51 protein-coding genes (2 of these 51 only partly in view) are annotated in these 57,201 nt (G+C 61.7%); 33 read left to right on the forward strand and 18 right to left on the reverse strand.

The window, feature by feature from the left end; translation table 11 throughout:
* A protein-coding gene (locus KI612_RS07755) for a substrate-binding domain-containing protein (protein WP_226443239.1) crosses the window boundary here: on the forward strand, window positions 1–375 show its 3' portion. It extends 63 nt beyond the left edge of the window; the window shows 375 of its 438 coding nt (coding positions 64–438); its start codon lies beyond the left edge, outside the window; it ends in the stop codon at window positions 373–375.
* A gap of 162 nt (window positions 376–537) precedes the next feature.
* Window positions 538–978: a CBS domain-containing protein gene (locus KI612_RS07760; protein WP_226443240.1), complete on the forward strand. Its 441-nt coding sequence runs from the start codon at window positions 538–540 to the stop codon at window positions 976–978.
* Here the strand turns inward: KI612_RS07760 and KI612_RS07765 are convergent.
* The 3 genes from KI612_RS07765 to KI612_RS07775 all read right to left on the reverse strand — a co-directional run bounded on the left by KI612_RS07765 (window position 972) and on the right by KI612_RS07775 (window position 3,816).
* Window positions 972–1,733: a tRNA pseudouridine(65) synthase TruC gene (locus tag KI612_RS07765; protein WP_226443241.1), complete on the reverse strand. Its 762-nt coding sequence runs from the start codon at window positions 1,731–1,733 to the stop codon at window positions 972–974. The two genes, KI612_RS07760 and KI612_RS07765, sit on opposite strands and share 7 nt — an antisense overlap.
* Window positions 1,726–2,709, reverse strand: a complete 984-nt coding sequence (locus KI612_RS07770) for an HpcH/HpaI aldolase/citrate lyase family protein (protein WP_226443242.1) — start codon at window positions 2,707–2,709, stop codon at window positions 1,726–1,728. The genes KI612_RS07765 and KI612_RS07770 overlap by 8 nt, the downstream gene beginning before the upstream one ends.
* Window positions 2,710–2,829: 120 nt before the next feature.
* Window positions 2,830–3,816 (reverse strand): malate dehydrogenase, encoded by a 987-nt coding sequence (locus KI612_RS07775; protein WP_226443243.1) that lies wholly within the window; start codon window positions 3,814–3,816, stop codon window positions 2,830–2,832.
* Window positions 3,817–4,008: 192 nt separating this feature from the next.
* On the opposite strand from KI612_RS07775, the gene KI612_RS07780 reads away from it, so the two are divergent.
* The 10 genes from KI612_RS07780 to lpdA all read left to right on the forward strand — a co-directional run bounded on the left by KI612_RS07780 (window position 4,009) and on the right by lpdA (window position 15,478).
* Entirely contained in the window at window positions 4,009–4,764 is a 756-nt protein-coding gene (locus KI612_RS07780) for a GntR family transcriptional regulator (protein WP_226443244.1), read from the forward strand.
* A gap of 132 nt (window positions 4,765–4,896) precedes the next feature.
* Window positions 4,897–5,286, forward strand: coding sequence for a succinate dehydrogenase, cytochrome b556 subunit (gene sdhC, locus KI612_RS07785; RefSeq protein ID WP_226444174.1), 390 nt, complete (start codon window positions 4,897–4,899; stop codon window positions 5,284–5,286).
* Entirely contained in the window at window positions 5,283–5,630 is a 348-nt protein-coding gene (sdhD, locus tag KI612_RS07790) for a succinate dehydrogenase, hydrophobic membrane anchor protein (protein WP_226443245.1), read from the forward strand. The genes sdhC and sdhD overlap by 4 nt, the downstream gene beginning before the upstream one ends.
* 2 nt (window positions 5,631–5,632) lie before the next feature.
* The gene (sdhA, locus tag KI612_RS07795; protein WP_226443246.1) at window positions 5,633–7,417 is read left to right on the forward strand and encodes a succinate dehydrogenase flavoprotein subunit; all 1,785 of its coding nucleotides are present in this window, start codon (window positions 5,633–5,635) and stop codon (window positions 7,415–7,417) included.
* Between the two features lie 11 nt (window positions 7,418–7,428).
* Entirely contained in the window at window positions 7,429–8,139 is a 711-nt protein-coding gene (locus tag KI612_RS07800; RefSeq protein WP_011288590.1) for a succinate dehydrogenase iron-sulfur subunit, read from the forward strand.
* Window positions 8,139–8,384 carry an FAD assembly factor SdhE gene (locus KI612_RS07805; protein ID WP_226443247.1) on the forward strand — a complete coding sequence of 82 codons (246 nt, stop codon included), beginning with the start codon at window positions 8,139–8,141 and terminating at the stop codon, window positions 8,382–8,384. Before KI612_RS07800 ends, KI612_RS07805 begins: the two co-directional genes overlap by 1 nt.
* An 84-nt stretch (window positions 8,385–8,468) precedes the next feature.
* Window positions 8,469–9,767, forward strand: a complete 1,299-nt coding sequence (gene gltA, locus KI612_RS07810) for a citrate synthase (protein WP_226443248.1) — start codon at window positions 8,469–8,471, stop codon at window positions 9,765–9,767.
* 105 nt (window positions 9,768–9,872) lie between these two features.
* Window positions 9,873–12,707 carry a 2-oxoglutarate dehydrogenase E1 component gene (locus KI612_RS07815; RefSeq protein ID WP_226443249.1) on the forward strand — a complete coding sequence of 945 codons (2,835 nt, stop codon included), beginning with the start codon at window positions 9,873–9,875 and terminating at the stop codon, window positions 12,705–12,707.
* A 24-nt stretch (window positions 12,708–12,731) separates the two neighbouring features.
* Window positions 12,732–13,958 (forward strand): 2-oxoglutarate dehydrogenase complex dihydrolipoyllysine-residue succinyltransferase, encoded by a 1,227-nt coding sequence (odhB, locus tag KI612_RS07820; protein WP_226443250.1) that lies wholly within the window; start codon window positions 12,732–12,734, stop codon window positions 13,956–13,958.
* A 98-nt stretch (window positions 13,959–14,056) separates the two neighbouring features.
* Complete coding sequence (lpdA, locus tag KI612_RS07825) at window positions 14,057–15,478, forward strand: dihydrolipoyl dehydrogenase (RefSeq protein ID WP_226443251.1); 1,422 nt, start codon at window positions 14,057–14,059, stop codon at window positions 15,476–15,478.
* Window positions 15,479–15,534: 56 nt separating this feature from the next.
* Here lpdA and KI612_RS07830 read toward each other — a convergent pair whose 3' ends face one another.
* Complete coding sequence (locus KI612_RS07830; protein WP_226443252.1) at window positions 15,535–16,035, reverse strand: hypothetical protein; 501 nt, start codon at window positions 16,033–16,035, stop codon at window positions 15,535–15,537.
* A 181-nt stretch (window positions 16,036–16,216) separates the two neighbouring features.
* Here KI612_RS07830 and zapE point away from each other — a divergent pair, with 181 nt between their 5' ends.
* The 3 genes from zapE to KI612_RS07845 are packed head-to-tail and all read left to right on the forward strand — an operon-like array spanning window position 16,217 to window position 19,405.
* Complete coding sequence (zapE, locus tag KI612_RS07835) at window positions 16,217–17,332, forward strand: cell division protein ZapE (protein ID WP_226443253.1); 1,116 nt, start codon at window positions 16,217–16,219, stop codon at window positions 17,330–17,332.
* Between the two features lie 3 nt (window positions 17,333–17,335).
* Complete coding sequence (locus KI612_RS07840; protein ID WP_226443254.1) at window positions 17,336–18,583, forward strand: HD domain-containing phosphohydrolase; 1,248 nt, start codon at window positions 17,336–17,338, stop codon at window positions 18,581–18,583.
* 30 nt (window positions 18,584–18,613) lie between these two features.
* Window positions 18,614–19,405 carry a type II and III secretion system protein gene (locus KI612_RS07845; RefSeq protein ID WP_226443255.1) on the forward strand — a complete coding sequence of 264 codons (792 nt, stop codon included), beginning with the start codon at window positions 18,614–18,616 and terminating at the stop codon, window positions 19,403–19,405.
* Window positions 19,406–19,469: 64 nt separating this feature from the next.
* On the opposite strand, the gene KI612_RS07850 is transcribed toward KI612_RS07845, so the two are convergent.
* Window positions 19,470–20,126, reverse strand: coding sequence for an acetate uptake transporter (locus tag KI612_RS07850; RefSeq protein ID WP_226443256.1), 657 nt, complete (start codon window positions 20,124–20,126; stop codon window positions 19,470–19,472).
* A 261-nt stretch (window positions 20,127–20,387) separates the two neighbouring features.
* A complete protein-coding gene (locus KI612_RS07855) occupies window positions 20,388–21,659 on the reverse strand; it encodes an O-acetylhomoserine aminocarboxypropyltransferase/cysteine synthase family protein (protein ID WP_226443257.1) in 1,272 nt (423 codons plus the stop codon).
* Window positions 21,660–21,849: 190 nt separating this feature from the next.
* On the opposite strand from KI612_RS07855, the gene KI612_RS07860 reads away from it, so the two are divergent.
* The gene (locus KI612_RS07860) at window positions 21,850–22,509 is read left to right on the forward strand and encodes a trimethylguanosine synthase (protein WP_226443258.1); all 660 of its coding nucleotides are present in this window, start codon (window positions 21,850–21,852) and stop codon (window positions 22,507–22,509) included.
* Between the two features lie 132 nt (window positions 22,510–22,641).
* On the opposite strand, the gene mnmC is transcribed toward KI612_RS07860, so the two are convergent.
* From mnmC to parC, 4 genes are all read right to left on the reverse strand, one after another.
* Complete coding sequence (gene mnmC / locus KI612_RS07865; protein ID WP_226443259.1) at window positions 22,642–24,540, reverse strand: bifunctional tRNA (5-methylaminomethyl-2-thiouridine)(34)-methyltransferase MnmD/FAD-dependent 5-carboxymethylaminomethyl-2-thiouridine(34) oxidoreductase MnmC; 1,899 nt, start codon at window positions 24,538–24,540, stop codon at window positions 22,642–22,644.
* Window positions 24,540–25,031 (reverse strand): hypothetical protein, encoded by a 492-nt coding sequence (locus KI612_RS07870; RefSeq protein WP_226443260.1) that lies wholly within the window; start codon window positions 25,029–25,031, stop codon window positions 24,540–24,542. Before KI612_RS07870 ends, mnmC begins: the two co-directional genes overlap by 1 nt.
* A 124-nt stretch (window positions 25,032–25,155) precedes the next feature.
* Complete coding sequence (lysS, locus tag KI612_RS07875; protein WP_226443261.1) at window positions 25,156–26,661, reverse strand: lysine--tRNA ligase; 1,506 nt, start codon at window positions 26,659–26,661, stop codon at window positions 25,156–25,158.
* A 131-nt stretch (window positions 26,662–26,792) separates the two neighbouring features.
* On the reverse strand, window positions 26,793–29,210 hold the full coding sequence (parC, locus tag KI612_RS07880; RefSeq protein ID WP_226443262.1) for a DNA topoisomerase IV subunit A: 2,418 nt from the start codon (window positions 29,208–29,210) through the stop codon (window positions 26,793–26,795).
* Window positions 29,211–29,510: 300 nt separating this feature from the next.
* On the opposite strand from parC, the gene KI612_RS07885 reads away from it, so the two are divergent.
* Window positions 29,511–29,828 (forward strand): helix-turn-helix domain-containing protein, encoded by a 318-nt coding sequence (locus KI612_RS07885; RefSeq protein WP_226443263.1) that lies wholly within the window; start codon window positions 29,511–29,513, stop codon window positions 29,826–29,828.
* 2 nt (window positions 29,829–29,830) lie between these two features.
* The gene (locus KI612_RS07890; RefSeq protein ID WP_226443264.1) at window positions 29,831–31,105 is read left to right on the forward strand and encodes a type II toxin-antitoxin system HipA family toxin; all 1,275 of its coding nucleotides are present in this window, start codon (window positions 29,831–29,833) and stop codon (window positions 31,103–31,105) included.
* A 43-nt stretch (window positions 31,106–31,148) separates the two neighbouring features.
* Here the strand turns inward: KI612_RS07890 and KI612_RS07895 are convergent, their stop codons facing one another.
* Complete coding sequence (locus KI612_RS07895; protein WP_226443265.1) at window positions 31,149–32,072, reverse strand: FecR family protein; 924 nt, start codon at window positions 32,070–32,072, stop codon at window positions 31,149–31,151.
* 32 nt (window positions 32,073–32,104) lie between these two features.
* A complete protein-coding gene (locus tag KI612_RS07900; protein ID WP_226443266.1) occupies window positions 32,105–32,644 on the reverse strand; it encodes an RNA polymerase sigma factor in 540 nt (179 codons plus the stop codon).
* A 160-nt stretch (window positions 32,645–32,804) separates the two neighbouring features.
* Between KI612_RS07900 and KI612_RS07905 the strand changes: the two genes are divergently transcribed.
* The 10 genes from KI612_RS07905 (at window position 32,805) to KI612_RS07945 (ending at window position 46,839) form a co-directional block, all read left to right on the forward strand.
* Window positions 32,805–35,066: a TonB-dependent receptor domain-containing protein gene (locus KI612_RS07905; RefSeq protein WP_226443267.1), complete on the forward strand. Its 2,262-nt coding sequence runs from the start codon at window positions 32,805–32,807 to the stop codon at window positions 35,064–35,066.
* Window positions 35,067–35,124: 58 nt separating this feature from the next.
* Entirely contained in the window at window positions 35,125–35,250 is a 126-nt protein-coding gene (locus tag KI612_RS19835) for a hypothetical protein (protein WP_264180832.1), read from the forward strand.
* 67 nt (window positions 35,251–35,317) lie between these two features.
* Entirely contained in the window at window positions 35,318–36,754 is a 1,437-nt protein-coding gene (locus tag KI612_RS07910; protein ID WP_226443268.1) for a radical SAM/SPASM domain-containing protein, read from the forward strand.
* Window positions 36,744–38,108, forward strand: coding sequence for a radical SAM/SPASM domain-containing protein (locus KI612_RS07915; protein ID WP_226443269.1), 1,365 nt, complete (start codon window positions 36,744–36,746; stop codon window positions 38,106–38,108). The genes KI612_RS07910 and KI612_RS07915 overlap by 11 nt, the downstream gene beginning before the upstream one ends.
* Complete coding sequence (locus KI612_RS07920; RefSeq protein WP_226443270.1) at window positions 38,101–39,219, forward strand: radical SAM/SPASM domain-containing protein; 1,119 nt, start codon at window positions 38,101–38,103, stop codon at window positions 39,217–39,219. Before KI612_RS07915 ends, KI612_RS07920 begins: the two co-directional genes overlap by 8 nt.
* A 2-nt stretch (window positions 39,220–39,221) precedes the next feature.
* Window positions 39,222–39,959 (forward strand): ABC transporter ATP-binding protein, encoded by a 738-nt coding sequence (locus tag KI612_RS07925; RefSeq protein ID WP_226443271.1) that lies wholly within the window; start codon window positions 39,222–39,224, stop codon window positions 39,957–39,959.
* Window positions 39,956–40,717 carry an ABC transporter permease gene (locus tag KI612_RS07930; protein ID WP_226443272.1) on the forward strand — a complete coding sequence of 254 codons (762 nt, stop codon included), beginning with the start codon at window positions 39,956–39,958 and terminating at the stop codon, window positions 40,715–40,717. Before KI612_RS07925 ends, KI612_RS07930 begins: the two co-directional genes overlap by 4 nt.
* Before the next feature lie 17 nt (window positions 40,718–40,734).
* Window positions 40,735–42,630 (forward strand): TonB-dependent receptor, encoded by a 1,896-nt coding sequence (locus tag KI612_RS07935; protein ID WP_226443273.1) that lies wholly within the window; start codon window positions 40,735–40,737, stop codon window positions 42,628–42,630.
* Between the two features lie 17 nt (window positions 42,631–42,647).
* Window positions 42,648–43,997: a virginiamycin B lyase family protein gene (locus KI612_RS07940; protein WP_226443274.1), complete on the forward strand. Its 1,350-nt coding sequence runs from the start codon at window positions 42,648–42,650 to the stop codon at window positions 43,995–43,997.
* Between the two features lie 184 nt (window positions 43,998–44,181).
* Window positions 44,182–46,839 (forward strand): cation-translocating P-type ATPase, encoded by a 2,658-nt coding sequence (locus KI612_RS07945; RefSeq protein WP_226443275.1) that lies wholly within the window; start codon window positions 44,182–44,184, stop codon window positions 46,837–46,839.
* A 12-nt stretch (window positions 46,840–46,851) separates the two neighbouring features.
* On the opposite strand, the gene KI612_RS07950 is transcribed toward KI612_RS07945, so the two are convergent.
* From KI612_RS07950 to KI612_RS07965, 4 genes are all read right to left on the reverse strand, one after another.
* Window positions 46,852–48,708, reverse strand: coding sequence for a YecA family protein (locus KI612_RS07950; protein ID WP_226443276.1), 1,857 nt, complete (start codon window positions 48,706–48,708; stop codon window positions 46,852–46,854).
* 76 nt (window positions 48,709–48,784) lie between these two features.
* Window positions 48,785–49,447, reverse strand: coding sequence for a DUF4276 family protein (locus tag KI612_RS07955; protein WP_226443277.1), 663 nt, complete (start codon window positions 49,445–49,447; stop codon window positions 48,785–48,787).
* A complete protein-coding gene (locus KI612_RS07960; protein ID WP_226443278.1) occupies window positions 49,447–50,523 on the reverse strand; it encodes an AAA family ATPase in 1,077 nt (358 codons plus the stop codon). The genes KI612_RS07955 and KI612_RS07960 overlap by 1 nt, the downstream gene beginning before the upstream one ends.
* 114 nt (window positions 50,524–50,637) lie before the next feature.
* A complete protein-coding gene (locus tag KI612_RS07965; protein WP_226443279.1) occupies window positions 50,638–51,564 on the reverse strand; it encodes a LysR family transcriptional regulator in 927 nt (308 codons plus the stop codon).
* An 87-nt stretch (window positions 51,565–51,651) separates the two neighbouring features.
* Here KI612_RS07965 and KI612_RS07970 point away from each other — a divergent pair, with 87 nt between their 5' ends.
* The 4 genes from KI612_RS07970 (at window position 51,652) to KI612_RS07985 (ending at window position 54,693) form a co-directional block, all read left to right on the forward strand.
* A complete protein-coding gene (locus KI612_RS07970) occupies window positions 51,652–52,092 on the forward strand; it encodes a tautomerase family protein (RefSeq protein ID WP_226443280.1) in 441 nt (146 codons plus the stop codon).
* The gene (locus KI612_RS07975) at window positions 52,089–52,712 is read left to right on the forward strand and encodes a cysteine hydrolase family protein (protein ID WP_226443281.1); all 624 of its coding nucleotides are present in this window, start codon (window positions 52,089–52,091) and stop codon (window positions 52,710–52,712) included. The genes KI612_RS07970 and KI612_RS07975 overlap by 4 nt, the downstream gene beginning before the upstream one ends.
* Window positions 52,713–52,884: 172 nt before the next feature.
* Window positions 52,885–53,265 carry a DUF3597 domain-containing protein gene (locus KI612_RS07980; RefSeq protein WP_226443282.1) on the forward strand — a complete coding sequence of 127 codons (381 nt, stop codon included), beginning with the start codon at window positions 52,885–52,887 and terminating at the stop codon, window positions 53,263–53,265.
* Window positions 53,266–53,328: 63 nt separating this feature from the next.
* Complete coding sequence (locus KI612_RS07985; protein WP_226443283.1) at window positions 53,329–54,693, forward strand: leucine-rich repeat-containing protein kinase family protein; 1,365 nt, start codon at window positions 53,329–53,331, stop codon at window positions 54,691–54,693.
* Between the two features lie 194 nt (window positions 54,694–54,887).
* Here the strand turns inward: KI612_RS07985 and KI612_RS07990 are convergent, their stop codons facing one another.
* The gene (locus KI612_RS07990) at window positions 54,888–55,859 is read right to left on the reverse strand and encodes a LysR family transcriptional regulator (protein ID WP_226443284.1); all 972 of its coding nucleotides are present in this window, start codon (window positions 55,857–55,859) and stop codon (window positions 54,888–54,890) included.
* Window positions 55,860–55,865: 6 nt separating this feature from the next.
* Here KI612_RS07990 and lysA point away from each other — a divergent pair, with 6 nt between their 5' ends.
* Window positions 55,866–57,116, forward strand: a complete 1,251-nt coding sequence (lysA, locus tag KI612_RS07995; protein ID WP_226443285.1) for a diaminopimelate decarboxylase — start codon at window positions 55,866–55,868, stop codon at window positions 57,114–57,116.
* Between the two features lie 57 nt (window positions 57,117–57,173).
* Here the strand turns inward: lysA and KI612_RS08000 are convergent, their stop codons facing one another.
* Window positions 57,174–57,201 carry the 3' end of a type II toxin-antitoxin system RelE/ParE family toxin gene (locus KI612_RS08000; RefSeq protein ID WP_226443286.1) on the reverse strand. 284 nt of this gene lie beyond the right edge of the window, so 28 of the gene's 312 nt are visible here — the last part of the coding sequence; the start codon falls outside the window, past its right edge; its stop codon occupies window positions 57,174–57,176.

A 57,201-nucleotide genomic window follows, 5' to 3' on the forward strand; every position in this document is an offset into this window, starting at 1 on the left:
GAGGCGCTGGCTGATCTGGTGGTGGTGGTCAATGCCCGCAACGGCGTTGCCGTGATGACGCGCAATGAGGTGGCCAATATCTTTTTTGGTCGTTACCGCCAGTTCTTCAATGGCGTCGAGGCGCAGCCGGTCGATCTGGCCGACAGTCACCCGGATCGGGCGCGCTTTTATGCCGCGCTCGTCGGCAAGGATCTTTCCGACGTCAATGCCTACTGGTCGCGCCAGGTGTTCTCCGGACGCATGCAGGCGCCACCGCGCGTCGGTAGTACGGAAGAAGTGCTGAAATGGGTCAGTTCCCACCCCGGCGGCATCGGTTTCGTCGATCTGGCCAAGGCGGATGCGCGAGTGCGCGTCGTCTACGAACTGGTGCCCTGAGCAATTTTTCAATTGCCGTTGAACATTTTCCGGTTGTCTCCGGTCTGTAGTACTGAGCAGGTGACGGTTGTCGTCATCCGGTCATGATCGGTCGGGGTGCTTGCGTGTAAGCTCCGATTCGAGCACCTTGTGCTTGCATTCAAATCAATAAAGGAGACAAACATGCCACAAAGAATCATAGGCAATATCCTCGCCGGTCGTACGCTGGTGACGGCAGGCGCTGACACGACAGTCAGGGCGGCCAGCCGGCTGATGGCGGAGAAAAAGATCGGGGCGCTGCTGATCGTCGAGCAGGGCCGGATCGCCGGCATCTTTACCGAACGCGATGCGCTGAACAAGGTGCTGGCTACCGGTCTGGATCCGGATAAAACCCTGCTCGCACAGGTCATGGTGCGTGATCTGCAAACCATACGTGCCGACAGGCCGCTGGCTTACGCGCTGCACATGATGGCCGAAGGCGGCTTCCGTCATGTGCCGGTTGTTGATGCCGATGGTGCGCCGGTTGGCATGGTCTCGGCCCGCGATGCGCTGGGGCAGGACATGGTTGATCTCGAGCGCGATATGCGCCGCCTGCAGGAGCTGGAAACCTCTATCGGTTACTGAGCGGGAGCGGTCCAGCCCAACTGCGCCAGTGTGGCGGCGAATTCGCCGGACACTGGCGCTTTTATTTGCATGCGGCGGGCGTCGACCGGATGGTTGAAAGCGAGTTGCGTGCAGGCGAGCAGCATGCGCGGGCAGCTGAAATGTTCGGCAAAGAAGCGGTTGTGGATGCCCTTGCCGTGCGTCGCGTCGCCAATGATCGGATGGGCGATGTGCTTGAGGTGGCGGCGCAACTGGTGTTTGCGCCCGGTTTGCGGATCGAGCTCGAGCAAGGCGTAGCGGCTGGTCGGGTAACGGTCGACGGCAAAAGGCAGCTCGATTTCAGCGATGCGGCGATAGTGGGTGAGGGCGCTTTGTGCTTCATGGCTGCTTTGTTCTCCGACGAACTCGTGGCGCTCGCGCTGGCGGGTCAGCGGGTGATCGATGCTGCCGGTGGCCGGAGGGATGCCGCGCACGACGGCCAGGTAGCGTTTTTCGACATTGCCTGCCTCGAACTGTCTGCCAAGCTGGCCGGCGATCTCTTGCGAGAGTGCAAAGAGCAGGACGCCGGACGTGCCGCGGTCGAGGCGATGCGCCGGCCATACCCACTGGCCGATCTGGTCGCGCAGGATCTGGATCGCAAAGCGTGTTTCGTGACGGTCGACCTCCGAGCGATGGACGAGCAGACCGGATGGTTTGTCCACGACGACGATGTATTCGTCGCGATAGATAATCGGCAGCTCTTCCCGGGGTGGGCTGCCGTTGTCGTCTTCAGCCAAAGAAGCGGCTCGATGCCTCGGCCGGGAGTTCCATGCCGGTGATGTGGGCGCGTTCGAGCAACTCCCAGTAATAGCGGTAGGAAGCGCGGTCATGCAGCTTGCCGGCATGCTGGATCGGACCCCAGTCGGTGTCCTGGGCGGCGATCAGGATTTCCGTCGCGGCCTGTACTTCGGAAAAATCCGGGCGCATGGCTTCGACGATGGGCAGGATCTGGTTCGGATGGATGCTCCACATGCGCAGATAGCCGAACTCGCGACGGGCGCGCAAGGCGTCGTTCCTGATGTATTCGATGTCCTTGAGTTCGGTGGTGACGTTGTGCGCCGGCACCACGCCGCAGGCCAGTGCAGCGGCGCTGATCTCGCACTTGGCGCGGGTTACCAGCGGATGTTCGAACTGGCCGGGGCTCTTCATCGCGCTGCCGGGAATGGCGCCGTGGTGGCCGGAAACGAAATCCATCAGGCCGAAATCCAGCGATTCGACGCCGGGCAGGGCGGCGATTTCCCAGACTTCGCGCAGGGCGCCGTGGGTTTCGATCAGCACGTGTACGGGGATGCGCCGGTCGACGCCGAATTTTCGCTCGATTTGCCGCAGGGCTTCGATCTGGATCTGCACATCTTCAGCGCTGCACGGCTTGGGCAGTGTGATGAAGGGGAGGCGGTTGCCGGCGATGCGGACCAGAATTTCCAGGTCCTGTTGCCAGTGGGCATGCGTGATGTCGTGAATGCGCGCACCGACCCGGTTGAACAGGTTGTCATCCGACATGATCAGTCGGGCGGCCATTTCGGCATGCTCGCGTTCGGCGCCGGCATGTGCGCCATCCTCGCAGTCGCAGGTGATGTCGAAGATCGGGCCGAGCTCCTTCTGCAGGAGCAGTGCTTTCTGCATCAGTTTTTCCGAACCGGCGTAGTGGTCGACCGCCGGAAGAACAGGAAAAGGCTTTTCGCCGGCAAAGAGAACGATTTTCGGATGGCGCATGTTTTTAGCGATCAGGTTCGAAATGTTGGAGGTGGAGTAAAAACGAAAAGGGCCGCGGTATTTTACCGCGGCCCCTGCTTGTTTTTCTGGTAGCTAACAACTACCAGCCAACAGCTTGTCTTACAGCATGTCCTTGACGGCTTCAGCTTCGTCGGTCAATTCCTTGAGCGTGAAGTTGATCTTTTCACGGCTGTATTCGTCGATTTCCAGGCCCTGGATGATCGAGAACTTGCCGCCCTTGCATTCGCACGGGAAGCCGAACACGATGCCGGCCGGAATGCCGTAGGAACCATCGGAAGGAACACCCATGGTGACCCATTCGTCGGAACCGAGGACCCAGTCGCGCACGTGGTCGATGGCGGCGTTGGCAGCAGAAGCAGCCGAGGACAGGCCACGGGCTTCGATGATGGCGGCGCCGCGCTTGCCAACGGTCGGCAGGAAGACGTCGTTGTTCCAGGCGTGATCGTTGATCAGGGCCTTGACGCTGTCGCCATTGGAGGTGGTGTAGCGGTAGTCGGCGTACATCGTCGGCGAGTGGTTACCCCAGACGACCAGCTTCTTCAGGGAAGAAACTTCGCGACCGGACTTGGCGGCCAGTTGCGACAGGGCGCGGTTGTGGTCCAGACGCAGCATGCCGTGGTAGTTGTTCGGGTTGGTGCGGCCAACCTTCTTGGCGGCGGCAGCAGCGATGAAGGCATTGGTGTTGCAGGGGTTGCCGACGACCAGGACCTTGACGTCTTCCTTGGCATTTTCGGCGATGGCCTTGCCTTGCACCGTGAAGATGGCGCCGTTGGCGGTCAGCAGGTCGGCACGTTCCATGCCCTTGGTGCGCGGACGAGCACCAACCAGCAAGCAGACGTCGGCATCCTTGAAGGCGACATTCGGATCATCGGTGGCAACCATGCCGGCGAGCAGCGGGAAGGCACAGTCTTCCAGCTCCATCATCACGCCCTTCACGGCTTGCTGAGCTTGCGGCAGGTCGAGCAACTGAAGGATGACCGGCTGGTCTTTGCCGAGCATTTCGCCGGAGGCGATGCGGAACAGCAGGCTATAACCGATCTGACCGGCGGCACCGGTAATGGCAACGCGCATGGGGGCTTTGGACATATGTCGCTCCTGTTTGAAACAGCGTGATTGAAATTGTTCGGGTTTGCTCGGGGGCTTGCTGGAGATTTTGCAAGCGGGCGCGAGAAGACAATGATGTTAGAAGTTCGGGCGCTGGCTGTCAATTGCATCATGTGTCTTATATAAGACAACTTTTCGTGGACGCTGTGCCCGAAATGTGCTGAAATTTGGCCCATGAATCGAGAAGCCTTCCGTTCGACCAGTCGCTCTCCGTCGCCAACTTTCAGTCCGCTCTACCGGCAGATCAAGGATTTTCTGATCCGTAGCCTGGAGGCTGGTGAGTGGGGGCCGGGTGATGCTATTCCCAGTGAGGGCGAGCTTGCGACGCGCTTCAATGTCAGCCAGGGGACCGTACGCAAGGCCATTGATGAAATGGCGGCAGAGAACCTGCTGGTGCGGCGTCAGGGCAAGGGTACCTTCGTGGCTACGCACAGTGATCCGCGCTCTTTCTATCGCTTCCTGCGCCTGGTTCCCGATGATGGCCTTGTGGCGCATGCCGTCAGCGATCCGCGTCTGTGCTCGATTGTGCCGGCGACGCCGGAGGTTGCTGCGGTTTTGCGGATTCCGGCCGGCGAGAAGGTGGTTTGTGTCGAGCGTCTGTTGCATTTCAACGGCGAGCCGGTTGTTCTTGATCAGATTTACCTCGTGGCCGAGCTCTTCGAGGGTTTGACGCTGGAACGATTGCGTGGCGGGGAGCGTTCGCTCTACAGTCTTTTCGAGAGTGATTTCGGTGTGCGCATGATTCATGCCGAAGAGCATCTGCGGGCTGTTGCCGCGGATGCTTACAGTGCTGGTTTGCTGGGTGTGCAGGCGGGAGATCCATTGCTTCTGGTGGAGCGTACTGCCTACACCTACGGCAATAAACCGGTGGAGTGGCGGCGCGGTCTTTATTGCACGCGTTCGCATTATTACCGCAACGATCTGGGCTGATTGTCCGGCAGGGGAGTTGGCTCCAAAGTCGCCCAAGACGGCGACTTTCGGCCGATTTTGAATGTATAATTATGGTTCTTTTTGAACCACGTAAAAGCGGAAAACCGCACACTTTCGCGAGGGATGACGTTCATGGCAGAAATGAGCATCAAGAAACAACGTCCAAAAAATTTGGACTTGACTAGTATCAGGTTGCCCTTGCCGGGCAAGGTATCGATTCTCCATCGCGTCAGCGGTGTTGGTCTGTTCCTGTTTCTCCCGGTAATGCTCTGGCTGTTTTCCGCCAGCCTGACTTCGGCAGAAACCTTTGCTGACTTCAAGGCGATTTCCGCCTCCTTGCCGGCCAAGGTGATTGTTGCGGGTCTGCTCTGGGCCTTTGTGCATCACTTCTGTGCAGGTATTCGTTTCCTGCTGCTTGATCTGCATGTCGGTATCGAGAAAGAGGCTGCGCGTCAGTCCGCAGCAGTGGTGTTTGCGGTCAGCATTCCGCTGACCCTGATCCTCTGGGGGGTTCTGCTGTGATTAACCGTATTGTTGTCGGTGCCCATTACGGTCTTAAAGACTGGATTGCCCAGCGTGCCACGGCGGTCATCATGGCTGTTTATTCAGTCCTGATTGCTGCTGTCCTGCTGGTTGTTCGTCCGGGTACTTTCGAGGCCTGGCAAGGTGTTTTCTCGAACGGCGTCATCAAGTTCCTGACCTTCCTGTTCTTTGTCAGCCTTTTTTACCACGCCTGGATCGGCGTGCGTGATATCTGGATGGATTACGTCAAGCCGACGGGCATTCGCCTGACCTTGCACGTTCTGACCATTGCTGCGCTGGTGGGTTACACGGCGTGGGCTGCTGCGATTCTCTGGAGGCTGTAAGCGTGAGTATTCCTGTTCTCAAGTTTGATGCGGTCATTGTCGGTGCCGGTGGCGCCGGTCTGCGTTCCGCAATCCAATTGTCCGAAGCCGGCTTGAAGACCGCCGTGCTTTCCAAGGTTTTCCCGACCCGCTCGCACACGGTTGCGGCGCAGGGCGGTGTTGCTGCGTCCCTCGGTAATTCCGAGGAAGATCACTGGACGTGGCACATGTACGATACCGTCAAGGGCTCCGACTGGCTCGGCGACCAGGACGCCATCGAGTTCATGTGCAAGAAGGCCAACGAAGTGGTCGTTGAGCTCGAACACTACGGCATGCCTTTCGATCGTACCGATGACGGCAAGATCTATCAGCGTCCGTTCGGCGGTCACATGTCCAACTTCGGCGAAAAGCCGGTGCGTCGTTCCTGTGCTGCTGCTGACCGTACCGGTCACGCCATGCTGCATGCGATGTATCAGCGCAACGTCAAGGCCAATACCCAGTTCTTCGTTGAATGGATGGCGCTGGACCTGATTCGTGACGAAGAAGGTCATGTCCTTGGTGTTACCGCCATGGAAATGGAAACCGGCCAGATCGTGATTTTCCACGCTCGCGCCACGATTTTCGCAACCGGCGGTGCCGGCCGTATCTTCTACTCTTCGACCAATGCCTTCATCAACACCGGTGATGGTCTGGGTATGGCGGCGCGTGCCGGCATTCCGCTCGAAGACATGGAATTCTGGCAGTTCCACCCGACCGGCGTGGCCGGTGCCGGCGTGCTGATTACCGAAGGCGTGCGCGGCGAAGGCGGCATCTTGCGTAACTCCAGCAAGGAGCGCTTCATGGAGCGCTACGCGCCGAACGCCAAGGATCTGGCTTCGCGCGACGTGGTTTCGCGCGCCATGGCCACCGAAATCAAGGAAGGTCGCGGCTGTGGCGTCAACAAGGACTACGTCCTGCTCGACATCACCCACCTTGATCCCGCCACCATCATGAAGCGCCTGCCGGGTATCCACGAAATCGGTATCCAGTTTGCCGGTGTCGATTGCCTGAAAGAGCCGCTGCCGGTCGTGCCGACCTGTCACTACCAGATGGGCGGTATCCCGACCCATTATTCCGGTCGTGTCGTGATGCCCAAGGATGGCGACTTGAATTCCGTCGTGCCGGGCTTCTACGCCGGTGGCGAATGTGCCTGTGCCTCGGTGCACGGTGCCAACCGCCTGGGTACCAACTCGCTGCTCGATCTGCTGGTCTTCGGCAAATCGGCTGGTGACTCCGCGGTCGAAGATCTCAAGGCTGGCCGTGCACATCGCGAGCTGCCGAAGGATGTTGCCGACAAGACCCTGGCCCGCATCGCCGCTCTGGACAACCGCAAGGGTGGTGCCAACGTGCACGAAACCCGCCTGGCCATGCAGCGCACCATGCAGGATCACGCCGGTGTGTTCCGTTTCGGCGACATGCTGAAGCAGGGCGTCGAAAAGATTCTTGAAGTCGAAAAGGCGGCTCGCCAGCTCGAGATCAAGGACAAGTCGATGGCCTGGAATACCGCTCGCACCGAAGCGCTCGAAATGGAAAACCTGATCGAAGTTGCCAAGGCGACGATGATTTCCGCCGAAGCCCGCAAGGAATCCCGCGGTGCCCACGTGCGCGACGATGCCCCGGATACGGCCGAGTTCCCGAACGGTCGCAACGACAAGGAGTGGCTGAAGCACACGCTGTTCTCGCCGGTGGATAACTCGATCACGTACAAGCCGGTCAACATGCAACCCCTGACCGTCGAGGCCGTAGCGCTCAAGACGCGCTCGTACTAAAGGAGTCCAGAATGAGCAAACGCATGGTTCAATTCAGTATCTATCGCTACGATCCGGACAAGGACGACGCGCCGTACATGCAGGATATTTCGGTTGAACTCGAACCGACTGACCGCAAGCTGCTGGACGCGCTGACCAAGCTCAAGGCCAAGGATGACGCGATTTCCTATCGTCGTTCCTGCCGTGAAGGCGTCTGCGGTTCCGATGCGATGAACATCAACGGCAAGAACGGTCTGGCCTGCCTGACCGACATCGACAGCCTGAAGCAGCCGATCGTGCTGCGTCCGCTGCCGGGTCTGCCGGTCATTCGCGACCTGATCGTCGATATGACCCAGTTCTTCAAGCAGTATCACTCGATCAAGCCCTACCTGATCAACAATGATCCGCCGCCGGAACGCGAACGACTGCAGTCGCCGGAAGATCGCGAAGAGCTGAACGGTCTTTACGAGTGCATCCTGTGTGCCTGCTGCTCTACGTCCTGCCCGTCGTTCTGGTGGAACCCGGACAAGTTCGTCGGCCCGGCCGGCCTGCTGGCTGCTTACCGTTTCATCGCCGATACGCGTGACCAGGCAACCAACGAGCGTCTCGATAACCTCGAAGATCCGTACCGCCTGTTCCGTTGCCACACCATCATGAACTGTGTTGACGTATGTCCGAAGGGTCTGAATCCGACCAAGGCCATCGGCAAGATCAAGGACATGATGGTTCGTCGCGCCGTCTGATGGAAAGAAAGGACTACGAACGCCTGCGTTGGCGCTGTATCCGTCGTGCGCTTCTCGAGCTCGATATTACGCTGACGCGTTTTCTCGATGATGGTCGCTTCGAAAAGCTCAATGACGAGGAACAGCAGGCGTTCGTGGAACTTGCCGATATGGAGGATTACGATCTCTGGGACTTGCTGACCGGCAAGGCGGAGATCGATGATCCTCGCTTGGCGCACATCGTGGCGCTGCTTCGTAAGAGTTAAGTAAGGTTTGCAGATTAACTTGGTAATGTTTACCGCTTTTTTTGGCAGTGCAGTGACAACTAACACCTGAACAGGGAAAAATCCATGACGACCGAACGCAAGGCAACTTTGACAATTGACGGACAGGCTCCCGTCGATTTCCCGATCATGTCCCCGACGCATGGCAACGACTGCGTCGATATTCGTACCTTGGGCGCCAAGACCGGCTTGTTCACCTACGACTCCGGTTTTCTTTCTACCGCCAGCTGCAAATCCAAGGTTACCTTCATCGATGGTGACAAGGGCGAACTGCTGTATCGCGGCTACCCGATTGAACAACTGGCCGAGAACTGCAACTTCCTCGAAGTGACCTATCTGCTGAAGAACGGCGAATTGCCGAATGCCAAGCAGAAGCTGGAATTCGAAACCACCATCAAGAAGCACACGATGGTGCACGAGCAACTGTCGAAGTTCTTCTCCGGCTTCCGTCGTGACGCACATCCGATGGCCGTGATGACCGGCGTGGTCGGCGCGCTTTCCGCCTTCTACCACGATGCAATGGACTTTTCCGACGCCGAGCATCGCAATGTCAGCTTCAACCGCCTGGTTGCCAAGCTGCCGACCATTGTCGCGATGGCTTACAAGTACAACACCGGCATGCCCTTCATGTATCCGGACAATGATCTGGACTACACCGCCAACTTCATGCGCATGATGTTCGGCAATCCGTGCGAAAAGTACGTTCCGAACCCGGTGCTGGTCCGCGCGCTCGACGTCATCTTCACGCTGCACGCCGATCACGAACAGAATGCTTCCACCTCGACGGTGCGTCTGGCTGGTTCCTCCGGTGCCAATCCGTTTGCCTGTATCGCTGCCGGTATCGCCTGTCTGTGGGGCCCGGCGCACGGCGGTGCGAACGAAGCCTGTCTGCAGATGCTGGAAGAAATCGGCGACGTTTCGCGCGTTCCCGAGTTCATCGCCCGCGCCAAGGACAAGAACGATTCCTTCAAGCTCATGGGCTTCGGTCACCGCGTCTACAAGAACTTCGACCCGCGCGCCAAGCTGATGCGCAAGGTCTGCAACGAAGTTCTGACTGAACTGGGCCTCGAAAACGATCGCCTGTTCAAGCTGGCCATGGAACTGGAACGCATCGCTCTGGAAGACCCGTACTTCGTCGAGAAGAAGCTCTACCCGAACGTCGATTTCTACTCCGGTATCGTTCAGAAGGCCATCGGCATCCCGACCGAAATGTTCACCTGCATCTTCGCGCTGGCCCGTACGGTTGGCTGGATGACGCAGTGGGAAGAAATGATCACCGATCCGGAATACAAGATCGGTCGTCCGCGTCAGCTGTACATCGGTGCCGCTCGTCGCGACGTTGTGCCGCTTGCCCAACGCGGCTAAGCTGAAGAACGGGCGGCCGTGTGGCCGCCCTTTTTTTACCCGCCGGACCTGAATGCCCGGTGACCCGCAGCTACATAGAAAGACAATACCCTCAAGGGGACGCCTATGACTACGATGAATAACCTTTTCGACAGCACGATGTTCTTCGGCGGCAATGCGCCGTTCGTTGAAGAGCTGTACGAAAACTATCTCGATAATCCGACTGCCGTGCCGGCCGAATGGCGCGACTATTTCGACCGCCTGGCCCAGATGCCGGGCTTTGTTGCTCGTGACGTCGCCCACGCACCGGTCATCGCTGCCTTCGCCGAGCTGGGCAAGGACGGCGGTTTCCGCCAGACTGCCCCGAGTGGCGGTGACAACAAGAAACAATCTGCGGTTGGCCAACTGGTTACGGCCTACCGTTCGATGGGCACGCGTTGGGCCGATCTCGATCCGCTCAAGCGCCTGGCCCGTCCGAAGATTGAAGAGCTGGAGCTGGGTTTCTACGGCTTTACCGATGCCGACCTGAATCAGACTTTCAGCGTCGGTTCCCTGAAGGGCCTGCCGGAAACCGCCAAGCTTGGCGATATCATGGAAACCCTGAAGCAGACCTACTGCGGCTCGGTCGGTGTCGAGTACATGTACATGACCGAGTACACCGAGAAGCGCTGGCTGCAGGATCGCCTGGAAACCATCCGTTCGCGTCCGACTTACAACGCCGATCAGAAAAAGCGCATTCTGGAGCGGTTGACCGCTGCGGAAACCCTGGAACGCTACCTGCATACCAAGTATGTCGGTCAGAAGCGTTTCTCGCTCGAAGGCGGCGAATCGCTGATCGTTGCCATGGATGAAGCCATCCGCACCGGCGGCAACTGCGGCATTGACGAAATCGTCATCGGCATGGCCCATCGCGGTCGCCTGAACGTGCTCGTCAACACGCTGGGCAAGGCACCGTCCATGCTGTTCTCCGAGTTCGAAGGCAAGAAGAAGAGCGACTTGTCGGCTGGTGACGTCAAGTACCACATGGGTTTCTCCTCCGACGTGTCGACGTCGAACGGTCCGTGTCACCTGACCCTGGCGTTCAACCCGTCGCACCTCGAAATCGTCAATCCGGTGGTCGAAGGCTCGGTCTATGCCCGCCAGGTCCGTCGTGGCGAAGGTAGCAAGGCCAAGGTCATGCCGGTCATCATCCACGGTGACTCTGCCGTGGCGGGTCAGGGCGTCAACCAGGAAATGCTCAATTTCGCACAGACCCGTGGTTACGGCACGGGCGGCACGCTGCATATCGTGGTGAACAACCAGATCGGTTTCACCACCAGCGATCCGCGCGACTACCGCTCGGGCCACTACTGTACCGACATCTTCAAGATGGCCGATGCACCGATCTTCCACGTCAATGGTGATGATCCGGAAGCCGTTGCCCTGGTCACCCAGCTCGCTGTCGAGTTCCGCCAGAAGTTCATGAAGGATGTCGTGATCGACATCATCTGCTTCCGCAAGCTCGGTCACAACGAGCAGGACGAGCCGATGGTCACCCAGCCGCTGATGTACAAGAAGGTTGCCCAGCATCCGGGTACCCGCAAGGTCTACGGCGACAAGCTGATTGCTGAAGGCGTGCTGCCGGCTGATGGTCCGGACACGATGATCAAGGAATACCGCGAGCATCTGGATAAGGGCGAGCTGCTGTACAACCCGGTTCTGGCTGGCTACAAGCACCCGAACATGATCGACTGGACGCCGTTCCTGACCAAGAACTACATCGAGACCTGCGATACCACGGTGCCGATGAAGGAACTGCAGCGCCTGTCGCAGCGCCTGACCACCTTCCCCGAAGGTTTCACGCTGCATTCGCGCGTCAAGAAGATTGCCGAAGATCGTGCCGCCATGGGCGAAGGCAAGCTGCCGGTCGACTGGGGCATGGCCGAGAATCTGGCCTACGCATCCCTGCTGGTTTCCGGCTACGGCGTGCGTATTTCCGGTGAGGACGTTGGTCGCGGTACCTTCTTCCACCGGCATGCCGCTTTCCACGATCAGAATCGTGAAAACTGGGATGAAGGCACCTATTATCCGCTGAAGAACCTGCAGGAAAAGCAGGCCGGCTTCCAGTGCTTCGACTCCGTGCTGTCGGAAGAGGCTGTGCTGGCTTTTGATTACGGTTACGCCACCGCCAACCCGTACGAACTGGTTGTCTGGGAAGGTCAGTTCGGCGACTTCGCCAACGGTGCCCAGGTCGTTATCGACCAGTTCATCTCTTCCGGTGAAGCCAAGTGGGGCCGTGCCTGTGGTCTGGTCATGCTGCTGCCGCACGGTTACGAAGGTCAGGGTCCGGAGCACTCCTCCGCCCGCCTCGAACGCTACATGCAGGCTTGTGCCGAAATGAACATGGAAGTCTGCGTGCCGTCCAACGCCGCCCAGGTTTTCCACATGCTGCGCCGTCAGGCGGTTCGCATGCAGCGCAAGCCGCTGGTGGTCATGACGCCGAAGTCGCTGCTGCGTCACAAGGATGCCGCTTCGTCCATGGAAGAGCTGGCCAATGGCGAATTCCAGCGCGTCATCGGTGAAGTCGACAAGCTCGATGCGAAGAAGGTCAAGCGTGTCCTGCTCTGTTCCGGCAAGGTCTATTACGATCTGGTTGCAGCCCGTCGCGAGAAGAAGATCACCGATATCGCCATCGTGCGTATCGAACAGCTCTATCCTTTCCCGAAGGACTCGCTCGCCAAGGAACTGGCCAAGTATCCGAAGGCCACCGAAATCGTCTGGACGCAGGAAGAGCCGCGCAACCAGGGCGCCTGGTACTGGTTTGCCTCGCGTCACCATCTCGACACCGGTCTGGAATCCAAGCAGAAGTTGCTGCTGGTGGCCCGTCCGGCTTCGCCTTCGCCAGCCGTCGGTTATCTGGCCAAGCACAACGAGCAACAAAAGGCACTGATCGAGTCCGCACTGGGCAAAATCGAGTACTAATAACTAAAGCAGAGTGGAGTCATTATGAGCATTATTGAAGTCCAAGTTCCCCAGCTCTCCGAGTCCGTTGCCGAAGGCACGCTCGCATCCTGGAAAAAGAAAATCGGCGACGCCGTTGCCCGTGACGAAATCCTGATCGATATCGAAACCGACAAGGTCGTTCTTGAAGTGCCGTCGCCGGGCGCCGGCGTGCTGGTCGAAATCGTCAAGGCTGATGGCGAAACCGTCGTTTCCGGCGAACTGATCGCCCGCATCGATACCGAAGCCAAGGCTGGCGCCGCTGCTCCGGCCGCGGAAGCACCGAAGGCGGCCGCACCGGCTGCCGCTCCGGCTCCGGCCGCTGCCGCACCGGCTGGTACGGCCAGTCCGTCGGCCCGCAAGATCCTCGACGAAAAGGGCATCGCTGCCGCCGACGTCGCCGGCTCTGGCCGTGGTGGTCGTGTCACCAAGGAAGATGCCGTTGCTGCCGCACCGAAGGCTGGTCCGGTTGCCGCTCCGGCCGCTGCCAAGGTTTCCCTGCCGACGCCGCCGGTTGCCGTCGCCCTGGGCGATCGTGCCGAACAGCGCGTGCCGATGACCCGTCTGCGTGCCCGCGTTGCCGAGCGTCTGCTCGAATCGCAAGCCACCAACGCCATCCTGACCACGTTCAACGAAGTGAACATGGCGCCGGTCATGGCGCTGCGCAAGCAGTACGGCGACAAGTTCGAAAAGGCCCATGGCGTTCGCCTCGGCTTCATGGGCTTCTTCGTCAAGGCTGCCGTTGCCGCCCTGCAGAAGTTCCCGATCCTGAACGCTTCGGTTGATGGCAACGACATCGTCTATCACGGTTACATCGACATCGGTATCGCCGTCGGTTCGCCGCGTGGTCTGGTTGTGCCGATCATCCGCAACGCCGATCAGATGTCGATCGCCGAAATCGAAAAGAAGATTGCCGAATTCGGTGCCAAGGCCAAGGATGGCAAGCTGTCCATCGAAGATCTCACCGGCGGTACCTTCTCGATCTCGAACGGCGGCATCTTCGGTTCGATGATGTCCACCCCGATCATCAACCCGCCGCAATCCGCGATCCTCGGCATTCATGCCACCAAGGACCGTGCCGTGGTTGAAAACGGTCAGGTCGTCGTCCGTCCGATCAACTACCTCGCCATGTCCTACGACCACCGCATCATCGACGGCCGCGAAGCCGTCCTCGGTCTGGTGACCATGAAGGAAGCGCTCGAAGATCCGTCGCGCCTGCTGCTCGGCGTCTAACTAGGATCGAGTTGCCTAGTTGCCTAGGATCGAGTGGAGCCCCCCGGGTTTTCACTCGATCCTCGATCCTAATATCTCGATCCTAATTGGAGTTTTACATGTCCAAGCAATTCGACGTACTCGTCATCGGTGGTGGTCCTGGCGGTTATGTGGCTGCCATTCGCGCCGCCCAGCTCGGTTTCAATACGGCTTGCGCCGAATCCAATGCCTATGCCGACCCCAAGGGCGAACCGCGTCTCGGTGGCACCTGCCTGAACGTGGGCTGCATCCCGTCCAAGGCCCTGCTGCGTTCTTCCGAACTGTTCGAAGAAGCCAATCACTCCTTCGCCATGCACGGCATTTCCGCCAAGGGCGTGGCGATTGACGTGCCGACCATGGTCGGCCGCAAAAACACCATCGTCACGCAGTTGACCGGTGGGATCAAGGGCCTGTTCAAGAAGAACAAGGTCACCAGCCTGAACGGCCACGGCAGCTTCGCCGGCAAGGAAGGCGACCTGTACAAGGTCAAGGTTGGCGAAGAAGAAGTGCTGGCCAAGCATGTCATCATCGCGACCGGCTCCAAGCCGCGTCACCTCGACGGTATTCCGGTTGACAACAAGGTCATCTGCGACAACGTCGGCGCCCTCGATTTCGACGCTGCCCCGAAGCGTCTCGGTGTGATCGGTGCCGGCGTCATCGGCCTCGAAATGGGTTCGGTCTGGCGTCGCCTGGGTACGGACGTCACCGTGCTCGAAGCAGCCCCGGACTTCATGCCGTTTGCTGACCAGGACATCGCCAAGGAAGCCCTCAAGCTGTTCACCAAGCAGGGCCTGAAGATCTCCACCGGCATCAAGATCAACAAGGTCTCCGTCGCCAAGAAGGGCGTTACGGTCGACTACGAAGACAAGGATGGCGCCAAGAAGCTCGAATGCGACAAGCTGATCGTTTCGGTCGGTCGCATCCCGAACACCGACGGTCTGAACGGCGAAGCCGTCGGCCTGAAGATCAATGATCGCGGTCAGGTTGATGTCGACGGTCACTGCAAGACCAACCTGCCGAACGTCTGGGCGGTCGGCGACGTCGTGCGTGGTCCGATGCTGGCCCACAAGGCTTCCGAAGAAGGCGTCATGGTTGCCGAGCTGATCTCCGGTCAGTCCGGTCATTGCGACTTCAACACCATTCCGGGCGTCGTCTACACCCATCCGGAAATCGCCTGGGTCGGCAAGAACGAGCAGCAGCTCAAGGCCGAAGGCATTGCCTACAAGCCGGGCAAGGTGCCGTTCATGGCCAGCGGTCGTGCGCTGGGTCACGGTGATGCCAGCGGCTTCGTCAAGGTTCTGGCTGATGCCAAGACCGACCGTATCCTCGGCGTACACATCATCGGCAACAACGCTTCCGAGCTGATCGCCGAAGCCGTCGTCACCATGGAATTCGCCGGCGCTTCCGAAGACCTCGGCCGCATCTGCCACGCTCACCCGACCCTGTCGGAAATCGTGCACGAAGCCGCGCTGGCCTGCGACAAGCGCTCGCTGCACTTCTAATCCGGTTTTTCCGGCAATTAAAGGCGGCTGCGGAAACGCAGCCGTTTTTTTTGGATTCAGGCGATGGCCGGGGGGGCCAGCCAGCGGCGCGATCCTTGCAGGACTAGACCGGTCAGCAGGAGACAGGCGACATAGCCGACAAGCAAGCTCCAGAACGGTGCGACCCCGTAAGCCAGCGGTTTGGCGACGCCAAGGAAGCTGCCGTAAATCAACGAACCGAGCGAGATGGCGAACATCGCCAGGCGCCGCTGGTCCAGGCCGCTGTAGCTGTAATGGCGGAGCAGCCAGGAATTCAGGCTCCACAGCGTGATCAGGATCACTTTTGTCCACAGCTTGGGATTGTCGAAATAGGGCATACCCTTGAGCGCGACGCCGAAGGCGATAATCAGCAGGCCGGAAAGCCAGAGATGGAGTTCGCCGTTCAGGATCAGCGGCCGGATCAGCCGCCGTTCCGTTGCAACCCCGCGCAGACGGCACAGTGCCAGGAAGACGCCGGTGAGCGATGCGAACAGGGCGACCAGGTGATAGAAAACCGCCAGGGTGACGAGGAGTTCCATGATCGATTTTTCGGAAAGATGCGAAGCCTTAATTCAAGCCGATTACGATGACGTGTCGATGACAGGCGGATGTCGGTCTCTGCTGGAAAATTTGCCTGACCTTCCGGTAAAGCAGGATTGCCCTGCAGAACTCCGCCAATATTTGCGAAAATAGCGTACCTGAGAACAACGATAGCCGACGATGCCCCACAAGAAACTGAATGTCCCCGCCACCGGCATGCTTGACGCTTACGATGCACTGCTTGTCGAGCGCGGTTATGTTGCCGACGAAGCCCAGATGCGTGCAGCGACGGCCTTGCAGGAACTGTACGCCAACCTGCTGTCGTTCAAGGTCAATCGCGGCAGCACGCTGAAACGCCTGCTCAATCCGCCGAAGCCGCCCAAGGGCGTGTATTTTTGGGGCGGTGTCGGGCGCGGGAAGAGCTTCCTGATGGATTGCTTCTACGACTCGGTGCCTTACCGCCGCAAGAAACGCATCCACTTTCACGCCTTCATGCAGCAGATCCATCGCGACCTGGAAAAATACAAGGGCGAGCCCGATCCGATGCTGCGCCTGGCCGAGCAGATCGCGCGCGAAGTGCGCCTGCTCTGTTTCGACGAATTCCACGTCTCCGATATCGCCGATGCGATGATTCTCGGTCGCCTGATGGACGGCCTGTTCGCCAATGGCGTGATCATCGTCATGACCTCGAACTACCCGCCGGAGAAGCTCTATCCGAACGGCCTGCATCGTGAAAGCTTCCTGCCGACCATCGCGTTGCTGCAGAAGCATCTTGATGTCTTCGAGGTCGATGCCGGGGTCGATTACCGCCTGCGCGCCCTGGAGCAGGTCGAGATTTACCACCATCCGGTCGACGCCGCTGCCGAGAAGAAAATGCTCGACTATTTCCGCATGGTGGCCGGTGAGGAGGGCAAGAAGGGTGGTCATATCGAGGTGCTTGGTCGTCAGGTGGATACCGTTCGGCGCGGCCATGGCGTGATCTGGTTCGATTTCCGTACCCTGTGCGGTGGACCGCGCTCGCAGAACGATTATCTGGAAATTGCCCGCGGCTACCACACGGTGCTGCTCTCGCACATTCCGAAAATGACCCAGCACCAGGCTTCCGAAGCCCGCCGTTTCACCTGGCTGGTCGATGTCTTCTACGACCATCGCGTCAAACTGATCGCCACCGCCGACTGCGCGCCGGAAGCGCTGTACACCGAAGGAACGCAGTCCAGCGAGTTTTTCCGCACGGTCAGCCGTCTGACCGAAATGCATTCGCGCGAATACCTGACCCTGCCGCATCTGGTGAGCTGAATCATGCTACAGCCGACGCAACCCGCCGACCTTGCCATCGACCTGCGGCAACTGGTCATCACCATCGCGCACACCGTCGATCTGGTCGGTGTGGACGATGTCCTGCACGGCCGCCGGGTTGGCATGCTGGCGCGCGAACTGGCCATCTTCATGGGCTGGCCCGAAGCCGAGCAGCAACTGCTCTACGATGCCGGTCTGTTGCACGATTGCGGTGTTTCATCGACACGCGTGCATCACCGGCTGGTGGTCGATCTTGAATGGTCGGGGGCCGAGGAGCATTGTGTCGCCGGCCAGGACTTGCTTGCCGATTTTGCGCCGCTGGCGCACCTGGCACCGATCATCCGTTACCACCACAGCCGCTGGGAGTGGCTGGCGCAGCAAACGCAGCTTGGCGATACGGCGCGTTTTGCCAATCTGATCTATCTGGCCGACCGGGTCGATGTCCTGGCGGCGCCTTACCATGCCGACCAGACGGTGCTGTCGCATGCCGACGAAATCCGTTCGCGTCTGGCCGCCGAGCGCGGTTGCCTGTTTTCGCCGGCGCTGGTTGAGGCATTCGAGAAGTTTTCGGAAGGCGAGGCCTTCTGGCTGGCCTTGCAGCCTGACTGGGTGCAACAGTACCAGCGCGAGATGGAGACGCACGGCAAGCTGGAGGTGATCAACTGGGCGCAGTTCAAGCAGTGCGCCGAGATCTTCGCCCGCATCATCGACGCCAAGTCGCCCTACACGCAGCGCCATTCGCGCGGGGTTTCCCGCCTGGCGCGCCATCTGGCCGAGCGTCTCGGGCTGGATACGGTGACCTGCGAGAAGATCGAGGTCGCCGGCTTGCTGCACGATATCGGCAAGTTGCAGATTCCCGACGAAATCATCGAAGGCCCGAATGCCCTGACGCCGCATGAGTTCGACATCATGAAGAGCCACAGCTACGGCACCCTGCAGGTCCTGAAGCGTTTGCCGGCAATCGAGGAAATCGCGCAGTGGGCGGCTTTCCATCACGAAACACCGGATGGTCACGGCTATCCCTTTCACATCGGCGGCAAGGCCTTGCCGCTCGAGGCGCGCATCATCAATGTGGCCGACGTCTTCCAGGCGCTGGCGCAGGAGCGGCCTTACCGCAAGCCGATGCAGCCAGCCGAGATCATGGCCGTGCTGCAGGAAAGGGCTGACCTCGGTCGGGCCGATCCCGGCATCGTCGCGCTGGTGGCGGCCGATCTGGCCAATTGCCATCGCGTTGCCCTGTGCATGGATTGACCGGTCGACCGGCCGGAAAGGAGCTTTTTCATGGCGCGTATTTTTCTGTTGCTGGTTCTTTTCTTCAGTACGCCGCTCTGGGCGCAGCAGATGGAAATCATCCAGCTGCGCAGCAAGACGGTTGAAGAAGTTCTGCCGACCCTGTTGCCCCTGGTGGAGCCGGGCGGCACGCTGACCGGCCTGAACGACCAGCTTTTCCTGCGCAGCTCGGCGAAAAATCGGGCCGACATCAAGCGCGTGCTGGCCGCCATTGATACGCCGACGCGGCGCCTGATCATTCGTGTTTCGCAGAATCGCCAGGGCGAAGACAGCGCGCGTGGTGTTGAGGCGAGTGGGCAACTGGCGCTGGGTACGGGGCGCCGCTCGCAGGCCGAGGCGCGGGTCTGGGACACGAAGAGCGTGCGCGGCGAGAGTGCGGCGCAGATGGTGCAAACCGTCGAGGGCGGGCGTGCCTTCATCCAGATCGGGCGCTCACTGCCGATCCCGATGCGGCAGGTGATGGTCGGGCCGGGCGGGGCGCTGGTCAATGAAACAGTGGTTTATCGCGATGTCGGGCGCGGCTTCTACGCCGTGCCACGTCTGAACGGCCAGCGCGTCAGCCTGGAAATCAGCCAGCAGGCCGACAGCACGGATGCCTACGGGCGCGGTGCGATCAATACGCAGCGTCTGTCGACGACGGTCAGCGGTCGACTCGGCGAATGGATCGAATTGGGCGGTGGCGGCAGTCAGGCCAGCAGCAACCAGGGTGGGGCGATGAGCCTGTCGACCAGCGAGGCGCGCGACAACCGCGCGGTCTGGCTGATGGTCGAGGAAGTCGAATAAGACCGGCAAGCGCCAACGAAAAGGCCGCCCTCGAGGCGGCCTTCGTTTTACGGCCTGGCGTATTTCAGGCGGCTGCCTTGACGACTTGCGGCTTGGCGGCGGGGAGCGGTCCCTTCTTGATCCAGCCGAACGGTGCGCCGAGCGAGAGCACGGTACGCCCGAAGAAGTTGTTCAGGAAGTTGGCGCCGGCGGCATAGAAGCCGAGCAGGGAAATGCCCAGTTCCGACCAGGCGGCGAGCGGTCCGAAGACTTCGTGATTGATGCCGAGGATGGACAGCGCCAGCGACGGCAGCAGGATGTTGATCAGCACCAGGATGGCGGCAAACACCTTGTTGGCTTCGAAGGCGGCAACCATGATGAACAGCGAGAAAATGAAATAGCCGATGCAGGCGAAAGCCAGTTGCTTCGGATCGGCCTTGTCGCCGACGGCGCCCAGCCAGCCGAGGCTGATTGCCCAGTGCATGGCGACGGCAATCCAGAACAGGCCGTAGGCGCCGAGCACGATGGCGCCGAAATAGTTGTTTTTCTTGAAGTCGACCGCCGAGGCCCAGATCTGGGCGATGGAACCGAGGAACAGTGCCCACGGGATCAGATAGGCGACGCCGCTGGTCCAGCCCATCTTGGCCGAAGCGGCGACGAAGGTGACCATGGAAAGACCGAACACGCCGAGGGCGGTCGGGTCGGACATGACGATCCTGGTTTCGCTGATTGGTTGCTGCATGGATTTCTCCCCTTCTTGGTTTAATGATTTTGTCGGCGTCGCATACGAGCGTTCGTCTTTGTGGGGGCTATTCTGTGTTCCGGATAAGCGCTTCCTTATGATCCAGATCAAGAGTTGGTGTGCTATTTCCGGTCGTGCACTGTCTTGGTAAATTATTGTTTTGTTTAAATAAATTGCTTTAACGATGTTGAATTTCGGCTTTGCTCTTGGCATAAAAAAAGCCCGGCGCTCGGCCGGGCTTGTCCTGAAGTTCAGGTTCGATCAGGCGGCGTTCAATGCCTGATCCAGGTCGGCGATCAGGTCGTCGACATGTTCGATACCGACCGACAGACGGATCATGTCTTCGGAAACGCCGGCCTTGGCCAGTTCTTCCGGCGACAGCTGGCGGTGCGTGGTCGAAGCCGGGTGGCAGGCCAGGGTCTTGCAATCGCCGATATTGACCAGGCGGGTGACCAGCTTCAATGCATCCTGGAACTTGCCGCCGCCTTCGCGGCCACCCTTGACGCCGAAGTTGAGGATGCCGGAAGCGCGACCGCCCATGTACTTCTGGACCAGGGCGTGATCCTTGTGGTCGGGCAGGCCGGCGTAATTGACCCAGCTGCACTTCGGGTGGTTTTTCAGGAAGTTGGCGATCTTCAGCGAGTTTTCGCAGATGCGGTCCATGCGCAGGGCCAGGGTTTCGATGCCCAGCAGGATCAGGAAGGCATTGAACGGGCTGATCGCGGCGCCCATGTTGCGCAAGGGCACGACGCGGGCGCGGCCGATGTAGGCGGCGGCACCGAGCGCTTCGGTGTAAACGACGCCGTGGTAGGAGACGTCCGGCTCGTTGAGGCGCTTGAACTTGGTCTTGTGTTCAGCCCACGGGAACTTGCCGCTATCGACGATGATGCCGCCGATCGAATTGCCATGGCCACCAAGGTACTTGGTCAGCGCATGCACGACGATGTCGGCGCCATGTTCGAACGGGCGGCACAGGTAGGGCGAGGGCACCGTGTTGTCGACGATGACCGGCACGCCATGCTTGTGGGCGACTTCGGCGAGCTTTTCGAAATCGACGATGTTGCCGAGCGGGTTGCCAACCGATTCGCAGAACACGGCTTTCGTTTTGCCGTCGATCAGCTTTTCGAAGGCTTCCGGATCGCGGTAATCGGCGAAACGCACTTCGATGCCGTACTGCGGCAGGGTGTGGGCGAACAGGTTGTAGGTGCCGCCGTACAGCGTGCTCGAGGTGACGATGTTGTCGCCGGCTTCGGCGATGGTCATGATCGAGGCCGTGATCGCGGCCATGCCCGAGGCCATGGCCAGCGCGGCAATGCCGCCTTCCATTTCGGCGACGCGCTTTTCCAGGACGTCCTGGGTCGGATTCATGATGCGCGTGTAGATGTTGCCGGCGACCTTGAGGTCGAACAGGTCGGCACCGTGCTGTGTGCTGTCGAAGGCGTAGGACGTCGTCTGGTAGATCGGCACGGCGACCGCCTTGGTGGTCGGATCTGGTGAATAGCCACCATGGACGGCAATGGTTTCAATCTTCATCGGGATTTCCTCTCAGCTTGTTTTTTTTCGGGAGCAAGGAGTTTAGTGTGTTTTATGTCCCAAAACCACAGCGGGGGGAATTGCTGTAATGCGCTTGGGTAACGCTTTTATACCCACGCCTCGCTTTTTTCCGGTGTAAGTCGGACAATCCGAATTTTTGTCCAGGATTACTCAAGGAGAGTCTCTCAGGATGAGTGAATTACCTCAGGATCTTTGTCCATTCGGGGCCCAATATCAGCCCTTTTGGAACATGAGGTATCAATTGTTTGCTAAGTTTGACGAGGCAAAAGTTGATGCAGGTGGTCTTTATACGATGGTTCCCGAGGCTTATGCCCTGGAAATGGCAAAAAGAGCCGGGGGGCAGAAAACCCTTGATATTTGTTCGGGAATCGGTTCGATGTCGATTGCTTTCGCGCGATCCGGGCAGCGAGTAATAGCGATTGAAATTGATGAAGAGCGGGTTGCCATGGCGAGACACAATGCTCGTCTGTACGGTGTTGCCGACCAAATCGATATACGCAATGCCGACGTTACTTCTGATGCCATGCTTCATTCCCTGCCGGATGATATCCATACCGTATGGTTCGATCCCCCTTGGGGAAATGGAATTGGTGATTACCGAAAACGCCCGGTGATTCGCCTGGAAGACTTGCAACTGGCCGGCATGGATTTGCGTGATCTGGTCAGAAAAATCCCGTGTCAGGAAGTTATGTTCAGATTACCTCCCAATTTCGATACTGCGGTTTTTCGTTCAGTGATTGGCGAGAAGTTGAAATTTGCTACCAAGAACCATCTGCTCTGGTATTTCATTCGTACAACACGGGAGCAATTCATCAATGCTGCCTACTGATCCGGCCAGGCGGCCCGAAATGTCCGTCATGGCAGGCCGCAACCCGCCGAGCTGGTAGGGCGCTGCAAGATCGGTAACGATGACCAACAAGTGCGTCGACTCGGCTGTTGGTTTATTGCCGATGATCAGTTGTCAGATTTGCTGTCTTCCTGATGGCGAGGACATCAGGAAACGGCCAGGATCGATGGCGTCGACCAGGTCGCTTTCGAGCGGCAGCGGTTCGCCTTCGAGCTGGCTGAGCAACAGGTCGGCCATCAGCATGGACCAGACGATGCCGCGCGCACCGAAGCCCTGCATGCACCACAGGCCGGGCTGGCGGGGCAGGGCGTGCAGGCGCGGTGCGCCGGCAAAAACGGGTTCGGGCACCGGGCCGACAATGGGCAGACGATCCGGCGACATCGGGCGGAAACCGACACGGCCATGCAGTGTTGCGGGATCAATGCCGGCGCCGAAGCCGGGCAGGCTGAATTCGAGCTTGGCCAGATTCTCGACATGGTCGCTCAGGCGCTCGCCCGGGTCGGCGTCGTCGAGCTGGCTGGTGGCGCCGATCAGGCGCAGGCCGTCGACCGCGGGCATGGCGTAGCCGCCCTGGCGGCAGACGACGATGTCGAGCGGCGGTGTTGCGGCGGCCGGCAAATGACTGACCTGGCCGCGCGCCGGCTGTTGCGGCAGCCAGGAAAACTGGGCAAAACGCGGGGCGGCGGCACCGCTTGCCATGATCAGCACCGGCGCCGCGGCGAGCACGGTGCCCGTTGCATCGAGGGCGCGCCACTCGTTTTCGACCCGTTCCAGGCGGTCGACCGTTGTCCGGCAGCGTAAATCAATCTGCGCCGGGAAGGCGGCCAGTGCGGCGCGGCAGACCGAGGGCGGCTGCACCCAGCCGCCTTGCGGAAACCACCAGCCGCCGATCTCCACCGGTCGACCGGCCAAAACCGAGGCTTTTGCCGGCTCGACGAATTGCAGCAGTTCCGGCGGCAGGCCGAGACTGTCCACCGCCTTGCGCTGCTGTGCTGCGTGCTCGGCATCGCGTCCGAGGTGCAGCACGCCGCAGGGCGACCAGCGCGCCTCAGGCAGGCCGGCGAGGCGGGCGCGGGTGGCGAAGAAGCCGGCCCGGGTCAGGCGCGAGATGCGGTTGTCGTCCACGCTGGGCAGCGGCCGCAGCATCCCGGCCAGATTGCTGGAAGCGCCGGTGGCCGGCGTTTCCGCCTGTTCCAGAACCGTGACCTGCCAGCCGGCGGCGGCCAGCGCGTAAGCCGTGGCGCTGCCGGCGATGCCGGCGCCGATCACGATGGCGCGCCGCTCGGCCGGTGGCTGGTGACGGTTCGGCCGGCGCGAGCGGAAACGGCCGGTCAGCATCTGCCATTTGCCGGCAAAGCCGGGCCGCTTCTGCAGCTCGAATTCGGCTTCTTTCAGCGCCTGACGCACCGGGCCGGCGACTGCCCAGGTCGCCAGCGTCGTGCCTTCGGACGACAGCCGGGCGAGCGCCTTGCACAGTTGCGGCGTCCACAGCTCCGGGTTCTTGGCCGGCGCGAAGCCGTCGAGGAAAAAGGCATCGACGGCGGCGTTGACTGTACGCAGCTGTTGCGTCGCATCGCCGAAGAACAGGGTCAGGATGACATTGCCGCCGTCCAGGTGCAGACGATGCACGCCCGGCGTCAGCAGCGGCCAGTTGGCCTGCAATTCGGTGGCGAGCGCGGCGAACTCCGGCCAGGCCTGTTGCGCGGTGGTCAGGTCGCTGGCGGTGAACGGGTGTTTTTCGAAGGAAACGAAATGCAGGCGGCGACAGCGTTGCGGGTCGTCCCGCCAGGCCTGCCAGGTCGTCAGGAAATTGAGGCCGAGACCAAAGCCGGTTTCGAGAATGACGAAGCGGTCGCGGCCCTGCCAGCGAGCGGGCAACTCGTTGCCGGCGAGAAAGACGTGGCGGGCTTGCGCCGGGCCGCCGTGCGGCGAGTGATAGACATCGCCGTAGGCGACCGAGAAGGGCGTGCCGTCCGGCGCAAATTCGAGGCGGGCGGGCTGGAGTTTGTCCACTAGTGGAGCAGCGATTTGCCCGGGGGAGTGGTCAGCGTGGCCGGGGCATCGTAACTGAGCCCGAGATCCCACTTGGCCTGCTCGCTGGCGGCGCGCAGCATCGAGCACAAGGCCTGCAACAGTTCGCCGTTCAGGTTGAGGCTGAAATAGCGCTCGCGACCTTCGCGCAGGATCATCCGGCCCAGGCCATCCTCGCCACCTTCGAAGGTCGCTTCGGAGGCGAGCAGCGGCTTCGAGCCGAGCGGAAAGACCGGATTGTCTTCCCGGAACGGTTGCTCAAAACTCGACGGTTCATGCTCGGAAGAAGCATCAGCCTGCGGCGTGGGATTTGCCAGCTGCTTGGCCAGCATCCGGCTCAGATGCGGCCAGATTTCGCGCAGAAAACGCCGCGTCAGAAAAACGCGGATTTCCTCGTTGTCATCCGTCGCAATGCGCATAACCAGCCGGTCCTGCACACTGTCGTTGGCGATTTGCAGCTGACGAACAGACATCAGCCTTTTACCTCGACAGCACCCAAGCATGCGCGAGCGCAGGTGAGACAAGGCGCACGACGCCGCCGCATAGCAGCGCTATGCAAGGTGCCGTGCAACGCGGTATCACCAAGCGCAGCCATGCTTACTCGGGGCGCATGGAGGGGAAGAGAATCACATCGCGAATCGCGGCAGCATCCGTCAGCAGCATGATCAACCGGTCAATCCCGATGCCGCAGCCGCCGGTCGGGGGCAGCCCGTATTCCAGCGCGCGGATGAAATCGGCGTCGTAATACATCGCCTCTTCATCGCCAGCATCCTTGGCCTTCATCTGCTCATGGAAGCGCGCCGCCTGATCTTCCGCGTCATTCAACTCGGAGAACCCATTGGCAATCTCGCGACCGACGATGAACAGCTCGAAGCGCTCGGTAATCTCCGGATTGCTGTCCGAAGCACGGGCCAGCGGCGAAACTTCCACCGGGTAGTCGATGATGAAGGTCGGTTCCCAGCACTTGGCTTCGGCGCAGGCTTCGAACAGTTGCAGTTGCAGGCTGCCCAGGCCGCCAGCCTTGACCGGTTCGCCGAAGTGCTTGATCTTGGCCTTGAGGAATTCCGGATCGGCCAGCTCGGCATCGGAGAATTCCGGCTGTTCGCGCTGGATCGCCTGGTTGATGGTCAGGCGGTGGAAAGGCTTGGACAGGTCGAGTTCGCGGCCCTGATAGATGAAAACTTCCTTGCCCAGCGCTTCGCGTGCGGCGTGGCGGAGCAGGCCTTCGGTGAAATCCATCAGCGTGTGGTAGTTCGCATACGCCTCGTAGAACTCCATCATCGTGAATTCGGGGTTGTGGCGCGGGCTCAAACCTTCGTTACGGAAGTTGCGGTTGATTTCGAAGACCTTCTCGAAACCGCCGACGACCAGGCGCTTGAGGTAGAGCTCCGGCGCGATGCGCAGGAACTGCTGCATGTCGAGCGCGTTGTGGTGCGTCACGAAGGGCTTGGCCGAGGCGCCGCCGGGGATCGGGTGCATCATCGGCGTTTCGACTTCCATGAAGCCGTGGCCGGTCATGTAATTGCGGATGGCGGCGACGATGTCGGAGCGGGCGCGGAAGGTGGCGCGCGTTTCCTCGTTCATGATCAGGTCGACGTAGCGCTGGCGATACTTCATTTCCTGGTCGGCCAGGCCGTGGAACTTGTCCGGCAGCGGGCGCAGCGACTTGGTCAGCAGACGGATCTCGCTGGCCTGGATCGATAGTTCGCCGGTCTTGGTCTTCATCAGCGTACCTACGACACCGACGATGTCGCCGAGGTCCCAGCCCTTGAAGGCGGCATAGGCGTCTTCACCGACCTTGTCGCGCGCAACATAGAGCTGGATGCGGCCGGACAGGTCCTGCACCGTGGCAAACGAGGCCTTGCCCATGACGCGCTTCAACATCATGCGACCGGCAACCTTGACTTCGACCGGCATGCCTTCGAGTTCTTCGGCAGATTTTTCGCCGTAGCCATCATGCAGCTTCTGCGCAGTGTTTTCGCGCTGGAAGTCGTTCGGGAAGGCGGCACCCGTCTTGCGCCATTCGGCCAGTTTGGCGCGACGCTCGGCGATGAGCTGGTTTTCGTCTTGCTGGACCGGGGCTTGCTGTTCGGCGTTGGACATGAAAAATCCTTGGAAATGAGGTTGCTGCGGGGCAAAAGCCTGGAACCCTGAATTTTCGCCGATTCAGGGGGGGGGAACAAGCTGGACAGGGCATTTTTGCCCTGTTTTTTACGTTGACCGCCGGGCGAGCCCTACTTGCGTGCGGCGCGTACCAGCTTGCCCTTGCCGCCGCGATTGCCGCGGCAGATTTCCAGACGTTCGCCCTTGAGCTTGGCGGCGGCGCCGTCGACGACCGGAATGATCTCCTCGAGCGCCGTCTTGCCCGGCGCGGCGTCGATCAGCTTGAGGCCGCGACCCTTGGCGAGCAGGCGGACTTCTTCGATGTTGAAGACGAGGGCGCGGCCATCCCTAGTGACGCAGGCGATTTCGCCTGTGGCCGGGGCCGGCATGAAGATGGCCGGGGCTTCGCCTTCGCCCAGCGTCAGGAAGGCCTTGCCGGCCTTGCCGCGCGACATGAAGTCTTCGCCCTTGCAGCGGAAGCCGTAGCCGCCGTCGGCAGCCACCAGGTAGAGCACCTCGTTCTTGACGGCCAGCGCCAGGCAGGGCTTGCCGCCATCCTGGAAGTCGGCAAGCGAGGTGGCCGGAATGCCGTCGCCCTTGCCGCCGGGAATGTCGGAGGCGGGGATCGAATAAGCGCGGCCGTTGGAATCGAGCAAAATCAGGTGGTCGACCGTACGGCAGGGCAGGCAGGCGAGCAGGCTGTCGCCGGAGCGGAAAGTCAGTTGCGTCGGGTCGATGTTGTGGCCCTGGCGCGAGCGCAGCCAGCCGTGTTTCGAGACGATCAGCGTGGTCGGCTCGTCGACGATGGAGACGGTCTTGGCATCCGACATGGTGACCTTGGCGTCGGCCTCGATCAGGGTGCGGCGATCGTCGCCGTATTTTTTCGCATCGGCTTCGATTTCGGCGGCGACGCAGGCGCGCAGCGCCGGTTCGGAGTCGAGCAGGTGATTGAGGCCCTTGGCTTCTTCACGCAGTTTGGCGAGGTCCTCGCCGATCTTGATGCCTTCCAGCCGGGCCAGTTGGCGCAGGCGGATTTCGAGGATGTCTTCGGCCTGGATCTCGGACAGCTTGAAGTGCGCCATCAGGTCGGCCTTGGGGTCGTCCGACTCGCGGATCACCTTGATCACCTTGTCGATGTCGAGCAGCACGGCAAGCCGGCCTTCGAGGATGTGGATGCGCTTTTCGGCGGCGGTCAGGCGATGCCGCGTGCGGCGTTCGACGGTGGCCAGGCGGAAGCGGCACCATTCGGCGATCATGCTGTACAGCGAGGCCTGGCGCGGCGTGCCGGTGACGCCGAGCACGGTCAGGTTGATCGAGGCATTGGTTTCCAGGCTGGTGTGGGCGAGCAGCATGCGCACCAGGTCGTCCTGGCCCTGGCGCGAGCTGGCCGGCTCGATGACCAGGCGCACGGCGTGCTCCTTGCCGGATTCGTCGCGCACGCCGGATTCGGAAATCGACGACAGGAAGGCCGCCTTGAGATTGAGTTGTTCCGGCGTGAACACCTTTTTGCCGGCTTTTTCCTTGGCGACCGGGTTGGAGCAGGCTTCGATTTCCGACATCACCGTGGCGGTCGAGACGCCCGGCGGCAGTTCGGTGATGACCAGCTTCCACTGGCCACGAGCGAGGTTCTCGATCTTCCACTTGGCGCGCACGCGCAGGCTGCCGCGGCCGCTCTTGTAGGTGGCGGCAATTTCCTCGGGCGAGGAAATGATCTGCGCGCCGCCCGGGTAATCGGGGCCGGGAATCAGCGCCAGGACTTCGTCTTCCGTGAAATTCGGGTTTTTGACGAGGTTGACCGCTGCGGCGGCGACTTCGCGCAGGTTATGCGCCGGGATTTCGGTGGCCATGCCGACTGCGATGCCGGACGCGCCATTGAGCAGGCAGAAGGGCAGACGCGCCGGTAACAGCGCCGGTTCGTCGTTGGCGCCGTCGTAATTAGGCTTCCAGTCGACCGTGCCTTCGTCGAGTTCGGCGAGCAGCAGTTCGGCAATCGGCGTCAGGCGGGCTTCGGTGTAGCGCATCGCGGCGGCGTTGTCGCCGTCGCGCGAGCCGAAATTGCCCTGGCCGTCCACGATCGGGTAGCGCAGGCTCCAGTCCTGGGCCATGCGGACCATCGCGTCATAGACCGAGGAGTCGCCGTGCGGGTGATACTTACCGATCACGTCACCGACGACGCGTGCCGATTTGACGTGGCGCGGGCTCTTGTACAGGCCCATCCGGTGCATGGCGTAGAGAATGCGGCGCTGCACCGGCTTCTGGCCGTCGGCGGCGGAGGGCAGGGCGCGGCCGGTGACGACGCTCATCGCGTATTCGAGATAGCGGCGGGCGGCATAGTCGGCGGGCGAGGCAATGTCGTCGGCCGGGCCGGAGGCCGACGGCGGCAGTGCCGGCGGTACGGTCGACCCGCTGTCGGGCGGCAAATCGGGCAGATCGGCGGGCGCCGGCTCTGCCGTGGCAAGGGTTTGCGCTGCGGCCTCGGCGGCGACGGTTTGCGTTTCGCCGGCCGCCGCTTTGGCGCTGGCATCGAAGAGATTGAGCTGGTCGGTCATGGTGTTGCGGCAAATCCTGAATCGAGTCGGGCGCAAATTTATCATAGGGTGGCGGGCGGCAAGGGCAATTCCGCCGGCTGGATGACGGTGGTAATGGCCGGGTGGCGTTCCGCTTGTTCAGCTGCTTCGATGTTGTTTGTTATTTAAAGATCCAAAATTAGTCTTTTAAATCTTGAATATGCGGTTAACGATCTAAAATAAGACTATTGTTTCGTGTATTCGATTTGTGATCTAAAATTAGTCTGTAAGGCTGTTAAATTGAATTTAATGATCTAAAAATAGGCTATGGATATCTATCGGATGACCAACGATGAGCTGGCCGCGCAACTGGCCGCCAGCCTCAAGGCCTGGCGCGTTTCGCCCAACGGTGCGGCGCTGACCCAGGCCGACCTGGCGCAGAAGAGCGGCATCGGCTTGACGCCGTTGAAGCGCTTCGAGAAAACCGGCGCCATCACGCTGCGTAACCTGATCGCCATCCTGCGCGCGCTGGATCTGCTCGACGGCTTGCAGAATCTCGTGCCCGACGCCGACAGCCCGAGCCCGCTCGACGTGCTGGCTGCGGCGCAGAAAAAATCGGCGCGGGTCCGCCAGCGCGCGCCGCGTTCGCATAAGGCGTAAACATGGACGATATCCGCGCCGTTCAGGTCAATCTCTGGGGCCAGTTCGCCGGTGCCGTCGCGCCGCTGCGCAACAAGCCCGGCTATTACGAATTCAGCTACGCGCCGGAATTTGCCAAGCGCGGGCTGGAGCTGTCGCCCATCCTGATGCCGCTCAAGGCGAAGCGGCGTTTCAGCTTTCCGGCCCTGGCCCGGGAAACCTTTCACGGCTTGCCCGGCCTGCTTGCCGATGCGCTGCCCGACAAGTTCGGCAATGCGCTGATCGACGAATACCTGGCCCGGCGCGGCATCCTGCCCGGCGACATCACGACTTTGCAACGCCTGCTTTACGTCGGGCGGCGCAGCATGGGCGCGCTTGAATTCGAGCCGGCCGAAAAGGCCTTGCGCGGCGCCGCGGCCAGCCTGCCGCTCGACATGGCGCACCTGGTCGAGGATGCGCGGCGGGCGCTCAAGGGCGAGTTTTCCAGCATCGCCCAGGACATCATCGATATCGGCAGTTCGGCCGGCGGGGCGCGCGCCAAGGCAGTGATCGGCTGGAACCGCCAGACCAACCAGGTGGTGTCCGGACAATTCGACGTACCCGATGGCTTCGAGCACTGGTTGCTCAAGTTTGATGTCGGCGGCGACGGTGAACTCGGCACCACGGCCGGTTTCGGCCGCATCGAGTACGCGCACGCGCTGATGGCCGCGGCGGCCGGCATCGAGATGAGCGAATGCCGGCTGCTCGAAGAGGGCGGCCGGGCGCATTTCATGACCAAACGTTTCGACCGCGACGGCAATGCCAAGCTGCACGCCCAGTCGCTGTGCGGCCTGCTGCACCTCGATTTCAACATGCCCTACGTGCATGGCTACGAGCAATACCTGCGCAGCGTGCTCGGCCTGCGCCTCGGCGCCGATGCGCTGGAACAGGCCTGGGCGCGCTGCGCCTTCAATGTCGCCATCGTCAATTGCGACGACCACACCAAGAATTTCGGTTTCCTGATGGACAGTACCGGTCAGTGGCGTCTCGCCCCGGCCTACGACACCTGCTTCGCGCACAATCCGGGCGCCGGCAAATGGACACGCCAGCACCAGATGCAGGTCGGCGGCAAGACCTGGGACATCGGCGTCGACGATCTGCTGGCGCTTGCCAAGACCTACGACATCCGCCGCGCCCGCGACCGCCTGCAGCAAATCCGCGCAGCCGTCGCCCGCTGGCCGGAGTTCGCCGCAACGGCTGGCGTGGCCGAGGCGGAAGTCCGCAAGATCGCGGCCTTGCAGCCGGCCTGGGCGAAGTAGGTCTGGCTGTCGCGGACAGGTGGTGGCGGGCGCGTTGACTGACCTACTTGTTACGCTGCGCCAGCAGGCGCCCATTGCTCGCTACGAAATGGATGGGCGCGATTTGTTGCAGGGCGCGTGGCGCGGTGGCCTCGTCGCTGATCAGGAAAACGCCGCTGATGCGGATTTCCCCCAAACGAGGGTCATCAAGCACGATGGGCTGTTTACGGAAACGGTTCAATTCGGTGATGACCTCGGCCAGCGGCGCGGCATCGAAGGCGAGCTGTCCCTTGGTCCAGTTCAGTGCGCTGCGGCGTTCGATGTTGTGTACCGGACCGATCTTTCCGTTTTCGACAACCGCGGCTTCCCCGGCGTTCAGGCGTAGTGGCGGCTGCGCCTCGGCCGCGGGGAGAATGTCGACAATGCCTTCGGCTACCGTGACGCGGGTGTGTCGGGTGTCGGTCAGGACGGCGAAGCGGGTCCCGATGTCGCGGATGGTATTGCCGCCTGCCGTGATTGCGAAGGGCCGCTGGCGGTCGACTGCGACGTTGACGGCAATTTCGCCGGCCAGCAGATCGATGTGGCGTTGCTTGTCATCGATGCTGATGCGCAGACGGCTTTGGGGGGCAATATCGAGTTCGCTGCCGTCGTCTAGTTGCACGTGCCGGACTTCGCCGGCTTCGGTCGACACCTGTCCGTCCAACCAGTGCAGGCCGAGCCAGCCACAAACGAGGATGACGCAGCCCAGGGCCAGGCCACGGCGCAACGCTTGCCGTGCCGGCGGGGCTTGCCGCTGCAGGTGAGCCGAGTCGTCCCAGATTTGTTCGAGGATCTTGAACTCCCGGGCATGTGCCGGGTTGGCGGCGAGCCATCTGGCGAAGGCGGCCCGTTGTTGTCCGGAAACCGATTCGCCGCGCAGGCGGGCAAACCAGACTGCGGCTTCTTCCTGGATTTGTTGCTCTTGAGAGGGGGGCGCGGACGGCGGCATGCGCCGGATTTTCGGGAGGGCCGGGCGGGCTGTCAATTGCAGACCAACTGGCCGGCCCGGAGTCGGCGCAAGTGGAGCATGGCGTTGGCCAGATGCTTTTCCACGGTTTTAGCCGAAATGGCTAGCTGCTCGGCAATCTGGTTTTGGGTCAGGGCGTCGAAGCGATGCAGGAAAAAGACCTGGCGGCATTTGGCCGGCAGCGACTGGATGTCGTTGGCCAGGGCAAACAGTTGTTGGCGCGCCGCTGCGATGCGTGCCGGATCGGCGATCGGGTCGGGCAGGCTGTCCTGGAAATCGTCGATGGGAACGAGGATCGGCCTGGTCCGGCTGGCGCGCAGCAGGTCGATGACGAGATTTTTGCCGGCATGGAGCAGGAAAGCCCGGGGGTTGTAAATGGCTTCTTCGGGCGGCTTGACCAGCAAGCGCAAGAAAACGTCCTGGGCGGCATCCCGTCCTGCTTCCGGACAATCGAGCCGACGGCTGAGATATTGGCGCAATTCGTCGAAGTGATCGCGATACAGCTGCGTCAGGCAAATCTGGTTATTCAGGCTGGAAGCGAGGGAGGAGGGCATGGGCAAATGCTAATGGCCGAGGCCGCCATCTCCAATGCGGCATGTTGCCGCAGGCGCCTGTTTTTCGGGGGAGAGAGGTAGGGAAAGGTCCGGCGATTTCGTCTTGGAAGGTAGAGGCACATTTCGTTGCCGTTTTGCCATAACCAGGGGGAAATACGTGTTGCAAAGCAAATCGAGGGCGCGCCCGGCGGCGTTGCGGAAACTACTGATCACCACAATGATCCTGGCTTGCCATAGCGTTGCAGTTTTTGCCGCTCCGGATGTCACGGTCGATATCGCGGCTCAGCCACTCTCTTCCGCGCTGCGTGACCTGGCCAGCCAGGCCGGAGTGCAATTGGTATTTGCGGCCGAGACGGTGGGGGCTGCCAAGGCACGCGCAATCAAAGGTGAAATGAGCGTCGATGCCGCTCTCCGCAAGTTGCTGCTCGGCAGCGGGCTGGATTTTCGCAAGGACGGTGAGCGCAGTTACGTGGTGGTGAAGTCAGCCGAGATCGAACATGGCCTGGCTGAAGTTGTGGTGACGGCAACGCGGACGGAGCGGCGGGTTGACGATGTGCCGGCCAGTGTCAGCGTCATCACTGCCAAGGATATTGCCAGCCAGAGGCCCACGGTTATCAGCGACCTGCTGCGCAATATCGAAGGTGTCGACGTCAGCAACACGGCGTCGTTAGCCGGAAGCGAGTCGGTTATGTTGCGCGGCATAGGCGGGTCGTACGGTGGCTCGACCAGCCAGGTTTTGCTCGATGGCATGCCGTTGGAGTCGCCGATTACCGGCATTCACTACGGTATGAAAACACTCGCCGTCCAGGATGTTGAGCGCATTGAGGTCGTTCGAGGGCCGGCTTCGGCACTTTACGGTCCGAGTGCCGTCGGTGGCGTGGTCAACCTGATGTCCAGGCGATGGCAGGGCACGCCGGGAGCGGAAGTGCAGATCGGCGGTGGAAGTCATGGCTCGACCCTGGTCGGAGGTGCAGTCGGCGGGGCGTGGGATGTGGCCGATTTCAGGTTGTCGGTCAGTGATTACCGCACAGATGGTTACGTCGCGCAGCCGGAGCCGGATCGTTGGGGAACCAGGGATTTGGGCGCGCGCGATGGCCAGGATAAAAAAATCGCTCTGACCGGCGGTTTGCGGCCATCCGAGAATCAGGAAATCACCTTTGGCATCCGCAGTTCGGATATCGAATCAGCCTGGTTGGGTGGCCATCCCAACTACCGTATCCATGCGCGGCTGGAAAGCTACGACCTGGGCTACCGTGCCGAGATCGGTGACTGGGCGGTAGTCAAGGCTCGCTATCGCAAGTTGCAGCAAAAGGCGCGGGTGTTTTTTGATGCCGATGCGTATATGGCGAATGGGGACCTGTCCCTGGCCGAATTTGATAATCGAACCGATAGCAGCGATTCCATCGATTTGCAGGCAGATCTTCGTCTTGCCCGGAACAATGTACTTTCCCTTGGCTATAGCTACGGTCTGGGAAAATACACAACTACGGCCGACTATACCGGCGCCTTTCTTGGCTTTCCGGCCGAGCAGAGCTCATCGAAGAGCGAGTTGACCGGGTTATTCATCCAGGACGAACACCGGTTTACGGAAGCCTTGTCGGTTTTGCTCGGCGGGCGCTGGGATCATTACCGGTTTTTCGGCGATAGCCGCGATGGAGTCGCAACGGGCAAGAATTCGAGCGACGATGTGTTCAACCCGCGCGTCGGGGCACGCTACCGCCTGACCGAGGCCGCTTCGGTGTATGCCACCGCAGGCACGGCTTACGTCCCGGCGCTCAACTCGCTGAAATTCCGCAGCGGCGGCGTTTGGCTCGATAACGCCGGGTTGAAACCAGAAACCTCGGTGACCTACGAGGTGGGCGCCAATTACCGTGAAGGCCCCCTGGCCACCCGGGCGGCGATTTATCACACCGATTACACCGACAAAATTGAAGTCATCACGGTGGGGGTGCAGAGGCAGTTCAGCAACGTCAGCAAAGTCGCGGTCAATGGCCTGGAATTGGCCATGGAAGCGAAATTGGCCAGCGGCTGGCATCCCTACGTGAACTACACCTATACCGATTCCAAGATCAAACAAAATCCGGGTGATCTTCTGACGGAAGGCAAACGGCTGCAACGGGTTGCCCCGCACAAGCTCAATGTGGGCGTTACCTATGCGCCTTCCGATAGCTGGTATGGCCGCATTTCCGGTCGCCATGTGGCGGCCTACTATTTCAACGACCAGAACACGGCGGATGCCCGCAATCCAGGCCATTTTGTTGCCGATATGAAGTTCGGCGTGAATCTGCCGGCCGGCGGGTTTGCCCGCAAGCTTGAGTTGTCGCTGGCGATCAACAATCTGTTCGATAAACGCTATGGCGAGCAGCAATACGAATACCTGGATGGTCGGAATGTTTGGCTCGGTCTGAGTGCGAAGTTCTGATTGGGTGCTGTCATCACCGTTTTGCTCGGCCACGTGCAATCTACTCAAGGAGATTGATATGGAAATCAAAGAAATCGATTTTGAAACGCTGGAAGGCTGCAACGAAGCATTTGAAGCATTGACCGCCTGTGCCTGCTGCGGCACTCAGGGCGGCATGATGTGCCATTGCGGAGCGCGCCGGTAATCCGGCTCGCCTTTTTCTAATCCATCAATGAAATCGCCCGTGGCCGGGCTCCTTTTTTGGAAGAATCATGCTGGACAAAACAAATTTTCATGCGTTCCGGAAAGACGATCGTCATTTCCTGTTTCTGACCGTGCCGGTGGCCTTGTTCTCCATCGATGCGGAAAGCTACGGCGTGCTGCGCAAGGTGGAAGAGGATCAAACACTGGAGGCTAACGGCGAAACGGCACGCTGGGAGGACTTGAACCGGTTTGCCGAACGTTATATGGAACGTGCCAAACCCGCCCAGCCGGTACGCTCACCGGCGGACATTACCGACAAGGTAGTGGCGACCTATCTTTTCGTCAGCCAGGAGTGCAACCTCAAGTGTGCCTACTGCTACGGCAGCGAAGGAGAATACGGCAAGCGTGGCCGCATGAGCGAGACGGTGATGAATCAGGCCTTCGAGCGGTTTTTCTCGGCGGGTGAGGGGCAGCATTACGTGACCTTCTTTGGCGGCGAACCGCTGATGAATTTTCCGTTGATGGAAAAGACTGCGGAGCTGGCGCAAACCTATCGAGAGGATGGCAAGGCCGACATCCGGTTGTGCATCGTCACCAACGGCACCTTGTATAGCCCGAAAATCGATGCTTTCTTCCGGGAACACATCAGCGATGTCACCTTCAGCCTGGATGGACCGAAGGCATTGAACGACGCCCAACGGGTGGCGAAGTCGGGCGACAGCGTCCATGACCAGGCAGCGGAAAACATCCGCCAATTGACGAAGGATGCGCCATTCGGTTGGTCCTTCCGCGCCATCGTCACCCGTGCTGGCTGCGAACAGGTCGAAGACATCTACCAGCACATGGAAACTTTCAAGCCCGGTGGGATCGGCATTGTGGATGTGGATGTGCCCAAGGACAGCCCCTTGTATATCGACGACGCCCGTTATAGGCGTTTCCTGGAGCAAATCGTTGCGGTCAACCGGCGCGGCCTGGCCAGTATTCTGGAGGGAGACGCCCCGGTGGCCTTTGAATATCCCTTCTACATTCTTTATTACTTCGTTTCCCGCCGCCATGCCCTTTACCACTGCAATGCCGGCACCAACCTGCTGGCGGTGACGGCGGAGGGCGACGTTTATCCCTGCCACCGTTTCGTCGGCATGGAGGATTTCAAGATGGGCAATGTTGCTGATCCTGAGTTGAAATCCAGCGAACGTTATCAGGGTATCCGCCAACAGTTCATCGATGCCACCGTGGACAATCGCGAGGGGTGCCGTGATTGCTGGGCACGCTACCTGTGCGGCGGTTCCTGCGCCAAGTATGCCTTTGCCGAGCATGGCAGCATCGCACCGCCAGTGGCGCGTCATTGCCAATACATCAAAACCATCATCGAGGAATTATTGCCCGATCTGGTGGCGGTCATGGAAGAACCGGCACAGCGTCGCAAATTGATCGGTCGCCTGGGCGAGGCGGTACGTGGTGGTGCGGCGGATAGCCGGGCGCTGGGCGAAGTGCATGGCGCCTGATTGTCATGTCATCGCCGAGGCTGGCATCGTCTATTTCCCGGAGAGCGGCAAGTTCTATGCGGTGCCGCAAGGTATCGGCGAGCGCCTGAAATCCTGGCTGGCCGGGGATGGCGAGGCGCCGCCGGAGGCGGCTGCCATGCTCGCGGCGGAGGCGGGCAGGGGGCAAGCCGATCTGCCGCCCGTTGGAGGTGATGAAGGCGAGGTGCGCAGCCTGTGTTTGTACACCGCCCACGATTGCAATCTGGCTTGTACGTATTGCTACAACCAGCGCGGGCGGGCGGTGGCGCCGTTGGCCATGATGTCTTTCGCCACCGCCAAGGCGGCGATTGACCGCTTCTTCTGGCGACCGGGCGTGCCCTATGCCATTGCGCTGTATGGCGGTGAACCCTTGCTCAATGTCGGCCTGATCGAACCCCTGGTCGACTACGCCGAACGTTTGCGGCGGGAACGGGATATTCGCATCGATTTCAGCCTGACCACCAACGGCACGGTCATGAATCGGGAGATCCTGGCCTTGCTGGATCGTCATTTCGTAGCGGTGACGGTGAGTCTGGACGGCATCAAGGCGGTCAATGACCGGCATCGCCATGCCGAAAAGGGCGAACACAGCGTTCACGACCGGGCGGTGGCGACGATTCGTTTGCTCAAGGAAAACACCGGCTTGCGGGTCACGGTCAAGGGAACGCTGACCGCCCAGGGGGTGCCCCATTACCGGGAATCCCTCGCCTACCTGCGCAGCCTGGGAGCCGACAATGCCGCCCTCACCCCGGCCTTCGGGCCGGCAGAGGCCGATTGGGCGCTGGCCGGCGAGGTGTTCGAGCGTTACGTGGCGATGCAGGCCGGGAACGCTGCGGCGGACCTGGCCGACCTCGACGAAGCCGCCGAACCATGGCACGAATACACCTTCCAGATCGTCGCCGGCCTGCTGACCAAGCGGCGCCTGCTGCGTCACTGCAATATCGGGCGCGACCTGGCGGTGATGGCCGACGGGTCTATCTATGCCTGCCACGGCCTGGCCGGCCAGTCGGCCTTCGCCATGGGGCGGGTGGACGATCCGGCCAGCCCGGATTTCCAGCGTCTGCATGAAGATTTCGCCGGCCTCGATCTGCGTTCGGTCGACGGCTGCCAGCGGTGCTGGGCGCGTTATCTGTGCGGTGGCGGTTGTTACGCCAATGCCTGGTTCCAGAGCGGTTCCGTTCGCCAGCCGGATCGCGGCCATTGCGCCGTTTTCAAGGCGGTGGCGGAGAAGGTTCTGGTCGCTTTCGTCGACACCATGGGTCGGCCCGCGCAGGCGCAAGGGCTGCTGCGCAAGGTGCGCGGCATGATCGGCGCACCGCCGCCTTCCCATGTCTGAAGTGTTGCGCAATCTCTACCTGGTGGTGGCCCAGGAGTGCAATCTGGCCTGCACCTATTGCTACGCTGCCGGGGGCGGCTTCGGCCAGCCGGAACGCCATATGCCGGAGGCCATCATGCGCCGTGGCCTGGCGCGCCTGTTGCCCTTGGCCGGCGAACGGCTGACCCTGTCCTTCTTCGGCGGCGAGCCGCTGCTCAATTTCACCTTACTGCAGGAAACCGTTCGCTACGCCAGTTGTCTCGCGGCCGAAAGCGGGCGCGGGCTGTCCTTTGCCCTGACCACCAACGGCACCCTGCTCGATGAGGCGATGCTCGATTTCATCGAAAGGCACATCGCTTACCTGGCGATCAGTCTCGATGGCGATGCCGTGGCGAACAGCGGGCGGGTGTTCCGCGATGGCCGGCCGGCATTCCCGGTTATTCTGGACAATCTCGAACGGCTTCGGCAACGGCGCATCCCGTTTGCTCTGCGGGCGACGGTGACGCCGGCCAATGTCGGTCAGGTGGCGGAAACGGTCGCTTTTCTGTCCGCGCTCGGTGCCCAGTCGGTGCGCGTGTTGCCGGCCCAGGGTGTGATCTGGTCGGCAACCGAGCAGCAGCAATTGCGTCACGCCATGGCCGACCTCAACCGGCGCGGCTTGCAGGCGCTGCTGGCCGGCGAAACGCCGACGGCTTGCGAGCATGCCCTGCGTCTGGCCGTCCACACGGTGGCTAGTGAAGATGCGGAGCGTCCGTGCCTGGCAGGTGGCGGCATCCTGGCCCTGGCTGCCGACGGCATGCTCTACCCTTGCGAACATTTCGTCGGAGTCGATGAATTGGCCATGGGCCACGTCGATGACTATCCCGATACGCACGCTCGCCACATCGCAGCCCGCTTCGCGGCGGCGACCACGGCGGGGCGACCGCGTTGCCAGGCGTGTGCGGTGCGGGGCGCCTGCGGCGGGCAATGCTATGCCGAAGCCTACCTGGCGAACGGCAATATCGAGCTGCCGGCGGCGGATTACTGCGGGCGAATACACGCCACTTTCCGGGCGCTGGCGCCGGATTTGGCGCAAGGCATGGCCGATGTCGAGCAGGCCGGTCGTCTGCGCCGGGCCATCGGGGTGGAGTAGGAATGTCACCCGCTATCGTTGTCGACAATCTGGGGGTCGTCTATCCCAATGGGCAGCGCGCGCTCGACGGTTTGTCGTTGCAAGTGCAATCGGGCGAAGTGTTTGGTTTGCTTGGCGCCAACGGCGCCGGCAAGACCACGCTTATCAAGGTACTGGCCAGCCTGATGCGGCCGAGCAGGGGGACGGTGCGCGTGCTGGGGCTGGATCCTGGCGAGCAGCCGGAAACGATCAAACGTCAGTTGGGCGTGGTACCCCAGGAGAACAACCTCGACGTGGATCTGGATGTGCGCGCCAACCTGGTTTTTCACTGCCGTTATTTCGGCCTGCGCCGGGCCGATATCACGACGCGGGTCGCTCATTGGCTGGCGCAACTCGGCCTCACCGACAAGGCTGCTGCGGAAATCATGCACCTCTCGGGCGGTACCAAGCGCAAGGTGATGCTGGCCAAGGCATTTCTCACCTCGCCCCGGCTGCTGGTCCTGGATGAGCCGACCAGCGGTCTCGACCCGGAAATCCGGGCGAGCATCTGGCGGCATATCCGCGACTTTCGCGACGGCGGGGGCACGGTTTTCCTGTCCACCCATCACATGGAAGAGGCCGAGCGCCTGTGCGACCGGGTGGCGTTGCTGCGCCAGGGCAGAATTGTCGCCTGCGATACGCCGACGGCGTTGGTGACCGGGCTGGGTGGTGGCCTGGAAGCCTTGTTTGAGGAAGCGGCAAGCACGGAGGATGGGCGATGAATTTTGTCTGGGCCATGCTGGCCCGCAATTTCGCCGTCGAGTGCCGCTCGTTGCGGGTCAGCTTCACGCGCATGGTGCTGCAACCGGCGATCTATCTCTTCGTATTCGGCTATGTCGTGGGGCGCATGCTGCCGGCAGGAAATTCCGGCAACTATGCAGCGGTAATGGCACCGGGGGTGGTGGCGATTTCGCTGATGAGCGCGCCGTATCTGGTGGTCGGCAGTTCCATCCTGTCCGGCTTTTACTTCCGGACCATGGAAGCCTGGCTGCTCTCGCCGGTTGGCGTGCGCGCCCTGTTGCTGGCCCTGCTCGCCAGCGGCACGCTCTACGGCATGGCCAGCGCCGCCGTGGTGGTCGGCCTGATCTGGATCATCCTCGGCATCGTCCCGGAAAACTGGCTGCTGATCGCCTATTTCTGCTTTTTCGGCTCGCTGCTATTTTCGTTGCTGGCGGTGGTGGTGTTGCTGGCACCGGCCACGCCAAAACAGGGGCAGGACATTTTTTCCCTGCTGATGATGCCGATGACTTTTTTCGGCTGTACCTTCTACTCCTTCGCCATGCTGATTCCGCCTTTCGACAGCGTGGCGCTGCTCTTGCCGACCACCTATCTCAGCGAGGGGCTGCGGGCGGCCTATGCGACCGGTGGTGGCAGTCTGCCGACCCACTGGGTGGTGGCGGGACTGGCGGCGACCACCCTGCTTCTCGTGCCGCTGGCCGACTGGGTGGTGGCGCGCCGCCTGCGGAATTTCACCTGGTGATGCGGCGGGGCTGGTGCTTGGTCTTCCTGCTGGCGAGCTTGCCGGCGAGTGTGCTGGCGCAGGGCGAAAACACGGCCGAAACCGACGTCTCGGTTATCACCGCCGCCGACATCGCCCGCGAAAAGCCGGCCAGTCTGCTGGAGATGCTGAAGCGGCGGGTCGGGCTGGACGAGAACAACAGCGTCATCAGCATGCGCGGGGTGCGCGGGATTGCCGTGGTGGTCGATGGCTTCGTTTCTTCGGTCAGCGAGTTGTCGGCCTTGCGCCCGGAGCAGGTGGAGCGCATCGAAGTGTTGCGCGGGGCGGCGTCGGCGCGTTTCGGGGCTGAGGCGATGGGCGGGGCGATTGCGGTGACGACGCGGCGTGCCGGTGGTCGGCAGAATCCTGCGGTCAACCTGACGCAGGGGCTGGATTCTCGTGGCGGCAGCTATACCCGAGTGGGTGGCAGCGGCGAGCGCGCCGAACTGGCCTGGGCCTTGCTGGCGGAAAGCCGCGAGGACAAGGGCTTCCGCACCGTGCCGCGCTCGCCTTTTCCCTACCAGATCACGGTGGCCGACGAGCATGGCCGCGCTACTTCCGTCGACGGCAAGCTGGCCTGGAATGGCAGCGACTTTGCCAGTTCGTTGAACCTCAAGCACTCGGACAACCATTCGTTTTTCGGACGCCCGAACTGGGCCTTCGACTGGCAAACCGATACCGTGCGCAGTCAGTTTGCCTGGAAAATGAACGAACGCTGGTCGCTGGAGGCCGCGCTGGGCGAAGACCGCAATGCCACGGCCGGCGTGCGGGATCGCGGTACTGGCATCGACGCCGCCGGTCTGGCGGCGGAGCAATGGCTAATCCAGGATACCCGCCAGCGCGAAGCCTCGGCGGCGCTGGCCTGGCAGGACGGTGGCTGGCAGGGACGGCTGGGCGGCAGCCTGATCGAACTGTCGGAACAATTCAGCGCCAGCGATTACGCCAGCCGCGCCCTGCGCACGCAGGCCGAGTCGCTGATCCGCAAGCAGGCGCTGTTTGCTGCCGGCGAAATGCCGTTGGGCGCCGGTCGTCTGGAACTGGGCCTGCGCCGTGACTGGCAACGCTATGTGTCGTCGCGCGTGCTCGATGCCGGCCCGCTCTGGCAGGAAACGCGCGGCGGTGGGGTGGTCAAGGCGGCGACCAGCCCGAAGATCGCGCTGTCCTGGCCGCTGGGCCAGACCCTTCGCCTGCGCGGCAGCCTGGGCAGCGGTTTCTCGCCGCCGCAGGCGACGCAGCTGTACAACGGTTTTGTCAGCGCCGGCTCGGTGACGCTGGCCAACCCGGCCCTGAAGCCGGAGCGCTCGACCACCGCCGACCTCGCCCTGCTCGGCAACGTGGCGGGCGGCAACGGCGGCATCACCCTGTTCGCGACGCGCTGGCAGGACAAGATTGCCGTGCGCATCCTCGATTACGGTTCGCCGGTGGTGCAGCAGACGCAAAACGTCGGTGAGGTGTTGGCGCACGGACTGGAAACGCACTGGTCGCAGCCCTTGTTCGAGCGCTGGCAACTCGACGCCAATTACACCTACACCCGGACCCGCATCGTCCGCGATCAATCTGCGCCGCAACTGGTCGGCAACGCCCTGCCGGACATGCCCCGGCACAAGGCAAATTTTGTCCTCAATTACGCGTCGACCGCAGGATTTTCCGCCCGCGCCAAATGGCGCCTGGTCGGCAGCGCCTACACCGACGAAGCCAATACCGTGGCCGATAGCCAGGGCTATCGCTGGAAAAAGGCGGCCTACGACGTGCTCGACCTGGCGGCAAGCTGGCGGGCCAAGGGCTGGGAAGCGACGCTGGCGCTGGACAACGTCTTCGACCGCGACTACGTCAGCGGGTTTTTCTGGCATGGCGAACCGCGCACCCTGCGCGGCGAATTCATTTTGCATTTTTGATTGGCAAGGAGTGCTGCGTGCGCAAACAAGCGATTTTCCCCGTTCTCTTCGGCCTGGCCGTACTGCTGGCGACGCCGGCCCAGGCTTGCCGGCCTTTCGGCTCCTACCAGCTGGTGGAAGACAAAACCGGCGGCATCTGGTTCACCGAGGGCGACAACAACGCCGTGTCGCGGCTGGCGCCGGACGGCAGCGTCAAGGCCTATCAACTGCCGACCAAGAACGCCGAACCCAGCGCCCTGGCGCTGGATCGCCGCGGCAACATCTGGTTCGTCGAGATGGAGGGCGGCAAGATCGGCCGTCTGGCGCCTGATGGGCGCATCCAGGAATTTCCCACGCGTGACGGCCATCCCGGCATGGTCGCCGTCGACCGCCGGGGCGAAGCGTGGTTCACGCAGATGTCCGGGCACGAGAATGACAGCGACGAACACGCCGGTCACGGCAGCGCGATGCTCGCCAAGGTCGGCCGCATCGACCGCCAGGGCACGATGCACGATTCCCCCTTGCGCGATGGCTGGCCGACCTCGCTGGCCTTCGATCATCAGGATCGCGCCTGGGTGACCATCCTGGTGCCAGGGCGCAACGGTGCCCAGCCCAAAGGCCAACTGGCGACGCTTTCCCGCGACGGTCAATGGACCACCGTGGCGGCGTGGGAAAACAGTTGCCCGAGCAACCTGACGCCGGTCGCCGGCGGCCTCGCCTTCTCCGACCACTGCCGCTTCGTACTCGGCCGGATTGCGGCCGATGGCAGCGTCAGCGAACAGAAGCTGCCCGACGCCACCTACATCCAGCAAATGTCGGCGGCGCCGGACGGCGTGCTGTGGTTCTCCGGCGACCAGCGCGGTCGCCTCGGGCGCATCGCCCCGGATGGCGCTGTCGCTTACCTGCCCGAACGGCCCGCCAGCGACGATCAGGTGATGGCCGTCAAGGTGCTGCGCAACGGTGACGTGGTGTTTTCCGAGTTCTACAACTACAACATCAACCGCCGGAAAACGAGTGGCGAGTACATCGAGCACCTGGTGAATATCGAAGAACGCCAGGGTAGTCGCGAAGTGCGCGACGGTGAAGTCTGCTACGTGCAGTTCGCCGCGCGTATCGCCGGCAAGGCGGAGATGGACAAGAAACGCGCCGAGGAAGTCCGCAGCGGCCAGTTCAAACCCGACGGTGCCGGCACGGAAAAACTGGTCGAACAGAAGTGCCTGGCCTGCCACGACGCCCGCCGCCTCCTGCTGTCGCGGCGCAGCGACTGGACGCCGAGCCTGACCCGTATGCACAGCTATCGCCAGCTACGCGGTGTCGCCCCGCTGACACCAGAGGAAACGACGCGGCTGGTGCGCTATTTCAACGCGTATTACGGACTCGGGCATTAGGCGGCACTGTGTCGGAATGCCGGCGGGGAGGTTGGTTGCAGCAAGTGCGTTGCAGCCGTGGATGGAAGCGATGTGCTTCTGCTGCTGCAGAGAAAACAAGTCGATACATGGCCAAAAATCCGCTGGACGGACGCTCCAGCGCTTGTTATTAGTATTCCTTTGGGATGACAGAGTCAGGTTGACCATGGAACATACCGGCATGCAGATCGCCCGCCTGGCGCCGGCCGAAGCGCTGGCGGCGCTCGATAGCAGCACTGCGGGACTGAGTAGCAGTGAAGCGCTGCGCCGCCTCGGCGAGTTCGGCGCCAACCGGGTTGCCGCCGCGGCGCGCCAGCCGGCCTGGCTGAGTCTGCTTGGCGAGTTCATCCATTTCTTCGCGTTGATCCTGTGGCTGGCCGCCGGGCTGGCTTTCACCGCCGCCTGGATGCAGCCGGGCGAAGGCATGTTCGAGCTTGGCCTGGCCATCGTCGGCGTGATCCTGATCAACGGCGGCTTTTCCTTCTGGCAGAGCTATCGCGCCGAGCAGGCGCTGGCCGCGCTGGAAAAGCTGCTGCCGCAGCAGGTCAAGGTACGGCGCGACGGGCGCGAGCAGGACATTGCCGCCGACCAACTGGTGCCTGGCGACATTTTACTGCTCGCCGAAGGCGCCAAGGTGCCCGCCGATTGTCGGCTGATCGAAAGCTGGAGCCTGCGTGTCAATCTCGCGACGCTGACCGGCGAAACCTATCCCAAGGTGCGCAGCGAAGCGGCCGAACCGGCCGGTGCCGTCGATCCGCTGGCCGCGCACTGCCTGCTGCTGGCCGGCACGCTGGTTGTTTCCGGCGAGGGCAGCGCCGTGGTGTACGCCACCGGCATGCGCACCGAGTTCGGCCATATCGCGCACCTGACGCAAAGCACGGGCGACACCGAATCGCCGCTGCAGGCCGAGATCCGCCGTGTCTCCCGCCTGCTGGCGCTGCTCGCGCTCGGCCTCGGTGTCGTCTTCTTTGCGCTCGGTCAGGCGATCGGCCTCAATTTCTGGGTCAATCTGATGTTCGCCATCGGCATCATCGTCGCCAATGTGCCGGAGGGCCTGCTGCCGACGGTGACCCTGTCGCTCGCGCTGGCGACGCAGCGCATGGCGAAGCGCAATGCGCTGGTCCGCCATCTGCCGGCGGTCGAGACCATGGGCTGCGCGACGGTGATCCTGACCGACAAGACCGGCACCCTGACGCAGAACCGCATGGCGGTGCGCGAGTGGTTTGCCGGCGGCCGTCACCATCTCGCCGCCGAACACTGGCCGGCAGCGCGCGAACCGCATCTGCGCGCCGTCGCCCGTTTTTGCCATAGCCTCAAGTTTACCGACGGCCAGCCGAGCGGCGATCCGATGGAAGTCGCGCTCTGGCAGTTTGCCGGCGAGTTGCCGATGGACTGGACTTTCGCCGGCGAGATCGCCTTCGACGCCGAGCGGCGCCGGATGTCGGTCTATAGCCGTGCCGCCGACGGCAGCGGCGTGCTGCTCTGCAAGGGCGCGCCGGAGAACGTGCTGCCGCTATGCACGACCTGGCTGGCCGGCAATACCTCGCGCCCCTTCGATGCCGAAGCGCGCGAAGCCTACCGCGTTGCGCACGAAGACCTGGCCAGCCGCGGCTTGCGCGTGCTCGCCTGTGCCTGGAAACCGCTGGCGGTCGACGCCGCTGCAGACGAAGAAAACCTCGCGCTGTGCGGCCTGATCGCGCTCGAAGACCCGCTCCGGCCCGACGTGCGCGAAGCGGTCGGGCGCTGCCACACGGCCGGGCTGCGCGTCATCATGGTCACCGGCGACCACCCGACGACCGGCCTGGCGCTCGGCCGCGAGGCCGACCTGATTCGCGGCGCAACCCCGCGCGTGCTGACCGGCGACGAAGTACGCCGGATGAGTGCTGCCGAATTGCAGATCGCGCTCGATGCGCCGGAAGTCCTCTTCGCCCGCGTCAGCGCCGAGCAGAAGATGCTGATCGTGCAGGCCCTGCAGGCCAAGGGCGAGATCGTCGCGGTCACCGGCGATGGCGTGAACGATGCCCCGGCCCTGCGCCTGGCCGACATCGGCATCGCCATGGGGCTTTCGGGCACCGACGTGGCGCGCGAGGCGGCCGACATCGTGCTGCTCGACGACCACTTCGGCACCATCGTCAATGCCATCGAGGAGGGGCGGGCGGTCTATGAAAACATCCGCAAGTTCATCACCTACATCCTCACCTCGAACATCCCGGAGCTGGTTCCCTACCTCGCCTTCGTGCTTTTCCGCATCCCGCTGCCGCTGACCGTGATCCAGATCCTCGCCGTCGATCTCGGCACCGACATGCTGCCGGCCATCGCGCTCGGCGCCGAAAAGCCGTCGCCCGACATCATGCAGCGCCCGCCGCGACCGCGCGGCGAACGCCTGCTCTCGGGCGGCCTGCTCGCCCGCGCCTACCTCTTCCTCGGCCCGCTCGAAGCGCTTGGCGCACTCGCCACCTTCTTCTTCGTGCTGCACGGCTTCGGCTGGCAATATGGCGAAACGCTGGCAATCGGCGATCCGCGCTACCTGCAGGCGACTGCCGCCTGCCTGATGGCCATCGTGCTGGCGCAGATGGTCAATGTCTTCGTCTGCCGCCACCCGCGCCTGCCGGCCTGGCATTTCCCGCTCTTCGAAAACCGCTGGCTGCTCGCCGGCCTGGCCAGCGAAGTGATGCTGATGGCGGTGATTCTCTACACGCCCTGGGGCAACAGCCTGTTCGGCACGGCGCCCTTGCCGCTGGCGGTGTTCCTCTACGCCTTGCCGTTTGCGCTCTTCCTCGGGCTGGCCGAAGAGGCGCGCAAGTGGGGCGTGCAGCGGCGTTGAGCGCCGCGCTATTCAGAACAGAGGTTCCTGCTTGTCGTCGATGGCTGGCCGCGCTTTGGCTACAGGTTTGGTCGGCAGCTTGATGCTGGCTCCCCACTGTAGCGCCCCCGTCGAACGCCACAGTTCGAGATGGTTTTGGCGGTACGCGTAGGCTTCTTCGTCGCCACCCACGGTGATATAGCCAGGGTTTTTCGTCGCGGGTCTTTTCGGGTTCGCAGCGTGCAGCATTTTCCATACTTTGGGATAGCGGGCGGCGGTGGCTTGCAGTGCTGTCTCCGCCTCTGCGCGCCGGCCGGCGGCGAAGAAGGCGAGGATGCGGCCGTATTCCGTGGAAGCGAAATCATTCGGATAACGGGCAGCGATGCTGATTGCCTCATCGGCCAGACCGGCGGTCACCAAGGTGTGGATCAGAATTTCCCGCAATCCGGTGTTGTCGGTGGGGTTGGCGATATTGACGCTCCAGCGCATTAGATCGAGCGTTTCCGCCGGGTGTGCCTCGGTAAATTCTTCAACGTAATAGCTGACCAGCGTCAGCAACGGCCGGTTGTCGAGAAAGCCCCAGGGCAGTTCATGCTTCTGCACCTTGAGGCGGCCGAGTACGACCCGCCGCAGGGCTTCACCTCGCTCCAGCACTTGTCGGCGAAGGGCATCGCCGCTGCCGGGCAGGTTCTCCGGCAGGGCGTCGATCATTTCCGAGACGTCGCGCAGAATCCGGAAGGACTGGCCGGCCAGTGGCTCTTCGCCGAGAAAGAGGAGGGCGCTGTCCATGTCGCCATCCTCAACGAGATCGATCCAGTCGAGTTCGAGTTCGGCGATGTCTTTTTTCGCTGTCAGTTCGTCACCGCCACTCAGTCGGTAGTGGCTGGCCGGTTCCGGCCAGCGTCTGATTGCTTCGGCCAGCATCGCTTGTGGGCCCCGGCCGAGCGGTAGGGTACGCAACAGGCTGGCATCGCTGCCATCGGCCAGATCGTGCAGCAGTTCGATCAGGTCGCTGTGATCGTAGTCGGGGTCGCGGCTGAGGCGCGCCGCCCAGAATTTTGCGCGGGCCTGTGCCTCGGTGCGGCGGCCTTCCGACATCAACACCAGCACTTCCAGGTGCGACAGCGCCGGATCGTTCGGCGTCAGCCGTTGCGCCTCGCGAAAGGCTGACCAGGCTTCTGTGTAATCGCCGCGGTCGCTGTGTACGGTTGTCTGACGCTGCCAGCCGGTTGAAGCCAGCGCCTTGTCCGGTGCGGCTTTCAGCGCATCGATGAATTTCTGTTTCTTGCGCGGCGCATTGGTTTCCAGGTAGGCGTTGAGCAGCGTATCCGCCGCCAGTTCGGCCCGACCATCGAGCTGCTCGATATGGACAAACAGCTTTTCGAGCAGCGTCACGGCCTTTTTCTCATGCCCCTCGTCGATCCAGCTACTGGCGACCAGGGCCAGTGATTCGGGATGCAGTTCGAGCAGCGGCAGCTCGGCCAGTTTCTTCGCCGGCATCAGCCCCAGTACCTCGGCTAGCATCAATTCTTCGGAAATGCCCAGTGCTGGGGTGTCGACCGCCGCACAGCACTGTTTGAACTTTTTGCCCGAACCGCACAGGCAGGGCGCATTGCGCTCCGGTTTGGCCTGTTTTTTCGGGCGGAAACGGTTTTCCGGGAGCGGCGTCGCATTCCAGATTTCCAGCGCGACCAGGGTTGCGATACCGCGCAACATTTCCGGCGACTGCTGTTGTTTCGGCATGCCGCCGGCGGTCAGCAAGCGGGGCAGCATGCCTTCCATGCGCAGTCGAAATTCGGCGAAGGAGATGCCTTCGAGGATTTGCCGGGCGGAAGAGTGGCAGATGATGTCCAGGGTTTCCTGCCAGTCGAGTTGGTCCAGTACGCTCATGTCGTTTTATCGATCAGTGAGTTGAAAGAATCGGGGGTTGGTCCGGCAGCATCAGTTTTTTCTGGATGTCCGGTAGTTAAAGACTTTCCATGCATCGGACCCAGGCGTCAAAGCGCGGACAGGAGGCCCGGATGACAGGCAATCCGATTTTCTGGGCAATCAACACCCCGTAATGGGGCTTGGCGTTGGCGTAGTTGGGCCAATGTCTGATCAGCCGTTTTGAGGGGGCTGTTTGCGGGGAGTTGTTGAGCGCTTCAGGATTGGGAAAATCAGTAAGTTCAGCCTGCCATTTGGCGATGGTTTTAGTCGGCACATCGGCGTAAGCAAAGGCGCTCAGATCACTGAATAGCAGCGCTTCATATTCATGCAGTTGCAGGTAGGGGATCAGGTTGGCTTGGCCGATATCAGCCAGCATGTTGGCCTCAAGCATTGCCACTTGAGGCTGTGCCGGCTGATTCGCGTTCCAGTTGGCGATACCGGGAAAGTCGGTGGGTAAACCATAAACGTCGAACAGTGTCGTCACGCGAGCTGTGGGGTCTTGTTGGCACCATTGCCGAACTTGATGTCTGAGCTTGCCGTAACTGGCAATGCCTCCTTTATGGCCTTTGCTGGTCTGGATGATGCGCGGCTTCATCCAGACTTGAAAGTTGGCGAGGTGCGGAGCAAGCAGCGTGCGCACGAAAGACTCTTCGGTCTGTCCCTCGACGAGGATGTTTATTCTCGTTTGATTGCCAGCCATTAGCTGGGTCTTCCGCCAAACATGTTCTGCTTCCACATCTCGCCTAGCGAGTATTCATCCAGCCAGACCGAGAGTTTGGCCGGGTCGAGGCGGTTGAATGTCGATTGGTCGTTTTCGCGGTCTACAACGATGATCTGCTCGGGCGAAAACTGATTGAGCAATTCGACGGACTGTGTGGAGACAATCAGCTGATGCTTGACTGAGGCCTGGTGCATCAGCGAAGCCAGCAATTCGATGGCATAGGGATGCAGGCCCAGTTCCGGCTCATCGAACAGAATGGTGGCCGGCATCAGCTCGTCCGGTTGCAGCAGGACGGTGGCCAGGCAGATGAAGCGCAGGCTGCCATCCGACAGATGGTGGCCGAGAAAGGGGAAGTCGCTGCCAAGCTCGTTCCATTCCAGCTGGATCGAATTGGGATCGAGCGGGTTGGGGCGTAACTGGAAATCCGAGAAAAACGGCGCGACCAGTCGAATGGTATCGACGATACGGCGATAGTGCTCAGGGAACTGTTCGCGCAAACGGTAAAGATAAGCCGCCAGATTGGCGCCATCCGGGCGCAGCCAGCCGTTGTCATTGACTGCGCCAGCCTGTTTCATGGGCGCCGAGTCGCTGGTGTCGTGGAAGTGGTAAACGATCCAGCTTTTGACGGAAGGTACAACGAAGTTTGCGATATTGCGCTGGATTCCGCTGCCCGATTTTGTTTCGGGGTGTCCCGCGCCCAGCGAAAAATCGCCGCCCATATTCCAGTAAAAGGCTTCGCGGGCGAAGATCATTGTATTGGCCTGGGTAGGTTCCAACACGAGCTTATAGCCATTGTTGCCGAAGTACATTTCGGCGGACATCTGCGGCGTGCGCTTGCGACCGTAATGCAGCAGCGCATCAGGACCGCCACTTTTTGCGACATGGTAGCTCAGCTCGCCTGCCATCAGACGCGCCAGCAGGCGGAAGAAGCTGATGAAATTGCTCTTGCCTGCGCCATTGGCTCCGATCAGCACATTCAGTCTGTCCAGCGATAGATTTTCCAGTTCGCGGATCGACTTGTAGCCACGAATGCTGATTTTTTCGATTGAATTCATGGCCGGTGGTTTAACGGAAATGTTTGCCTATTCATAGGCTAGCGATTTTACGGTGCACCCTGAATTTAGTGGGAGTTTCCTTTGGTGTGTGGATTTCAAACCAACTCGATTAATTCAAGTGGGTAAGGTCGGCGTCTCGCGCAGCCGTTCGGCCAGGAAGTCGATGAACACGCGCGTCTTGGGCGGCAAGTGGGTTTGCGGCAGCCACAGGGCGTAGGCGGTCTGGCCGAAGGGGCCGACCGGCGACCAGTCGGGCAGCAGCGGTACGAGGCGGCCGTCGGCGATCTCGCGGTCCACGGCGTAGTTCCAGACCAGGCCGATGCCCAGGCCGGCCAGCAGCAGGTCGCGCACGACTTCGCTGTTATTGACCACGACATTGCTCGTCACGCGCACGCGCGCCTCTTCGCCGGCGCGCTGGAAGCGCCATTCGCTGCCCAGCTCGCGCAGGCCGTAATGCAGACAGTTGTGGTCAGCGAGGTCGGCCGGCGTCTCGATTTTGCGGCTTTTCAGGTAGTCGACCGCTGCACATAGCCGATAGCGCACTGGCATCAGCGCCTTGGCGACGACCTGCTCGGGTGGCGTGCGGGTCAGGCGCAGGGCGACGTCGTAACCTTCCTCGACGAGATCGACGAAGCGGTCGAGCAGGGTCAGTTGCAGTTCGATCTCCGGGTAACGGGCGAGAAATTCCGGGATCAGCGGCGCCAGGCAGAGCTTGCCGAAAGTCACCGAGGCGGTAACGCGCAGGATGCCGCGCGGCGCCTCGATCAGGCCGGCGGCGAGGCGGGCGCTCTCGTCGAGCAGCGCAACGCCCTGCGCGGCGCGCTCGTAAAGCACGCGGCCGGCCTCGGTCAGCGACATGGCGCGCGTCGTGCGCTGCAGGAGGCGCAGCCCGAGCTGCTTTTCCAGGCGATTGATGCGCTTGCTGACCGCCGACTTGGTCAGCCCCATGGCGCGCGCCGCGGATGAAAAGCCCTGCGTATCGACGACGCGCACGAAAACGGCGAGGTCGGAGAGATGGTCGAGCGGATTGATTGTTTCCATGAAGCAACAAACTGTTATGCGGTTGATGGATTGTAGCCACAAAGCCCGGCTGCAATGATGGCGGCGTGCATTCACCAGGAGAAAACCATGCCCTTGATCCAGATCGTCCTCAGCGGCCCGGCCGCCGCGCCGGCCACCATCCAGGCCCTGCAGCAGGAAACCACCGAACTGATGGCGCGCATCCTGCGCAAGGAAGCGGCGCTGACCGTGGTCAGCGTGACGCAGGCCCCGGCCGGCAGTCATGCCGTCGGCGGCGCCGCGCTCGCAGCTGCCGCCAGCCTGCAGGCGCTGATTACCGCCGGCAGCAACAGCGACACCGAAAAGGCGGATTTCATTTTTGCCGCGCAAGCGATGTTGACCGCCGTGCGCGCCGCCTGTCCGTGGGCCGCCGCCTTTGCCGCCTCGCCGGCACCGCTCTACTTCGCCTTGCACGAACTGCCGGCGACGAGTTGGGGTTACGACGGCCGGACGCAGGCGGCGCGCAAGGTTGAGCGCGAAGCAGCCCGGCAAGCCGGCGGTGCCGCATGAGCGCCCGGACCCTGCGCCAGATCGTCGGCCTCGCGCCCGGCCTGACGGCCGGCGCCACGCTGCCGGCGGCGAAAACCGCCCTCGTGCTGATCGACTACCAGCACGAATACCGCAGCGGCCCGCTCGCCTTGCCAGACGAGGCGAGCGTCACCCCCATCGCCTGCCGCCTGCGCGCCTGGGCCGACCAGTCCGGCATTACGGTGATCCACGTCCTGCACCGGGTACCGGCCGGCTCCCTGTTGTTCGGCGCAGGCTCGCCCGGCGCCGAACCGCTCGCCGGGCTGGTGCCGGCAACTGGCGAAACGGTGATTTACAAGCAGCTGCCCTCGGCCCTCACCGGCACCGGTCTGGCCGAGGCCTTGCAGGCACGCGGAATCGAAAACCTGTTGCTCGCTGGCTACATGACCCACAACTGCGTAGACTCGACGGCGCGCGAGGCCTTCCATCGCGGCTACAAGGTCGGCGTTGTCGCCGATGCCAGCGCGACGCGCGACCTGCCCGGGCCGGGCGGCGCGATGATCGCGGCGGCGCAGGTACACGCCGGCGTGCTGGCCGCCTTGGGCGACCGCATCGCCGAGATCGTCGATCTGGCAACGCTGCAGGCCTGGCAGGTGATTTGAGGCGTGGCGGGCGGTTGACCGCTGAAAAAGGGCAAAAATGCCCGCCGCCATGTGCGAATTTGTAAAGCGCGCTTCATATAAATTCACCTAGGTTGTCGTCAAGTGTCGCTAGGATCGAAGAGGTCCGGGCTGGCCCGGGCCTCTTCGATCAATCAGTCGCAAAGGAAAGACTATGGGAATCTTCAGCAGCATCATGGCCAAACTGGGTTTTGGCGAAGACAAGCAGGAAGCGGTAGTCGCCGCCGCGCCGGCCGCCGTCGAGGCAGCGGTAGTCGCCGCACCGGTGGCGATCAGCGAGGTCGATGTTGTGGCCAAGCTGGAAACGCTGGCCAAGGCGCATGCCGAAAAGCTCAACTGGAAGGTCTCGATCGTCGATCTGCTGAAGCTGCTCGGGCTGGATAGCAGCCTGGCGGCGCGCAAGGAACTGGCGGCCGAACTGGCTTGTCCGGCCGAGAAAATGGGCGATTCGGCGCAGATGAACATGTGGCTGCACAAGACGGTGCTGCAGAAGCTCGCGGCAAACGGCGGTAATATCCCGGCCGATCTGCTCTGAGCGGTTGTTGCCCGATTCCGAAGGCCCGCCCGGTGCGGGCCTTTTTCATGGGAAGGGCTGGATTTGAATACGCTGCAACAACTCAGGAATGGCGAACTGGCCGGCGCCCGCCGCCTGCAACTGAACTGCGGCCTGACCGAATTCCCGCGCGAGATCTTCGCGCTCGCCGACTCGCTGGAAATCCTCGATCTTTCCGGCAATGCGCTGACGGCGCTGCCTGACGACCTGCCGCGCCTGCACAAACTGCGCGTGATTTTCTGCTCGAACAACCCGTTTACCGAATTGCCGGCCGTGCTCGGGCGTTGCCCGCAGCTCGACATGGTTGGCTTCAAGTCCTGCCGCATCGAGTCGGTGCCGGCCGCCGCGTTGCCGGAAAAGCTGCGCTGGCTGATCCTGACCGATAACGTTGTTGCCGAACTGCCGTCCGCCATCGGCCGCTGCTCCCGCCTGCAAAAACTCATGCTGGCCGGCAACCGGCTGACGGCTTTGCCGGCCGAACTGGCCGAGTGTGGCAATCTCGAATTGCTGCGTATCGCGGCCAACCGGCTGACCGCCTTGCCGGACTGGCTGTTCGCGCTGCCGCGCCTGTCCTGGCTGGCCTATGCCGGCAATCCTTTCTGCGAAAACCTGCTTGCCGTGGCGGTCGAACGTATCGACTGGGCAGAATTGACGCTCGGCGAAAAACTGGGCGAGGGCGCTTCCGGCGTCATCCATCGTGCCGGATGGCAGGCCGGCGAAACGACGCAGCCGGTGGCGGTCAAGCTGTTCAAGGGCGCGCTGACCAGCGACGGCCTGCCGCAGAGCGAAATGCACGCCTGCCTGGTGGCCGGGGAGCATCCCAATCTGATTCCGGTGCTCGGCCGCATTGCCGAACACCCAGACAATGTCGACGGGCTGGTCATGGCCCTGATCGGCCACGGTTTCAAAAACCTGGCCGGGCCGCCCAGCCTGGAATCCTGCACGCGCGATGTCTATGTCGCCGATCCTGCTTTCAACCTCGACGCCACACTGCGCCTGGCACACGGGATTGCGGCCGCCGCAGCGCATCTGCATGCGCAGGGTGTCGCGCATGGCGATCTCTACGCCCATAACATCCTGCATCTCGAAGACGGTACGGCGCTGCTTGGCGATTTTGGTGCCGCGTCGCCGGTCGACCGGGGCGATGCAGCACAGGCGCTGGCGCTGGAGCGCATCGAGGTGCGCGCCTTCGGCTGCCTGCTCGAGGAATTGCTCGCCCGCTGCCGGCCAGCGGTCGACGCGGAAAAAACGGCAAAAATGCTTGGCGAACTGCAACTGCATTGCGCTGACGAAGCACCGGAACGCCGGCCGCTGTTTGCCGAAATCGAGGCGAAGTTGGCGCAGCTTGTTGCAATGAACAGCCCGAATCCTGGTGATTCAGCGATGTTTGCTGCCCAAGTGCTGTCTTGATTGGCCGCCGACCCTGCTTTCGCCGCTTATCTGAAGGCCGTCACCGAGGCCGATGTGCTCGTGGATATGGAAAACCGCATCGTCGCCCCCACGTCGTTTTCCCCCTAGCAAACGCTTTAGCGTTTGCGCTTCCGCTAGCATCCTGCGAGGCGACAAGACTTGGGGTATGGCCGGGATGCGGCCAGCTATGGAACTCATGGCGAGTGATGGTGGTTCAAGGCGGCACAGGCTTTGCGGACGGTGTCTGCGAGAACGCCCTGCAGGGGGTGCGGAGCTGCGATGTCCGGAAGAAGCATATTCACCTGGTAACCGATGGCAACGGTAAGCGGCCGCACTACTAGGTCCGGTCCGCTGAGTTCCAGTGCGGTGAGCGGGTTTACGATGGCAACGCCCAGGCCCTGACGCACCATGGCGCAGACGGCCACTGCGCTCGTGGTTTCAAGCAGGGTTGCGCGATGTACTTTAGCGTCCTCGAACATCGCATCAATGGCGGTTCGATACGGGTCGCCAACCGCGAGACTGATGAAGCGCTCGCCTGTAAAGTCGCGTGGTTGCAGTCGTGCCTTGCGGCACAGGCTGTGATCACGTGGCAAAACAGCCACTTCATTGACTTTCAGTAAGGGCTGCAAGGCAACTCCAGCAGGTGCCTCTTGGGTTTCACTCAGTCCCAGGTCAAAACGCTGTTCACTCATGGCTTGCTCCAGCCAGGGCGACTCTAAGGGATGCACGCTGACTCCTAGTTCAGGATGTGCATGTGAGAGATATACCAGTGCGCCGGGTACCAAGGCATGGGCCAATGCCGGCAAACACGCAATGCGCAAGCGACCTGTCGCTTGCGTGCGCAATTCGCTGGCGCGCGCTGCGATCTGTTCCAAGCCTATAAACGAGCGTTCTACTTCCTGCATCAGCGCAAGTGCCCGCACGGTAGGTCGTAATCGGCCCCGCACCCGGTCAAAAAGGTTAAACCCCAGTAACTGCTCCAGACGACCCAGCTCGCGACTCAATGTGGGCTGGCTTGACGCGCACGCGTCAGCTGCACGCCCCAGGTTGCCGTGCAGCATGATGGCGCGAAACATCGTCAGCTGGCGATGAGTTAAATTCATATCAATATTGAATAGGTGGACAACAAGAATAGCATTGATTGAATTGACTATGATGAGGATCATCCACCCATGAACCCTTTTACTCCCGCTACTATCGCTCCTTTGGCCCAGCAGTTCGGTACCCCGCTGTGGATCTATGATGCCGCCACCATTACGCGCCAGATTGCCGCTCTGCGGTTGTTTGACGTAGTGCGTTTCGCTCAGAAAGCCAACTCCAATACACACATCCTTCGCCTCATGAAGCGACAGGGCGCAGTGGTGGACTCGGTGTCTTTGGGTGAAATCGAACGCGCGTTGGCTGGTGGTTTTACGCCGGGCTTGCACAACGGGCACGCAGACATCGTGTTCACGGCCGATCTGCTGGACCGCGCTACGCTTGCGCGCGTGGTGGAACTCAATATTCCCGTGAACTGCGGCTCCATGGACATGCTGGACCAATTGGGTGCGGTCAACCCGGGGCACCCGGTGTGGCTACGCATCAACCCAGGTTTCGGGCATGGCCATTCCAAGAAAACAAATACCGGTGGCGAGCATAGCAAGCATGGCATCTGGCATGGCGACCTAGTACGCGCCTGCGAAAAGATCAAGTCCAACGGCCTGGCCTTGCAGGGTCTGCACATGCACATCGGCTCAGGCGTGGACTACGCGCACTTGCAGGAAGTGTGCGGTGCCATGCTGAAGCTGGTAGAGGTAGTGAATGCGCAGGGTTTGGACCTGCACGCCATCTCCGCGGGCGGCGGTCTGTCCGTTCCCTACCAGGCCGGTGAACCCACGATTGATACGGCGCACTACTTTTCATTATGGGATGCAGTGCGCCATGCCGTGGAACAACTGCTGGAGCACCCAGTGAAACTGGAAATAGAACCGGGCCGCTATTTAATGGCCGAGTCCGGCGTGCTGGTCACCGAGGTACGCGCCACGAAGCAACAGGGCGCCAACCATTTTATGATGGTTGACGCCGGCTTCAGTGATCTGGTTCGCCCGGCCCTATACGGCGCCTACCACGGCATGGAGTTGATCCACTCTGATGGCACAGCGGTTAATGGCCTGCAGTTTGACACGGTGGTTGCCGGACCTCTGTGCGAGTCGGGAGATGTGTTTACGCAGGGAGACGGTGGCGTGGTGTTGCACCGCTCCTTGCCGCAGGCGCAGGTGGGAGATCTGCTGGTGTTGCACGACACCGGTGCGTATGGCGCCTCCATGTCATCGAACTACAACGCGCGCCCGCTGATTGCCGAAGTGCTGATGGAAAATGGTGAGCCCCGGCTTATTCGACGAAGGCAGACGGTGGCTGAGCTGCTCGCGCTGGAGGCGGTGTAAGGCAGCACACAATGGCCTTGTCTTGATCGCTGTTTGAACGACCGGTCGCCGATCCGCTTACGGCTGTTGGCCGCTGCGTTCGGCA

This window comes from Quatrionicoccus australiensis (assembly GCF_020510525.1).
In the GTDB taxonomy this organism is placed as follows: domain Bacteria; phylum Pseudomonadota; class Gammaproteobacteria; order Burkholderiales; family Rhodocyclaceae; genus Azonexus; species Azonexus australiensis_B.

Bases quoted from the DNA above. Each gene is read 5' to 3' on its own strand.
- KI612_RS07760 (WP_226443240.1), top strand. From the start codon at position 538: ATGCCACAAAGAATCATAGGCAATATCCTCGCCGGTCGTACGCTGGTG.
- KI612_RS07770 (WP_226443242.1), bottom strand. From the start codon at position 2,709: ATGCGCCATCCGAAAATCGTTCTCTTTGCCGGCGAAAAGCCTTTTCCT.
- KI612_RS07775 (WP_226443243.1), bottom strand. From the start codon at position 3,816: ATGTCCAAAGCCCCCATGCGCGTTGCCATTACCGGTGCCGCCGGTCAG.
- KI612_RS07780 (WP_226443244.1), top strand. From the start codon at position 4,009: ATGAATCGAGAAGCCTTCCGTTCGACCAGTCGCTCTCCGTCGCCAACT.
- sdhC (WP_226444174.1), top strand. From the start codon at position 4,897: ATGGCAGAAATGAGCATCAAGAAACAACGTCCAAAAAATTTGGACTTG.
- KI612_RS07800 (WP_011288590.1), top strand. From the start codon at position 7,429: ATGAGCAAACGCATGGTTCAATTCAGTATCTATCGCTACGATCCGGAC.
- KI612_RS07805 (WP_226443247.1), top strand. From the start codon at position 8,139: ATGGAAAGAAAGGACTACGAACGCCTGCGTTGGCGCTGTATCCGTCGT.
- gltA (WP_226443248.1), top strand. From the start codon at position 8,469: ATGACGACCGAACGCAAGGCAACTTTGACAATTGACGGACAGGCTCCC.
- KI612_RS07815 (WP_226443249.1), top strand. From the start codon at position 9,873: ATGACTACGATGAATAACCTTTTCGACAGCACGATGTTCTTCGGCGGC.
- odhB (WP_226443250.1), top strand. From the start codon at position 12,732: ATGAGCATTATTGAAGTCCAAGTTCCCCAGCTCTCCGAGTCCGTTGCC.
- lpdA (WP_226443251.1), top strand. From the start codon at position 14,057: ATGTCCAAGCAATTCGACGTACTCGTCATCGGTGGTGGTCCTGGCGGT.
- KI612_RS07830 (WP_226443252.1), bottom strand. From the start codon at position 16,035: ATGGAACTCCTCGTCACCCTGGCGGTTTTCTATCACCTGGTCGCCCTG.
- zapE (WP_226443253.1), top strand. From the start codon at position 16,217: ATGCCCCACAAGAAACTGAATGTCCCCGCCACCGGCATGCTTGACGCT.
- KI612_RS07840 (WP_226443254.1), top strand. From the start codon at position 17,336: ATGCTACAGCCGACGCAACCCGCCGACCTTGCCATCGACCTGCGGCAA.
- KI612_RS07845 (WP_226443255.1), top strand. From the start codon at position 18,614: ATGGCGCGTATTTTTCTGTTGCTGGTTCTTTTCTTCAGTACGCCGCTC.
- KI612_RS07850 (WP_226443256.1), bottom strand. From the start codon at position 20,126: ATGCAGCAACCAATCAGCGAAACCAGGATCGTCATGTCCGACCCGACC.
- KI612_RS07855 (WP_226443257.1), bottom strand. From the start codon at position 21,659: ATGAAGATTGAAACCATTGCCGTCCATGGTGGCTATTCACCAGATCCG.
- KI612_RS07860 (WP_226443258.1), top strand. From the start codon at position 21,850: ATGAGTGAATTACCTCAGGATCTTTGTCCATTCGGGGCCCAATATCAG.
- KI612_RS07870 (WP_226443260.1), bottom strand. From the start codon at position 25,031: ATGTCTGTTCGTCAGCTGCAAATCGCCAACGACAGTGTGCAGGACCGG.
- lysS (WP_226443261.1), bottom strand. From the start codon at position 26,661: ATGTCCAACGCCGAACAGCAAGCCCCGGTCCAGCAAGACGAAAACCAG.
- parC (WP_226443262.1), bottom strand. From the start codon at position 29,210: ATGACCGACCAGCTCAATCTCTTCGATGCCAGCGCCAAAGCGGCGGCC.
- KI612_RS07885 (WP_226443263.1), top strand. From the start codon at position 29,511: ATGACCAACGATGAGCTGGCCGCGCAACTGGCCGCCAGCCTCAAGGCC.
- KI612_RS07890 (WP_226443264.1), top strand. From the start codon at position 29,831: ATGGACGATATCCGCGCCGTTCAGGTCAATCTCTGGGGCCAGTTCGCC.
- KI612_RS07895 (WP_226443265.1), bottom strand. From the start codon at position 32,072: ATGCCGCCGTCCGCGCCCCCCTCTCAAGAGCAACAAATCCAGGAAGAA.
- KI612_RS07900 (WP_226443266.1), bottom strand. From the start codon at position 32,644: ATGCCCTCCTCCCTCGCTTCCAGCCTGAATAACCAGATTTGCCTGACG.
- KI612_RS19835 (WP_264180832.1), top strand. From the start codon at position 35,125: ATGGAAATCAAAGAAATCGATTTTGAAACGCTGGAAGGCTGCAACGAA.
- KI612_RS07910 (WP_226443268.1), top strand. From the start codon at position 35,318: ATGCTGGACAAAACAAATTTTCATGCGTTCCGGAAAGACGATCGTCAT.
- KI612_RS07915 (WP_226443269.1), top strand. From the start codon at position 36,744: ATGGCGCCTGATTGTCATGTCATCGCCGAGGCTGGCATCGTCTATTTC.
- KI612_RS07920 (WP_226443270.1), top strand. From the start codon at position 38,101: ATGTCTGAAGTGTTGCGCAATCTCTACCTGGTGGTGGCCCAGGAGTGC.
- KI612_RS07925 (WP_226443271.1), top strand. From the start codon at position 39,222: ATGTCACCCGCTATCGTTGTCGACAATCTGGGGGTCGTCTATCCCAAT.
- KI612_RS07930 (WP_226443272.1), top strand. From the start codon at position 39,956: ATGAATTTTGTCTGGGCCATGCTGGCCCGCAATTTCGCCGTCGAGTGC.
- KI612_RS07945 (WP_226443275.1), top strand. From the start codon at position 44,182: ATGGAACATACCGGCATGCAGATCGCCCGCCTGGCGCCGGCCGAAGCG.
- KI612_RS07950 (WP_226443276.1), bottom strand. From the start codon at position 48,708: ATGAGCGTACTGGACCAACTCGACTGGCAGGAAACCCTGGACATCATC.
- KI612_RS07955 (WP_226443277.1), bottom strand. From the start codon at position 49,447: ATGGCTGGCAATCAAACGAGAATAAACATCCTCGTCGAGGGACAGACC.
- KI612_RS07960 (WP_226443278.1), bottom strand. From the start codon at position 50,523: ATGAATTCAATCGAAAAAATCAGCATTCGTGGCTACAAGTCGATCCGC.
- KI612_RS07965 (WP_226443279.1), bottom strand. From the start codon at position 51,564: ATGGAAACAATCAATCCGCTCGACCATCTCTCCGACCTCGCCGTTTTC.
- KI612_RS07970 (WP_226443280.1), top strand. From the start codon at position 51,652: ATGCCCTTGATCCAGATCGTCCTCAGCGGCCCGGCCGCCGCGCCGGCC.
- KI612_RS07975 (WP_226443281.1), top strand. From the start codon at position 52,089: ATGAGCGCCCGGACCCTGCGCCAGATCGTCGGCCTCGCGCCCGGCCTG.
- KI612_RS07980 (WP_226443282.1), top strand. From the start codon at position 52,885: ATGGGAATCTTCAGCAGCATCATGGCCAAACTGGGTTTTGGCGAAGAC.
- KI612_RS07990 (WP_226443284.1), bottom strand. From the start codon at position 55,859: ATGATCCTCATCATAGTCAATTCAATCAATGCTATTCTTGTTGTCCAC.
- lysA (WP_226443285.1), top strand. From the start codon at position 55,866: ATGAACCCTTTTACTCCCGCTACTATCGCTCCTTTGGCCCAGCAGTTC.